Here is a 46721-nt window from a genome sequence, read left to right as displayed (position 1 = left end):
TAGAGCTACTGTCAATCCAATTCTACTCTGCTAAATCTCACCTTTTTCACGGTACATCTGCTACCCTACAAGAAAATGATTTGCTGTATTTACGGAGCAAAGAGAATAAATCGCTTATCGATAAAATAGGGCGGACTTGCTGGAGGAGAATGACTCGGGGTGTAGTGTTAAGGATGTCCGAGGGCTAAAAGACCATTGCGCATACAGTTCATCTAAGCAGAAATCGCTAAGATGAGCTAGCAAAATGACAACGGTTCTTTAGTTGGCATTTACCGATCCCACTACCACCCGAGGCATTCTCTGGAAGCAAGACCGGCCGGCTTTCTCATTCTTGGTAATAGCGAATATGGTCATTTACGGCAGTCAGACGAAAAGCGGTCGTATCGGTCGAGGCAGTTAAGTTTTCGTTGGTTAGAGGAGTTTGGAATACTTCTTCATAAGCTGCCACGGATAATGCCTGGCGATTTGCAAGCAGGGCGTTGTGGGCGTCAGTCAGCAGATGCTCTTGATATCCCGAGACTAGTCGTCCTGTGAAAAATTCAGCAACAGCGCCAGAACCATAGCTAAATAAGCCAAGTTGGTCCCCTGCTTTTAACGTTTGGCTATTTTCTAAGAGAGAAATCAAGCCAAGATACAAAGAACCAGTATAGAGGTTGCCCACGCGACGGCTGTAACGAATACTTTCTTCGTATTGAGCTAGGATGCGATTTTGTTCTGCTTCAGATTCCTGTGCCAAGCCTACCAGCAAGGCCTTTTTGCCCATTTTTGTATATGGAATATGGAAAGCGAGAGCGGCAAAATCAGCCAATGTTTTTTGATACCGTTGCTGGTATTCTTGCCAGACGGTTTCGAAAGCTTGGATATAGGTTTGATTTGAAAGCGGGCCGTTGACCACAGGATAAGGTTCCCCTGTTGGACGCCAAAAATCATAGATATCTTGGGTGTAGGGGACACTTTCATCAGAGAGGGCTAAAATCCGCGGTTGACTAGTTACTAACATAGCCACGGCGCCAGCACCTTGGGTCGGTTCTCCTCCTGAGTGTAAGCCGTATCGCGCAATGTCAGAGGCAATCACCAAGGCTTTCCGCTCGGGATGAGCCAAGACGTACTCTTTGGCAAACTGGAGGCCAGCTGTTGCGCTATAACAGGCTTCTTTTAATTCAATCCCTCGTGCGAAAGGTTGAATCCCTAACAGGCGATGCAAAACGACAGCGGCGGCTTTGGATTCATCGACACTGGATTCGGTTCCGAGGATGACTAAATCGATGGTTTGGCGATCCTCGTCAGTTAAGATTGGTTGGGCTGCATTGGCGGCTAAGGTGATGATATCTTGGGTGATTGGAGAGATGGCCATCTGATCTTGACCGATACCAATGGTGTATTTGGCTGGGTCCACGTTGCGCGCGTTGGCCAACTCTGTCATCTCTAAATAGTAAGGTGGTACAAAAAAATTGAGTTTATCAATCCCTGCAGTCATATAGGACCTCCTTGATAATGTGATGGGATGGTTTATGTAAAAAGCAGGCTCGGTTTATTCCTGAAAGGGCAATGATAACAGGAATAGGCTTATTTTTACAAGGAAAAAATTCCTTCTTAACGTTAGCATAAAAACAGCAAAAAGCGGTAGTAAAAATTGATTATTTAAAGTTTGTTAAAACTTTTTAATTGTCAGCGGGCACTGGAGAAGAGAGTATTTGTTTTTGCTCTTTAAAATGGTATATTGCAAGTTGGAGGTGGCAAATTTGAAAGAAGTTGTCATTATAGACGGACTACGTACCCCGATTGGAAAATTTCGTGGCGGTTTAAAAGATTTGACCGCAGTGGAATTGGGGACCCAGGTAACCCAAGCATTATTAAGAAAATATCCAAGCCTCAAAAAAGACCTTACTCAGGTCTATTTTGGCAATGTCTTGCAGGCGGGGAATGGCCAAAATCCGGCACGCCAAGTAGCTTTAGCCAGTGGCTTGGCCAACACGGTACCAGCGACCACCATCAATGAAGTGTGTGGTTCCGGTTTGAAAGCCGTCATGTTTGGTCGCCAAGCTATCTTATTAGACGAAGCCGAAGTAGTTTTAGTCGGTGGAATTGAAAGCATGACCAATGCGCCAAAACTCTTGCCTTACGATGCTGCTACAGGCGGGTATGGCGAACCGCTAGCCAGCATGATTATCGATGGCTTGACAGATGCTGACAGCGGGCAACACATGGGGTTAACAGCCGAAAAAGTTGCTGAAGAATTTCATGTAACCAGACAAGAACAAGATGCTTTTGCGGTAGCTTCCCAAAAAAAAGCTGCCGCTGCTCAAGCAACCGGGGCTTTTGCTTCAGAAATTATCCCAGTCCAACTTCCTGACGGGGTGATGACAGCCGATGAAGGGATTCGACCAGATTCCAGTGTTGAAAAACTCGCCACTTTAAAAACAGCCTTTAAAGCTGAGGGTACCGTGACTGCCGGCAATGCTTCCACCATTAATGATGGGGCTGCAGCGTTGTTATTGGCATCGAAAGACTATGCTGATCAGCACCAAATCCCTTATTTAGCAGTGATTCGTGAAACAGCTGAAGTCGGTATCGACCCAAGTATTATGGGGATTTCTCCGATTCAAGCGATTCAAAAATTACTAAAAAAAGCGAATCTAACAGTGGCGGATGTCGATCTTTTTGAAATCAACGAAGCCTTTGCGGCATCTTCTATCGTGGTAGAACGCGAACTCAAACTTCCATCAGAGAAAGTCAATATTTACGGTGGCGGGATTTCATTGGGGCATGCCATCGGTGCAACGGGTGCTCGGATTTTAACAAGTTTAAGCCACCAATTGCAAACCCATCAAAAACGTTATGGCGTCGCTTCTTTGTGTATCGGTGGCGGGTTAGGATTAGCCCTTTTGATTGAAGCCGTTCCCCCAAAAAAACCTGAGGAAACAGCAAAAAAAAAACGTCATCGGTTTTATGAGTTAACCACTGAAGAACGGTTAGAGCAACTTCTGCAAAACGAAGTCATCAATGAGGAAGTAAAAAATGAACTAGAAAAAACGGCTTTGGCCGAAGAGGTGGCTGACCATCTCATCGAAAACCGTATCAGTGAGGTGGAGATTCCGTTAGGGTTAGTCCCGCAATTGACCGTTAATGGCAAATCCTATGCTGTACCAGTGGCTACTGAGGAACCTTCCGTGATTGCCGCGATGAATTATGGGAGTAAGATGGCTGGTAATATCGCGGTGGAAATGCCTCAACGATTTGTTCGCGGGCAGATTGTCTTACAGCAAATCACTGATCAACAAGCGCTTATCAAAACCATTGAATCGTTGCGGGCGGCGTTGTTTGCCTGTGCCCGTGAGGCCTATCCATCGATTTATCAACGAGGAGGCGGTCTTCAAGAGATCCAACTTCGGGCAGTGGGATCAAGCTTTGTCTCTGTAGATTTTTTGGTGGATACAAAAGATGCGATGGGTGCGAATTTACTGAATACGATGTTGGAAGCTTGTGCTGATTATTTACGTCAAAAACTTCCCAATGAAGGGATTTTGATGAGTATTTTATCCAATCTCACCACAGAATCCTTAGTGACTGCCACTTGTTCAGTACCTATCACCCATCTAAATCGAGGGGGAAATGGGGCAGAGGTGGCTGCCAAAATCGCTGCTGCTTCTGATTTTGCACAGTTGGATCCTTATCGCGCAACCACTCATAATAAAGGAATCATGAATGGCGTAGATGGCATATTATTGGCAACGGGGAACGATACCCGAGCCCAAGCCGCAGCTTGTCATGCTTATGCGGCACACTCGGGACAATATCGAGGCTTAAGCCAATGGCAAGTTGTGGGGGATAATTTGGTGGGACAATTGACCTTGCCTTTAGCAGTTGCTACGGTAGGAGGAGGTACTCGGGTCTTGCCAAAAGCGCAGGCAGCTTTGCAAATCCTAAAGGTATCTTCTGCTACTGAACTAGCGCAAGTTATCGTAGCCGCCGGACTTGTACAAAATTTGGCGGCCTTGCGAGCGCTGGTTTCGGAAGGAATTCAACAAGGACACATGGGGTTACAAGTCCGCTCGTTGGCCATGGCAGTTGGAGCAGTAGGTGAAGAAGTTTCCCAACTGAGTCGTTTATTGAAAACGGCTCCTCAAAAAAATGAAGCTACAGCTAAAGCATTATTAGCTGAACTTCGTCAAAGAAAATAAGACTTTTCCCAATAAAACGAGCCCTTTCTAGCGTAGTGCTGGAAACGGGCTCGTTTTTAATAGATAATGAACATATAAAAAATTAAGCTCTAAAACGGCTGATGGTTCACGAAATAAGTGGCGTATTACGCCGTCATTGTGATATTACGAAAAATGTGGAATTTCGCTTCGTAGCCTATAAGAACTTGATGCTGATTAAGCCTAGTATGCAAAAAAGCGTATCTCCCAATGTTTATCAATGGCAGATACGCTTTTTTTACTGGTCTAAACAGCGATTTAGCGTTGTGTTAACGGTGTGTTGGCAAATGCTTCAATAACAGGAATCACTTCAGTTTTTAGTTTGTACTTACGATCCAAAGCTTTTTCGATGGTAAATTCGCCAACCTTTTGCGTTCCAATCGTTGCTAATAGGCGGTCTTCTTTAGCCGTTTTTTCTTTCACAAGGATTTGATCAGCAGCTGTGATTACAAAGAATTTAGGGAATTCTTCCATAGCCTTTGTGAAAGCAGCTGTCGTTAAGACTGCTGTTTTCTCAGTGGATTCAGCAGTCGCAGTTGTTTTGACTTCAGGTGCTTTTTCTTCAGCTGTTTCTTGGTTAGTAGTTGCGGGCTCATCAACAAGTGCTGCAGCTGCTTCTTGGGCTGGAGCTATTTCACTTGGAGCGGAAGCGGAGGCGATGGTGGCTTCCGTTGCAGGAACGTACCAGTAGCTGGCAATTTCGTGGGTTAAATTGGTAGTAAACTGTTCCAATACCGCTTTTTCTTGTTTTTGAACTCGTTTGATGATGCTGACAAAAGTCTCATCGATGGGAACGATCAAAGGTTTGGTTTCGGTCCCAGGTGTGTTGTTGACAACTAGCAATTGCTCATGGTTTTTGGGGTTCAAGCTAGCGGTGATATCCAAGTTGTACAGCTTAGTTGCAGTTTGTTCTAGATGACGAAATAATTTTTGACGAGTGTTGTCAAAAGAGGGGCGAAAAGCCTTCATCAACTTTTCTTTTTGTTTTTTCTTCATAATGAAACTCCTTTACATGATAGCGCTTTGCCACCAAAATAGGCTTGCAAGCGAATAAAATCCTCTCTGATTATAATGAATAAAACGATTTTTGAAAAGAGATATGTAAAAAAAGATGGCCTATCGGAAAGTTTTCTGTAAGACTAATGAGGGTTCACTAATTCTTTTCAAGCATTGAAATCCTAGTTCTCAACTTGACAAAAAATTTGTAAGTTAGTACTCAAAAACTGAACAGAGCGCCTCATAGAAATGAAAAGAAGCCATTCTTTCAAGGCTGATGCTTGAAAGGTAGGCTTCTTTTAGTACCAGGCATAGAGATATTTAGCTTTACGAACGAGCTCTCTTCGCCTTGCTTGTTAGATGTCTTTTGAAGGAGAAAACTGATTTTGTCTCGGAAGCGGCTAACGTGATGATGATCAGTCATCTGTGAGGGTTTCATAGCCTGGTATCAAAACAATTAGCGCTTCATCGGCATTTTTGGCAATCAAATAACCTTGCCAATGATCGAAATAAACCGTTTCTCCAAGAATTTCATGAAGTTTAGCCATCAATTGCTTCTGACTCCAATTGCGGGCCGGAAAATGTTGGACGAGCTCCGGGAAAATCAGAAACACAAAGGGCTGTTTAAATGTGTCGGTGACGGCTTTTGGTAGTTGATTTAAGTCTTCTTTGTTCATTGCTATTACCTAAAAGGTAGCTTGGTCAGGATCGCTGGTTTTTCCGACAACACCATCTAAGCTATCCAAAAGTGCCATATCAGCTGCTGATAATTCAAAGTCAAAGACCTGGATATTTTCTTCGATACGACTTGGTGTTACCGATTTTGGTAGCGGCAAGAAACCATGTTGTAAGGACCAACGCAAGGCGATTTGAGCAATCGTTTTGCCATGTTTATCTGCTAATTGCTTCATTTCTGGCACCTCAAAAATGCGTCCAGTGCCTAGGGGGCTATAAGCTTCTAACAAAATATTATGGTCCTTGCAATAGCTGACCACTGTTTCTTGTTTTTCGCCAGGAGCCAAGAAGATTTGGTTGACCATGGGCATAATTTTTGCTGTCTTTTTCAATTCTTCAAGATGGTGGGGACGGAAATTGGAAACGCCAATTGCTTTAATTTTGCCAGCTTCATAGAGCTCTTCCATCCCCCGCCAGGAATCGGCGTTGGCCTGCTGCCAATGATCTCGGAAAGCGATGGGATTTGGCCAGTGAATCAAGAAAAGGTCGACATAATCCAATTGCAATTTATCCAGAGATTCTTGGAAACTAGAGCGTGTCAGTTCGTAGCTGTGGTTAGAGTTGGTTAATTTCGTGGTAACAAAAATTTCTTCCCGGGGAAGCTGGCTTTCTTTGATGGCTTGCCCGACGCCTTGTTCGTTGTGGTAACCTTGGGCTGTGTCGATGTGACGATAGCCTGCTGCTAAAGCTGCTTTAACGGAAGCTACCGCAACATCGCCATCGGGAGTTTGCCACGTGCCAAAACCTATCTGGGGAATGGTGATGCCGTTAGCTAAGGTGTAAGTTGCTGTTTCTAGTGCCATTTTAGGGCCTCCTTAATCCTTTGGGTATTTTTGTGAACGCTTCACGAAAAGTTCTATTTAAGTGTAACTCATGGAGAATGAAAAATCATATGTTCCGCTTATCATTTTGGGGTGCTTCATAGGAAAAATCAATAGCAGACCTATTTTTACTTTTCAATAAGGCAGAAAAACTTGGCAGAAACGATTTTTTTTGTGTACACTGGATAGGCATAAAAAAATTTCCTGAAGAGGGATAAAGAAGGAACTGACCAATGGATATTTATTTAAAACATGCAATTTTACATTTGCTGGATCGGGAATCAGGAGCACCGGTCTTTTCTCAGCAACCCCTAGATTTGACGACAGAGTATATTCGTGAGTACCTGACTAAGAAGATTCAAAAGCTAGCAACGCCCCAAACCAAAACCGGTATTTTGGCTGAAGATGGGGCGTTTACCCAGCTAATCCAGCGCTTGCCCCAAGATTTTGTGACGGCATCGGCGGATTTGACGCAACGCTGGTATGAAAGCTATAACCAAAGTGAAGATGCACCGGGTTGTGATGTTTTTGTCGTTCTTTATGAATTAGATACGACGCCCTGTGTCGCTTTTTTGAAAGTGAATTATAACGAAGGCTACACTCATTTTGTCGATAGTGATGATGGTATTTTGAAAAACCAACTAATTATTAACCGCGCGATATTAGCCAATAAAACACAAAAAGCAGATGAAGGCTTTACTGTCGATTTAACCAATATGGCGTATGAGTTGGTGGAGAAAAAATATACTTTTTCTGGTGAGAAGCGTTTGTATTTTTCGACGGAAGTCATCGAAAGCGAGCCACAGCTTTCTCTGGAAGACAATGTGAAGGTCATCAAAAAAGTCGCCGAAAAAATCGGTAAAAAATTTGAAACGCCGAAACACGACTTGCTAGCTGATGTGAAAGAAGCCGTCTATGAGTCCATTGAAGAAACTGGGGAACTGGCGGTGGAAGAAGTGGCTGCTAAAGTTTTCAAAGACAACATCACTGCCAAAATGGCGTTTAAAGAAGAAGTAGCGGAAAAAGGTTTCGTGGATCGGGCACCACTGCTACGAGAAGTGAAAGAATTGACAGAGAAAAAATACGGTAAGCAAAAACTAAAACTTTCCAATGGGATTGAACTCATCGTACCCTTGGATGTTTATCGTGATCCCAATCTGATCGAGTTTGTCAATAATCCGGATGGGACGATTTCCGTCACCATCAAAAATGTGGAAGATGTCGTCAATCGCTTGTAGGAAATATGTTAAAACAAAAAAAGGTTTAGCCAGCGTGTTCCTTCGTCAAACACGTCGGCTGAACCTTTTTAAGTCTAATCATCGGTGGATTCACGAAATCTTTCAGTATTTCCTTATATCAATCATTCCAATTGATCTAGCGCTTTTTGTGGCACTTCTTCAACGGGGACTTCATCCCAACTGAGGACATTTTTTCGAGGATTGACTAAAAGTTTTAAGTAAGCTCCCTGTCGTAGTGGCTGGCTACGATATTCATTCAGCTCAATTGTAATTGCATCTCCTTGGTCATCATAAGCAGGTTGTTGATAGCGATAGTGGGTATCATCTCCAGTTCCGGATTTTTCTCCGGTGGTTGTGATGCGTGTATAAAACTCATTGCCACCATAAAAGTACTGGTAAGTATAGTAACTTCCAGCGCAAAAAACTGCTAGGACGATGAAGCCAATAAACCATTTTTTCAAAACGCCACCTCATTTATCTTGGTATTAAGTTCATTTGATCCACTCTGTGTTGATTATACCTTATCCAAGGGAAGAAAATGCCATAGAGGCCTCTCAAAATAGTCGGAAATCTAGTTTGCTGACACGAGGATCCTTATGCGAGACAAAATTTTTGACTTTGATCAAATTTGACCTATAATAAAGTCAGATTCGAAACTAACAAAAAGTAAGCGTTCGAGTGTAAATTTTTTACAAGGACTGGTGTCAGGTCTATAATTGAAACTGTTGAGAGCCAACTAACCTTGACCCTACAAGCTTTCAAGCACTGCCAATCACTTGTAAGCAGACATTATATTGGAGGGATCTATTATGGCAAAAGAACATTACGATAGAAGTAAACCACACGTAAATATCGGGACGATTGGTCACGTGGACCACGGGAAAACAACCTTGACCGCAGCGATTACTACGGTTTTGGCGAAAAAAGGTTTGGCCAATGCCCAAGATTATGCAGCCATTGATGCAGCACCAGAAGAACGGGAACGTGGGATTACGATCAATACGGCCCATGTTGAATACGAAACAGAAAAACGTCACTACGCTCATATCGATGCACCAGGGCACGCTGATTATGTGAAGAACATGATTACCGGGGCAGCCCAAATGGATGGTGCCATCCTAGTCGTTTCGGCAACGGATGGGCCAATGCCGCAAACTCGTGAACACATTTTGTTGGCTCGTCAAGTCGGGGTTAAAGATATTATCGTCTTCTTGAACAAAGTTGATCTGGTGGATGATGATGAACTTTTAGATTTAGTTGAAATGGAAGTTCGTGAATTGTTGAGTGAATATGGCTTTGCTGGTGACGATATTCCTGTCATCAAAGGTTCCGCTCTTAAAGCCCTTGAAGGGGATCCCGAACAAGAAAAAGTCATCATGGAATTGATGGACACTGTCGATGAATACATTCCAACACCAGTTCGTGATACGGATAAACCATTCTTGATGCCAGTGGAAGATGTTTTCACTATTACTGGTCGTGGGACCGTAGCTTCCGGGCGTATCGAACGGGGGATGGTGAAAGTCGGTGAAGAAGTCGAAATCGTCGGCATTAAACCTGAAACTCAAAAAGCAGTGGTTACCGGTTTGGAAATGTTCCGTAAAACTTTGGACTTTGGGGAAGCTGGCGATAACGTCGGTGTCTTGCTTCGTGGCGTTGGTCGTGAAGAAATCGAACGGGGCCAAGTTTTGGCAAAACCAGGTTCCATCACTCCTCACACCAAGTTTAAAGGGGAAGTGTACATTTTGACGAAAGAAGAAGGGGGTCGTCATACGCCATTCTTCAATAACTATCGTCCACAATTTTACTTCCACACGACAGACGTTACCGGTTCAATTACTTTACCTGAAGGCACTGAAATGGTAATGCCTGGAGACAATGTTACGATTGAAGTCGAATTGATTCATCCAATCGCCGTTGAACAAGGTACAACCTTCTCAATTCGTGAAGGTGGCCGAACAGTCGGTTCAGGGATGGTTACCGATATCGAAGCTTAACAAGTCTTTTAAAGACCGCAGTCTTTTATTGGATTGCGGCCTTTTTTCGTCGCGGCCCTAGATGGGTTTAAATGCTCAAAAGTCTATTTTAAGAAGACATTGTTAAGCATGTCGAAATCTGAAGGTTACGAAAAAAGTGACATGTCTTCGATCGCGATAGATTGGCTGGCGTGAGACCGGCAATTGCTTATAAAGATGTTAGGGCAGCGTATTTTTGTAGCCATGGGTGTCCCCATGAATAGTTCAACCTAGGATTGGATATCTTCCACAGTTAGATTATTGCCAGCAATCATTACCTTATGAAAAAGTAATTGGCGACAAAACCAGGGTGACGGGAGGATTTTCCCAAGAAGGTAAAAACAGTTTTTTGGCAGATTATGCTGGTAATGTGTAAAATGAAAGTGACGAAGCAAGAACAATATGAAAAGCAGGTGCAAATATGAAAACGATCATCGTTGGAGGGACGGCAGCTGGTACCAGTGCCGCAGTTAAAGTTCAAAAAATGGCCCAGGATCCAGAAGTCGTCATTTATGAAAAAGGCGACTTAGTCAGTTTTGGAGCTTGCGGCCTTCCTTATTATGTGGGGGATTATTTTGCTGATAAACATCAAATGATCGCTCGTTCCAAAGAAGCTTTTGAAAAGCAAGGCATTAAAGTGGCTTTACATCACGAGGTTTTGGCGGTAGATACAACTAAGAAAATCGTCACTGTCCGTGATTTAACGACACAAGTGGATTTTGTAGACCACTATGATCGCTTGATGGTAGCTACCGGTTCGACGGCGATCATGCCACCGGTACCAAGAACGGACTTTGCAAATTTGTATACCTTAAAAACGATGGCAGATGGCGTTCGGGTCAAAGAAGCCTTAGCTGATCCGACGATTGAGCATATCACGGTGGTAGGGGGCGGCTTTATCGGTGTCGAGTTCACGGAAGCCTTACTCCATCAAGGAAAAACGGTTCGCCTAATCCAATTGGATGATCGTTTGATGAAGGACTCTTTTGATTCAGAAGTAACCGAACTTTTGGAAGCAAAAATGGCCGAAGTAGGCGTCGAAGTCCATTTGAATGAAGCTGTCACTGAGTTTGTTGGTAACGAAAGAGTCGAAACGGTCGTCACAGATAAAGGGCGTTATGCCACGGATTTAGTATTGGTAGCCATCGGGGTGCGCCCTGCCAATCAGTTCTTGGGAGCTGAGTTTGATACCTTGAAAAACGGGGCTTTGATTGTCGATAACCAAGGGCGGACCAACGTCCCTGATGTGTGGGCTGCTGGGGACAATGCTACCGTGAAACATCTGGTTTCTGGTGTAGATAAATACTTGCCACTAGCAACTGGCGCCAACAAGTTAGGACGGGTAGCGGGGGAAAGTATTGCCGGTGGGACTACCACCTATCCTGGTACATTGGGAACTTCTGGCGTGAAGTTTACGACCTTGGAGTTGGCACGTACAGGTTTATCGGAAAAAGAAGCTCAATTGTTGGGTTTGGCTTATAAGACGATTGTGATCAATGACAAGAACCAAACGGATTACTACCCTGGGCAAAAAGATATTCGGGTAAAATTAATCTACGAAGCAGGGACACGACGGCTCTTAGGCGGCCAAACTGCTGGCGAGAATGGCGCAGCTTTGCGAATTGATGTACTGGCGGCTGCTATTGCAGGAAAACTCACCACTGAAGATTTAGGCTTGCTGGATTTGATGTACGCACCACCATTTGCCCGAACATGGGATGTCCTGAATATCGCGGGGAATGTGGCAAAATAAATATGTAAAAAGAGCGCTGGTATGAGTGAGACCAACGCTCTTTTCTAATAAATCAGGGAATTATACAAACTTAAGCATCAAAAAGCTAACATACCGAAAATTAGGAGGCAAATCTACTCTGATACTGATTTTTAGGAAAAGCTGAATTATAGTTTCGTAGTAATTAAGTTGACGGTTGCTAGACCGGCACATGCCAACTACAATCCAAGTAATTTGGCGGAAGTAATTTCACTCCTGTTTTGGATGGAAGGAGAAGGCCTGATAATATTTCAAGTTCCCAAAAAAAGTTCATGGACTAGAAATAAAAGCCGGGAATAACCTGCCATTTTGATGTTGCAAACAATGAATCGTTTTGTTGAGCTTACGAGAAATAAATGTAACTGTCATAGCAAAGCCAACACAGCTGTTTTGTTTAAGTTTCTAAAAAGAATTGCGAGGATTCTGGTCAAGAAATACTGAAAATAGTAGTATGAAAAAAGACCTTTTTATCGGTAAGGGCTAATTTATGGCAAGTCCTGTAGCTTGATAAATGATTCTGGTCAAAAAGTTTAGGAGGCTAAACGCTTGGTAAAACGAATTTTTAAGATCCTTCTGAAACTTGGGCTCTTAATCCTCATCGTTGGAGCTGTCTATTTGGGATTTCGTAATTACATGATTTTAAAAGATGTGCATCAATATGATGATGAGATTGCCACGGCAGCCAAAAAATATGATGTGGATGACCAGACGGATTTGATTTCAGCGATTATTTTTACGGAAACCAAGGGTCGTCACGAAGATTTGATGCAAAGTTCTGAAAGTCGCTATGGGGAAGCTGGGCAAATCAGCAGTGAAGCGGATTCTATCGATGCTGGGGTCGCTTTTTTAGCGGAAGCCTTGAAAGCTGCCGATGAAGCGGGGTGTGATGAATCAACCGCGATTCAAGCGTATAATTTTGGCCTTGACTATATTGACTATGTGGCAAAAAATGGCGGCAAAAACACCAAAAAAATTGCTGAGAGCTATTCACGAGATGTCTTATCGCCACAACTGGGCAATGATCAGCAATCGAAATATCGCTATTGGGGGTTGCATTCCTTGTTGTATAACGGAGGCTACCTTTATCATAACGGTGGTAACTTGTTTTATTCGGAAATCGTCCAATGGAATCAATGGAAAATTGAAATGACGAAATTTTTATTTTAAATTTGCCCTACAGACCAGGTGTGGTACACTGTAGCATATGCAATGAAATAGAGGTGGCTTGAGTTTAATGAAAAAGCAAATAGCAAACACAGAAAAACACCAGAGCAAAGACTGGCTTTTGCGTTTTGTCAAAGGGATGTTTATCGGTTCGGGATTTATTTTACCAGGGGTCAGTGGCGGGGCCTTGGCAGCAATTTTTGGGATTTATGAACGGATTATTACTTTTTTGGCTCATATTACCCGCAATTTTAAAGAAAATGTCCTTTTCTTTATCCCTGTCGGATTAGGGGGCGTCACGGGGGTTTTCCTTTTATCCTTTGTGGTGAGTTTCGCCTTAGGAACCTATGAAAATATCGTCTTGTGGTTTTTTGTCGGATGTATCTTGGGAACCATCCCTGCTCTCTGGAAAGAAGCAGGTAAGAAAGGACGGAGCAATCGTGATGTCCTGATTTTAGTGATCAGCTTTGTGGCAGGGCTACTGTTCTTGTGGAAAGGTTCAGCATTGTTTAGCCATGTGGATCAAAACTTCTTTACTTGGATTATTGCTGGGGCATTAATTGGGTTGGGGATGATTGTACCGGGTTTGAGCCCATCAAACTTCCTTGTTTATATGGGGATGTACAAAGCGATGTCTGATGGAATTAAAACGTTGAACTTCGGGATTATCATTCCCATCGGCATTGGCGGGATTGTCTGCGTCTTAGGCTTATCCAAAGTGATGGATTACATCTTTAGTAAAGCCTATCCGCAATTGTTCCATTTTATTATGGGGATTGTCTTTGCTTCCACCGTAATGATTGTACCGACTGATTACAGTGGCTTTACTGCTGGCAACTATGTAGCTTGCGTGGTGTTATGCCTCGCGGGGATTGCTTTAGGGGCTTGGATGAGTCGTTTGGAAGAAAAATACAAATAATCATTGGAACGTCTGCGAAGGATTTGTCATGATCGCCGACGTTCTCTTTTATTTTTGACATGAAAGAGCTTATGCAAAAGACTTGAAAATCAAATTTAATATGTTACAATAAATGATGTATAATTAGGTCTTTTTAACGGTCGCGCTGATGTCTATTGGTGCGATTTTTTACCGCGACGGACCGCTTATATTTGCAATAACAACGCATACCATAGACAGTTGTTGAACAGATTGTGAAGGGAGTGAGGCGTATGGCAAGGATTCCCCAGCAGTTGATTGATGAAATCCGGGAAAAAGCCAATATCGTTGATGTCGTGGGTCAATATGTTCAGCTGAAAAAAGCCGGTAAAAATTACTCAGGGCTCTGTCCGTTTCACAATGAAAAAACACCTTCATTTTCAGTAGCAGAAGATAAACAGTTCTATCATTGCTTTGGTTGTGGTCGAGGTGGCAATGTTTTTGGTTTTTTACAAGAAATCGAAGGCATCAGTTTTCCTGAAGCGGTGGCTAAGGTTGCCGATTTAGAAAATATCCCCTTGGCTCAAGAATATCGAGAAGCTTCAACTGAGGCTGTCGTCAATACCCAACAACGCCAACTCATCGCTTTACACGAAAAAGCACAAGAGGTTTATCACCATATGTTGGTGAATACGGCAGTGGGGGAGCAAGCATTGGCTTATCTTCATGAACGAGGGCTTAGTGACGAGTTGATTAGCGATTTTGGAATTGGTTTTGCCCCAAATCAGCGGCAGTTTTTGGAACAGGTTTTTCAGAATGAAGGCTTTGACCGGCAGTTGTATCCCGAGAGTGGCTTGTTTGTAGTCCGAGATGATGCCTCGGTTGCTGATCGGTTTTATCAACGGATCATGTTTCCCATACGCAATCCGCAAGGGAAGACGATTGGTTTTTCGGGTCGTTTTTTTGCAACTGCGGCTTTTCCTGGGGAGGATCAGCCAAAGTATCTAAACTCACCAGAGACAGAACTCTTTAACAAGCGGATGATTCTTTTCAACTTTGATAAAGCTCGCAATCCGATTCGCAAAGAAAATACCGTCTTTTTATTTGAAGGGTTTATGGATGTGATTGCGGCATGGCAAGCAGGTGTCAAAAATGGCATTGCCAGTATGGGAACTAGTCTGACTCAGCAACAGATTTCAGCAGTGGAACGTTTGGCAGATACGATGGTCATCTGCTACGATGGGGACAATGCAGGGATTGAGGCAACCCAACGAGCAATTGGTTTGGTGACGGAAAACAGTCCAATGAAAGTGGCGATTATTCGCATACCTGATGGCTTGGACCCTGATGAATACGTCCAAAAATTTGGTAGTGAGGCTTTTGCACAGTTGGCGCAACATGGCCGCGAAACGATTTTTAGTTTTCAGTTGGATTATTATCGGCGCAAGTTTAATCTTGCCAACGAAAATGATCAGTTGGCTTATGTGGAAACCGTTCTGAAGGAGTTGACCAAGGTTGATTCATTGATTCAACAAGATCATTATTTGACCCAATTGGCTAATGAGTTTCATCTCCAACGAGAAACGCTCCAACAACAGCTTCGAAGTTTGAAGCAAGCAGAAAAAACAACTCGTGTTGCTACCCGCCAGACGCCAACTACAGCTGATTACGCCTACGATGCCCCTCCACCAATGGAATTTGAGGGGGACAGTTACGCTGGGCTATCGCAACCCAATGCCCCACAAACCCCAAGGCGTCCTTTGACTCAAGGAGAGCGAGCAGAACAACAATTGCTCTTTCGGCTATTTGGAGAGCCACGCTTGCTGTATCGTTTGCAAGAAGCAGAGTTGGTTTTTTTACACGAAGATTATCAGGAGATTTACCGTTTATTTACTGAGTTTTATGAAAGTCGGGGAGCCTTTGAAGTCGCCGCCTTTCTCGATTTCCTGGAAGATCAGGAAATCAAAAATAAAGTCATCAATATTGCCACCTTGACGATGCCGGAAGAAAGTACGGAACAGGAAATTCGTGCCCTTCTGCGAGTACTCTACAAAACCAGATTAGCTGATGAAATCAATGAAAAAGTAATTCGGCAGCAAGAAGCTGGGCGAGTAGGTAACACGCAACGGGAACTCGAGTTGGCAGTTGAGATTATAAATTTAAGGAAACAATTGAAGCAAACCGACATTTTTTAAGGGGGGCCTTCTTACACTATGGCTAACGAAGCAAAACAAGACTACGATAAGGCAGTAGCTGCTTTTATCAAAGAAAACAAACCCAAAGGACAAGTGATTTACGACGAATTGTCCAATCAATTGGCCACACCTTATTCACTGGATGCAGATGGCATGGATAAGCTGATTCAAAAAGTAGAAGACGCTGGTATCAGTGTTGTAGATGAAAATGGCGAACCGTCCGTTCACAGTCTCAAAAAAGACGAAAAAAAAGCCGCTGAAGTCAAAAATGAAGATCTCTCCGCACCGACGGGAGTCAAAATCAATGACCCAGTTCGGATGTATTTGAAAGAAATCGGTCGCGTCCAATTGCTGACAGCAGAAGAAGAAGTCGCTTTGGCTTTGAAGATTGAAGAAGGCGATCAAGAAGCAAAACAACGATTAGCTGAAGCAAACTTGCGTCTGGTGGTTTCCATCGCTAAACGGTACGTTGGTCGTGGCATGCAATTCTTGGATTTGATTCAAGAAGGAAATATGGGTTTGATGAAAGCCGTGGAAAAATTTGACTACCGCAAAGGGTTTAAGTTTTCGACTTATGCAACTTGGTGGATTCGCCAAGCCATCACTCGGGCCATCGCTGACCAAGCTCGTACGATTCGGATTCCCGTGCATATGGTGGAAACCATCAACAAATTGATTCGGATCCAACGTCAATTGTTACAAGACTTAGGGCGGGAACCAACACCAGAAGAAATTGGTGCAGAAATGGATCTACCGACTGAAAAAGTTCGGGAAATCTTGAAAATCGCGCAAGAGCCTGTCTCATTGGAAACACCAATTGGGGAAGAAGACGATTCTCACTTAGGGGATTTCATTGAAGACCAAGAAGCTACTAGTCCTGCTGACCATGCGGCTTATGAATTGCTAAAAGAACAATTGGAAGACGTGTTAGACACCTTGACTGATCGGGAAGAAAATGTGCTACGCTTGCGTTTTGGTTTAGATGATGGGCGCACTCGCACCTTAGAAGAAGTCGGAAAAGTTTTCGGCGTGACTCGGGAACGGATTCGTCAGATTGAAGCCAAAGCTCTGCGGAAACTGCGTCACCCATCCCGTTCAAAACAGTTAAAAGATTTCTTAGAATAAACTTTTACAGATTACCGCCACTTTCTACGGAGAGTGGTGGTTTTTTCAATGTTTGACAAATAGCTGGGAAAATATTGCGGGATTTTTGCTACGCTGTGTTAATTTTAAAGAAATCGTAACCTTCCCAATATTGGCGTAGCTAGGATTATGTGATAGATTTACTGTTAGGCAATTGTAATCTTGCTTGGAAATTATGGAAAAGTAAGGAGCAAGTTATTTTGATCAATAAATGTCCACATTGCGGCTTTGAACCCTTGGACGGCAAATTGGTTTGTCCACGGTGCGGCCATGAAATACAAGAAAATATCGCACAAAAACTCCAAGATATTGGCGAAAAGAATCGCAAAACCAATGATTCAGTCGCTTGGTCGGATTTTGCAGACGTCTCTTTGGGTGCCTTGATGTCACAAATGACTCAAAGTGACGAGAAAAATGACGAAAAAGTACCGCCAAAAGAAACGAACACGGAAGAAACGAGCACAGAGGATGCGCCAACCACTAAAGAACAGGACCCACCAAAAACAGCAGTCGCTGCTGATGACGTCTTTGCTGAAAACCCAATTTTGGCCGCCTATATTCGCCAGCATCGGGAAGGGGATGTCGGTGATGGTCCGACTTTAGAGGAGCTAGTAGCAGCCAGTCAAGAAAATACCGCGGAGACCGTTGCAGATCCGACTGACTCAGCTGAAGCAAACCAAGAGCAAAAGTCGACTGCTGATACAGCAGTCGCTGATAATGACGAGTCCAGCGATGTTGAAAATGAAAGCGTTGAAGAGGTATCTGAAGAAGTTGTGACAGCTTTGGATGATGAAGATATCAATGAGCAAACCTCAGCAAAAGCAGAAAACGCCCTTGAGGAGAAGTTAACCTTGGAAGAAGCTGCCCCTGAATTGGCAGATGCGCCGTCTGAAGATACTAGTGAGGAGACCACAGAAGTAGATGGTGATTCCGCTGAAACGACTGCCATTGACCCGGCAGCTGCGTTAACTGGTGATGACGTAACGGAAGCGTCAGGTCTGGCACCTTCTGAAAAAGATTCTGCTCCAACAGAATTTCCCACTATAGTTCCTAATACGGTTGTTGACGAGTCGGATACTGGTGAAGAATTAGCTACCAATCGCGATCAACAGGAAATAGACAGTCAAGCACAGTTATCAGAAGAACAAGGTAGTGATAACCAACCACTTGACGAATTAGAACAAGCGCTTGATGAAGAAGACGTACCTACGACTGCAGAGATGGGTGAAGCTGAAATTGACGAATCAGATACGTTGGATGATCGAGATGTCTCTGAAGCAGCAATGACAGATGACCCTGAGAAGTTTTCTGATGGGAAACAAGAAGACTCCCTCGCTGCAACTGTGACGCCGGCGGCCGCGGTCTCTGGAATAACCGCTGCTGACGACGTTGCTACGTCAGTAGTGGACAATCTGAGTTTGGAAGCAGGAGCAGATCTGGATCCGTTACTAGATTCCACTGAGACGCTTGATTTGGCGACGGATTCAAATGGGGAAGAACCAGCAACTACACCACCGATTTCAGAGCCACAGGAATTGGGCGGTGAGGAATCTAGTTTGGATTTAGAAGGACAAAAAGGCCTAACTGAGGCTGAGCTGGATTCCCTGACAACCGACGAAAGCCAAACTGCCACTGACCTCACGCCAGCAGGCACAGAATCGCTTGATACTGATCCAGTTCCAGATCCTACATTAGCTGATCCAGTCCCCGAAGAATCCCATAATACGCAGGAATACGTCTTAGATCCGGTGACTTACGCTGATGAGACTGAGGAAATGGCTGCTGAACCATCAGTCGAAACGGATACTGCTGTGGAAGATGTAGCTAATCAGGATTCAAACGAACCACGAAAGCCACGTAAAAAATGGCCGATCTTCGTAGCTGCTGCGACGATTGCTTTGATTGGTGGAGGAGGCTATGCTGCTTATCACAATCAACAACAGGCTGCGCAGGCTAAGGTGGAAGCTGCACGGAAAGAAAAAGCTGAGAGCGACGCCATCAAACAATCCTTGGCAGCCTTGTATCAAGATGCTGACCAAGAATTTTTGAAAAAAGGCATTACTGCTGCTGATCTCAGTGCTGTGACCAATCAATTGGAACAGTTCAAAGGGGAAAAGAAAACTTTTGAAAAAGCTTTAACCACCCTCAATGACAAATTCCAATTGCAATCCGAAGTCAATGAGTTGTTTTCTGAGTCAGTGATTGATGGTGATCAACTCAAAGAAAATGTTGCTATTAAATCAGGACCAAAATTGGCGGTTACAGTACCAGAGGAAAAGACAGCTTTTAACCAATTGATGACAAAGGCTGTTGCCAACTACAACCAACAGTTCGAGGCCTTAGCGACTGCTAAAGACGCGGTTGCCCCATTATTAAAAGATGGGCAAGCCATCGCCAAACCTGCGGAAGCCGATTTCAAAGAAGCCCAAAAACTTGTGTCGGCTTTAGTTGATAGTGGGGACAAACAGGCACTTCTGACACAACTGGGTTTGGTCCAGAGGAAAATTGCTGAAAACCAAGCAGCTGCTAAAAAGGCGCAAGCCGAAGCTGCGGAGGCTACCAAAAAAGCTGCTGCTGAGAAAGCCGCTGCGGAGGCTGCAGCCAAAGCCGAAGCTGAAAAAGCAGCCAATGCTACTCAAGAAAATAACTCAGCTGAGGGTACCGATAATCAAGGAAGCTCATTGCCAGCAGATGCTTCGGCAAATATGCAACCCAACAGCGATAACCGGCCGATTTTAGATAGCGTGGCCGCGGATATTGCCGATAGTGAAAATCCAGCGTGGACCTGGGCACCTGGTGTAAAAGCCGATGTCTTAGCTACTTGTATTGAACGAGGGTATATCGTTGAAGGTGGCTACACTTTAGAACCCGTGCGTATCGAAAATGGGGAAGGCTACTACAATCTATATGCGACCAATAATCAAGCCTCACTAACTAAAGGAATGACTGATAACGATCTCCCACTCTACTTGGTGACAATTAATTGTAAAACGGGCTATTTTCGAGGAAACGGGAATGATCACACCGTCCGCTAAAAGCCAGAAATGATTTTTAGAAAAATTCTGAAAAATTCTTGTTCGCCCCTCTTTTTTTCGATATGATGTTTTCAATCGATAAAAAGGGGGGGCATTGTTTTGGAAATAGGAAATAGGCGTTACCAAACTTTTCGTGAAGGAATCCAAGCGTGTGTGCCCACAATGCTGGGGTATTTAGGGATTGGTTTTGCTGCTGGCGTAGTGGAAAAAGGGGTGGGGATGTCACTTCTGGAAATTTTACTGGTTTCAATGTTGGTTTATGCTGGTAGTGGGCAGTTTATTATTTGTGGTTTGCTTGCCATCGGTGCACCAACTTCCTCGATTATTTTTACGGTTTTCTTGGTAAACTTGCGCCATTTTTTGATGAGTTTATCGGTAACCCCTTATTTTCGTGGCAACTCGTTGCTGAGTAATATCGGTCTTGGTACGTTACTCACAGATGAATCTTATGGTGTTTTGACGACAGCGTTGCAAGAAGGGCGGACTGTCACTTCTGCTTGGACCCACGGCTTGAATGTCGCAGCTTATCTGACTTGGATTGTGGCGAATTTATTAGGGGGACTTTTAGGTCAGTTTATTCCTAACCCTGAAAGATTTGGCTTAGATTTTGCCTTGACGGCGATGTTTTTAGGGTTGTGGTTGTTTCAAGTTGAATTACCTCTTAAAAAACGCACCCGGCAAAGCCTGAAAGTCTTGGGAGCGGTGATTGTATCATTACTGGTTTTGATGCGCCTAGCGACGGGAGAGTTAGCCGTTATTGGCGCGACCTTGATCGGTTGTCTTGTGGGAACGCTAACCGCAGAAAAGGCGGTGACTGTATGACTTCCAGTAGTTTTCTTTTTTTAGTTATTGGCTGTGCCTTGGTAACGTGGCTGCCCCGAATTTTACCTTTTACAGTAGCTCATAAATTGGTTTTCCCGGAAAAAGTGAACGTATTTTTAAGTTATTTACCATTGTGTATTTTGACGGCGCTGTTGATCCAAAGTTTGCTGAATTTTCGGCAAGGACAGTGGCCCACCATCAAATTACCCGAATTAGTAGCATGTTTGCCTGCTTTAGTGGTAGGCTATTATACGAAAGACCTCATGAAAATCGTCATCGTAGGCATTATTGGAATTGCCTTGTTGCGATTCCTGCTGGGAGTCTTGTAATCAGACGGGGAGAATCCCCATGGAGGAACGACTATGAATGAATTATTAGCCAATGTATTTAGTGGGTTAATCACTGATGAAAATGATAGCCATTATTTCGTCCAAAAAAATGGCTTTACTTTTCGCTTAGCAAAAACTGAAGGGGAACATCAGCTAGGAGAGGCGGTCGAAGGTTTTGGTTATGTAAACCAAAAGCAGGAGTTAGCCTTCACCACGGTGATTCCCAAAAGCCGTATTGGTCACTATGCCTTTGCCGAGGTGAAAGAAACACGCCGGGATTTGGGGGCTTTTGTGGATATTGGTTTGCCTGACAAAGACATCGCTGTTTCGTTGGATGAACTGCCGACGATGCGGGAACTATGGCCTAAAAAAGGCGATCGATTGATGGTTTCATTACGAGTGGATCAAAAAGATCGCATCTGGGGAACGCTGGCAGATGAGAAAATTTTTCGTTCTCTCAGTCGTCATGGTGTTGACGAACAAAAAAATAAAGATATTACCGGGACGGTTTTCCGCTTGAAATTAGCTGGAACGTATCTGCTGACAGATGATTTTTACATTGCTTTTGTACATCCTTCTGAGCGATATATGGAGCCTCGTTTAGGAGAACAGGTGAAAGGCCGTGTGATCGGTATTCGACCAGATGGGGTATTAAATGCTTCCTTAAAACCTCGGGCCCATGAAGTAATCAATGACGATGCGGAAATGCTGCTTGTTTATCTGGAACGTTCCGCTGAGCATAAAATGCCCTATACGGATAAGTCAGATCCAGAAGCTATCAAAAAAATGTTTGGTATTAGTAAAGGTCAGTTCAAACGAGCTATCGGACATTTACTGAAAGAAAAACGCATCAAGCAAGAAGATGGCTATACTTATCTCATACCTAAATGAGAATGACTTGTCTTATTGACAAAAAGACTTTATAATAAGTTTAATCTAACAAGTATGATCGTTGTTCTTAATTGTATTTATTATAAAGTAGTCATGAGGAGAGCCAAAACATGAACGCAAATGGTACATTATTAAAAGTGAAGAAGCAGCTCCATGAAGCGGGGTTTAAATTGACTCCGCAACGAGAAGCCACTTTATTGGTTTTACTAGAAAATGAAAAGGACCATCTATCCGCCGAAGAAGTCTTCTTTTTTGTCAAACGGAAAAGTCCAGAAATCGGGTTGGCTACGGTTTACCGTACGTTGGAAATTTTGACGGACCTTCGTGTGGTGGACAAGGTGAGTTTTAATGACGGGGTTGCCCGTTATGACCTCCGCAAAGAAGGTGCCAAACATTTCCATCATCACCTGCTCTGCTTGGAATGTGGCAATATTGAGGAGATAGAGGATGATTTATTAGGTGAAGTCGAAGCGGTCGTAGAAAGTCGCTATCACTTTATCGTCAAAGATCATCGTCTGACCTTTCATGGTATTTGTAGCAATTGCCAGGCAAAGCACGAATAAGCAAGCAAAACCTACTTTAAAGTCAAATATTCTTGAAATCTTGGCAATATGTTGTCTAAAAAGGCGAACCATGTAATTTGGTTCGCCTTTTCAAATAGATTGGTGGGTCAAAGTTGGAGTATAAAATCGGGCTGTAAGTAAAGGTGGATCAGGTCATGTCCAATCGTTGCTTTAAGCATTCTTTAAGGTCAGCTTCACCACGACTTCGCAGCGAGCCGTTTGAGGAAACATATCTACGGATTGTAAATAGTGAACATCATAGACAGTAGCTAGTTCCACCAAATCCCGGGCCAGGGTGGAGACGTTGCAAGAGATGTAAACAAGTTTTTTTGCGGGATAGCGTTTAAGCGCTTGGCGAAGTTTGACATCTAGTCCTGTCCGTGGGGGATCGACTACGATGGCATCTGGTCGGAAACCTTCTTGAAGCCATTTTGGTAGTAATTCTTCGGCAGTGCCTACTTCATAGCGAGTATTGCTAAAACCCATTTGTGCGGCGTTATTTTTAGCATCAGTAATCGCCGCGGGGATGACGTCCATTCCCCGGACTTCTTTGGCTTTTTGGGCCATGCTTAAACCGATAGTCCCAACCCCACAATAGGCGTCAACTAAGGTTTCTTGGTCTTGCAAGTCCAAGGCTTTAGCTGCTTCACCGTATAAAACAGTCGTTTGGATAGGGTTTAATTGAAAGAAGGCCCGAGCAGATAAATCAAAGCGCAACTCTGCCAATTCTTCTGAAATCGCTTCTTTCCCCCAAAGCAAGTAGGTTTCTTCTCCCATTACCAAAGATGTTTTACGACTTTGAACGTTTTGCATGATTGAGACCACTTGTGGGAGCCGTTCAGTGATTTCACGAAGCAAGGTATTTTTTTGTGGAAGTTTATTGGTGACCGTGACGAAAACCACCTGAAGTTCACCTGTCGCGAGTCCGGAACGCACCACCAAGGTTTTCAAAATACCACTATTTTTCTTTTCGTTAAAAATCGGCAGTTGGTACTTGTTTAACAGACGCACTAACGTATTGATTGCTTCTTGAGTATCGGGAAGTTGGACAGGACAAGCGTCAATAGCTACTAAACGATGACTATCACCTTCATAAAGACCGGCGACGATTTTTTTGAGATGGTCATCATAACGTAGTTGAAATTGGGCTTTGTTACGGTAGTGCCAAGGATCTGTCATGCCAATTGTGGGCAGTAGTTGGTATTCTTGCCAGCCGGCGGGTTTGAATTTACTTAACGCCTGCCACAGGAGATCTTTTTTGAAAGTTAACTGCGCGGGATAAGCCAAATGCTGCAATTGGCAGCCACCACAGCGTTCGTAAAAGGGACAGGGTGGGGTGATGCGTTGAGGGCTGGCTTTTATCACTTGCTGGAGTTTAGCTTGAGCGTATTTGGCTTCAGTAGTTGTAATCGTTACTTGGACTTCTTCATTGGGTAAGGCACCAGGGATAAAAATAGCCAAACGACGGTAATAGGCAATTCCCTCGCCATTGATACCGAGGCGTTTGACTTTCAGTTTAAGCGTTTGTCCTGGTTTTACAATAGTTTGTGACATAGGTAGCCTCTTTTCTGAAAAGTAGCCGGAGTTTATCCCGGACTTTTGCGTTCTGCTTCCTAATTTTAACACATCTTTCCGGAGAAAATCGGTTTTTTGTGGTAAACTGGAATGTACGTTCCCCCTAATGAAACCACAGCGAAGAAGAGGAGAATGAGTGAAATGATTACAGTAAACGGAATTGCTAAAGCAAAAGGTGGCTTGTATCAGGTCAAATTTTCCAATCAGGAGAAGTTGGTGGTCTCAGAGGATCAGTTAGTCAGGCACCGCTTATTAAAGGGGATGACGCTTGAGGAAGATGAATTTGCCGAAATCAAAAAGAGTACCTGCTATGATTTGGGACTACAAGAGGCCTATCGTTATATTAGTTACCAGTTACGATCAGAAAAAGAAGTGGGGCAATTTTTAAAGGATAAAGAAATTCCTTATGAAGCTAGCCAAAAAATTATCAATCAATTAAAAGAACTCCATTTGGTGGATGATTTGGTCTTTGCAGAAAGCTACGTGCGCACTCAGATACGGCTTTCAGATAAAGGTCCGCGCAATCTCAAGCAACAACTGAATAAAAAAGGCATTGCCGAAGAAATAACTCTCACAGCCTTATCATTGTATCAAGACGAAGACCAAGGAGCGGTGGCTTTACGGACTGCTGAAAAGGCTCTACGGAAAATCCACGGGAAAAGTTTTAAAGAAACCCAGCAAAAAATTCGGCAAACGTTGATGCAAAAAGGCTTTGAACAAACCACTATCGATTGGGTGATGGGGGAGCTCTCTTTAGAGAAAGAAACCGCAGCAGAAACTGAGGCCCTGACTCGTGAAGGGGATAAAGTTTGGCGTCGTCACCAACGGAAACCGTTGCGGGAACGCAAACAAAAAGTCAAGCAAAGTCTCTATCAAAAGGGGTTTGATTTGGACGCAATTCAACAATATCTTGAAATAAAGGAAGTAGAAGATGAAGAATGAGCCATGGAATGAACTCTCACCGGTAGTTATCCAGCAGTTGCAAGAAGAATTCTTAGATTGGTACGACCGACACAAACGAAATTTACCGTGGCGTGTCAATACCGATCCTTATCGCGTATGGATTTCTGAAATTATGCTACAGCAGACGCGAGTAGATACGGTAATTGATTATTATTACCGCTTTATGACCCTTTTTCCAACAATCGTTGACTTGGCTACGGCGGAGGAAGCGGAATTGTTAAAGGTTTGGGAAGGTTTGGGCTATTATTCTCGAGCTCGTAATTTGCAAGCAGCGGCGCAACAGATTGTCACCGACTACGCTGGGAAAATGCCCGGGACGCCGGAAGCCATTGCTAGCTTAAAGGGGATCGGGCCCTACACCACAGGGGCGATTGCTAGTATTTCTTTTGGACTTCCTGAACCAGCCATCGATGGGAATGTCATGCGGGTAGTCAGCCGCTTGTTTGAAATCACTGATGATATCGCAAAAGCAAGTTCTCGAAAAGTCTTTGATGCAGCCATGCGCAAGATTATTTCTCATGATGCCCCAGGAGACTTCAATCAGGCGATGATGGATTTGGGTTCAAGTATCTGTACACCCAAAAATCCCCAATGTCCTAAATGTCCGTTAAAAAACTTTTGTCAGTCTTTTCAACAAGACCAAGTAGCCAACTATCCTGTAAAAACGAAAAAACAACCACCAAAACCCCTGTATTATCTCGCTATAGCTATTGAAAATGAAGAGCATGAGTTTTTATTGGTGCAACGACCGGCAACGGGATTGTTAGCGAAAATGTGGACTTTTCCTTTAATTGAAGTAACCCAAGAGGAATATCAGCACTATAAAAAAGCTTTTAAAAGTCTGCAAGCGACACGAGAAGAGCAGTTGGAGTTGCTGGTGGCTGAGGAGCCAGATAACTACGAGGGGTCACCAGTCGCAGCCTACTTACCCGACACCGTCGTTTGGCAAAAACGTCATTTAGGTGAAATTACCCACGTTTTTAGCCACTTGAAATGGCACGTTTTATTATTTTATGGACGAGCCAAAGATTGCGAACTTTCCCTTGTTTCTGAAGCAGACTGGGTGGCAGAAGCAGATTTCTCCCAGCGAGTTTTCCCGAAACCTCAACAAAAATTGGTGGCCCTTCTTGATAAAAATTTCGGAGCCAACAAAGATTCCTAGTCAATCCTAGCTTTTATTGATATAATATTTTCGATGCTGGGTTTATGACACACCACTCTAGATATTTTTTGCTGTTATTTCGCTAGATTTTCTTTGTTGCTACTTGTCGTCCAAAGCTCGAAAACTGAGATAATCTGACCAAATGCTAGCTAGGTATCTACTTTGGCAGTAGTCACAATCCTCAATTGATAAGCAATCATGCTTGCGAGGGAAGGGTAATTATGCGAATTCCGAAAGAAGGCGAGTTTGTAACGATTCAAAGTTACAAACACGATGGCAATTTGCATCGAACGTGGCGTGATACTATGGTATTGAAAACTAGTGAATACTCAATGATCGGCGTTAACGACCACACGTTGGTGACCGAGTCTGATGGCCGACGTTGGGTGACACGAGAACCAGCAATAGTCTATTTCCATAAAGAATGCTGGTTCAATGTGATAGCGATGATCAGAGAGAAAGGGGTTTCCTATTATTGCAATCTAGCCTCACCTTTTTTGTTAGATGAAGAAGCTTTGAAGTACATTGATTATGATTTGGATATCAAAGTTTTTCCAGATGGTGAGAAACGGTTGCTAGATGTGGATGAGTATGAATTGCATTCAAAAATCATGCATTATCCTAAAGACATCGACTTTATTTTGAAAGAAAATGTCAAGATTCTAGTGGATTGGATTAATAATGGTAAAGGACCGTTTTCTGAGGGCTATATCGATATCTGGTATGATCGCTACAAGCAATTGTCACAAAAATGAAGAGAAAAACCGTTGCACAAGGAATGCAGCGGTTTTTTTCCACCTTAAAGTAGGAGTGTACATAGATATTCAGATGAAACTTAAGGCGTTTTTAAGATAAATCAGGTAGAATTGATGATGATAAAGCAAAGGAATAGTGAGACGTATGAAAAATAAATGGTTATGGCTAGCCGCATTGGCAGCGCTGGCCACCGGTATCGTTGTCGCCGGGATGAAAATGCAAGATCAAGCACCAGAAGTCACCCCTGAGACTTCTACCACCAATAGTGACCTTCAGACAACCACCACTTCCGAGACAAAAGAACGAGGGGTTGCTGAAGAAAAAATGGTGGAAGTTTATGTCGATCCAGCCTTATATGATACGAGTAGTACGGAAGAAACGCCCTATGATTATGTTTCGGTTCGGGAAAAAGCGGATACTGAAAGTGAAGTCTTAACCAAACTTCATAGGGGGGAGTGGGCCACCTATTTAGGGACAGAAGGGGATTATGTCAAAGTACGGGCAGATTCTGGGAAGGAAGGGTATATCCCTAAAGCCAATACCAATGAAGTGCAGACAATTCAACGTTTGGAAAAAGCCACCGACGTCAGTCAATTGTCGGTCGTCTTAGATGCTGGTCACGGCGGGATCGATAGTGGCGCTGAGAGTTTGGATGGTAATGTCTACGAAAAAGATTTGACGCTAAATACCGTCAAAGTCGTTGGTAAGTTGCTTGAAGAAAATGGTGTGGCGGTCACTTATACAAGAACCGACGATACCTTGCTCTCTTTGGAAAACGTAAATAAGCTTTCGCTGAAGACAAATCCAGATATTTTTATCAGTATTCACTACGATAATTATGATTATCCCAATCAAGCCCATGGATTTACCACTTATTATTACTACCGGAATGGTCAAAAACTGGGAAATCTGGTATCACAACAGTTAGCAGCTAGTCTGCCTTTAACAAACAATGATGTACGTTTTGGCAATTACTATGTCATTCGTCAGACCTATATTCCTACCAGCTTGTTGTTAGAATTAGGCTATGTCAATAGTGACCATGATTTATCGGAAATTACCAAAGAGGATTATCCCGAGAAAGTTGCTCAGGGGCTTTTGAAGGCTTTGGAACAATATGTCGCAGAATAAAACAATCGTCAAAAGCAGCTGGGTCCGGCGCTGCTTTCGACGATTGTTTTTTAATAGACTAAGGTATAAGTTTTAATCGATATGAAATCTCATTTTACCAAGGTTTATAGAGAAGTTCATCTGATTTTTTCGATGACACAAGAATGGTGAAATTTGGCTCCGTAGAAATTGAAATAGCTGTAGCTGGACCGGGAAATGTCAAACGTAAACCGGATTTGTCCTTGCAAGTTCATCTAAGTAGAAATCGCTAAGATGAACTTGCAAAATACAACTGTTCTTTGGTTGGCATTTACCGGTCCGATTACCACCTGAGGGATTCTCCAGAAGCAAGGCTGCTCGGTTTTCTTACTTGCTAAAGCCTCTTTTTCATAGCAATATGTTGGATGCCAGCGTCGAGAAAGGTTTTGCCGTAGGGGAGATAGCCCGCTTTTTGATAAAAGGCTTCGGCGGTTAACTGCGCCCCTAGGAAAATTTCGGTAAAATGCTGTTCTTTGGCAAAGGTTTCTGCGGCTTGGATAACTTTTAGCCCCAGTCCTTTCCCCCGACTAGTTTTTACGACGGCCATACGTTGTAGTTTGATTTTGTGATCCGCTAAAGGCAGGAGGCGGGCGGTGGCCAAGGGTTGTCCGTCTTCATAGAGGACGAAGTGGATGGCGTAGGCTTCATCTTTGTCAATCTCGCGGTTTAACGGGACGCCTTGTTCTTGTACAAAAACTTGGTGACGAATCTTCACGGCGTCTAAGTAAATATCGCTCATGGTATCCTTCGTGTGAACTATAACCATTATGGAAATCACTCCTTATAAAATATAAATTTTCTTAAGAAATAAGTTAGCTAGCTGATTCTGACCGTTTATTATCGCAATGTTTTTTTCTGTCATAGCTTTTATTAGTAGGAAAGGCTTTTCTCTAGTATACCTTATGACCCTTGGATTGCGCTGTTTTTTTATTTGTCTTAGGGTTATTCTTTTTGGGCGATTTTTGGTATGATGGAGCCATGATAAAAGCTAAGTAGTAGGGCGTTCTCGACTTATGGCTGATTGTCGTCTAGATTGAGAGGAGTTGTGCCTTTGTTTGAGAAACTGAAAAATTCTAAGTTACTCTTTTGGTCGGTAGAGTTGTTGGTTGTAGCCACCTTGATTTTGGTTTCCACCAAGATTGGGTTTATCTTCCAACCAGTGGTGACCTTTTTTACCACGTTATTTGCACCAGTACTGATCGCAGGGTTCTTGTATTATTTACTGAATCCAGTGGTGAACCTATTGACAAAACTTACCAAAATGAAACGTATTTTAGCAATTGCCATTGTTTTGTTACTGCTATTAGGTATTATTATTTGGACGATTTTAGCAGTGATTCCAAGCTTGGTGAACCAGCTGACCTCTTTGGCAGAAAGTATGCCAAGCTTTGTTAAAGCGGTGAGAAATTGGGCACTCGATTTAGCTAAAAATCCAATCTTCAATGACGTGGACATTGAAAAGCAAATTGATAAGCTGAATATCTCCTATGGTGGTTTGATTCAACAATTTATCAATGGTTTATCCACCAGTTTAGGTTCGATTGTTGGTGGTATTGCTTCGACAGCGATGTTAGTGGTGACGGTTCCTTTTATCTTATTCTATATGCTAAAAGACGGTCATCGCCTAGTGCCAAATGTTCAACGCTTTTTCCCGGAGAATCGCCGAACGCAGATTGTAGAATTGCTAGCCGAAATGAACAAAACCTTATCCAACTATATCAGTGGACAGGCGATTGAGTGTATTTTCGTAGCCACTGGGACCTTCATTGGCTATCTGCTGATCGGTTTGGATTATGCTTTTCTTTTTGGAATGCTTGCTGGAGTGACCAACCTAATCCCTTATTTAGGACCTTATCTTGGTTTGCTACCTGCTGTGGCGGTATCAATTTTCCATTCACCTGTTCAAGCATTGTTGTGCTGTGTGGTGGTATTAGTAGTGCAACAGATTGATGGCAATATTATCTATCCAAATGTCATCGGGAAATCACTACAGATTCATCCTTTGACGATTATTTTGATTTTGTTGGTAGCCGGAAATATTGCTGGTCTGCTAGGAATCTTTTTAGGTGTTCCTTTTTATGCCATCTGCCGGACAATCGTGATTTTCTTGGCGCGTATAGTCAGAGATGACAAATCTAAGCAAAAGCAATCCTTGTTGACAGATAAAAATAGCTAGGTGTAGCAATTTATTTTTATTGCAAAGAAAAACGCTTTATGATACGCTTTTAACGTGGATTTATCCACGTTTTTTTCTACTTAAAACTAATTTTCAACATGAAAGAGAGAGAGTGCCATTATGAATGCTGACCCCGAGAGTCAGTCGCTTTTTGTACAGATACTGTTGTTGATCGTCTTGACTTTGATCAATGCCTTTCTGGCTGCATCCGAGATTGCTGTCGTCACCGTCAACAAAAATAGGATCGAACAAAAAGCAGAAGAAGGGGATACTAAATCCCAAAAATTATTAAAGATATTGCAAGAACCCACAAACTTTTTATCAACGATTCAAGTGGGGATTACTTTAGTCAATATCTTGTCAGGGGCTTCTTTAGCAGATACCCTGTCTAGTCGGCTAGCACCTGTATTTGGAAATTCCGCGGCTGCCAAAAGTATCGCAAGTATTGTCGTCTTGGCGATTTTGACCTATGTTTCGATTGTTTTTGGTGAGTTATATCCAAAACGAATCGCCATGAATAAATCCGAAGAAGTGGCTAAATTTAGCTCTGGAATCATTCGGGCTATCGGGATAATTGCGAAGCCTTTTGTTTGGTTACTTTCGGCTTCTACGAGTTTATTGGCGCGGATTACACCGATGGAATTTGACGATGAAGATACCAAGATGACCCGCGACGAGATGCGCTACATGTTGGAAACAGAAGGGGTCTTTGAAGAGGATGAACTGGAAATGCTTCAGGGAATCTTTGCCTTGGATACCAAAGTAGCCCGCGAAGTCATGGTTCCCCGCACAGATGCTTTCATGGTGGATATCAATGATCCAGTACACGAGATTCTCAGCGGGATTTTAGCTGAAAACTATTCACGAATTCCGGTGTACAACGATGATAAAGACAAAGTAGTAGGGGTTTTGCACACCAAAACACTTTTGAAAGCTTCTTTCAAAGATGGTTTTGACAATTTGCAGATCAAAGAATTGCTGCAAGAGCCGTTGTTTGTTCCAGAAACTGTTTTTATTGATGACCTACTGTACGAATTGAAGAAAACGCAAAACCAGATGGCTATCTTGTTAGATGAATATGGTGGCGTGGTTGGTTTGGTAACCTTAGAGGACTTGTTGGAAGAAATCGTTGGTGAAATCGATGATGAGTCTGACGAAGTCGAAACCCTCTATGAAAAAGTTGCCGACCACGAATATATTATTCAAGGGCGGATGTTGATCGACGAATTTAACGAAGCCTTTGGGACCAATCTGCACATGAGTGATGTGGATACGATGGCGGGGTATTTAATTACCGCGTTGGGGACTATCCCAGATGCTGATGAAGTGCTGTCTTTTGATGTCGACAACGTGACCTTGATTTCTGAGGAGTTGGAAGGTTCTCGGGTGTTGAAAATCCGGGTCGTCTTTCATGACCCAGAGGATATTGACGTCGAACCGGAAGAAGAACGGCGCCATTTCCGTAAAGATTTTGAAGAGGATGAACCTCGCAGATGAGCAGCTGGCGACCGGGATTTACGGCGCCGAAAACGATTGTTATCTGAAACGTAACTCGAAAGAATCCACCGATTGCTAGTCGGTGGGTTCTTTTTATCTGTGGTAATTGTGGAGAAAAATGAGGTTTCACCTAGCGATTTTGGACGTAGTGCTTTTGGTTTACGAATGATTGACCAAAAAATAAGGCCCGCCAGCTTACTTATACTACAAAACGAAATCAATGTTTTCACAATATCCAAAATCAGGTTTTACCTAAGAAAAACTTGAAAAATCCGGGGAAAGAAGATTTCTACTATCGTAATTCTTGGTTATTTGCTATGATAGTAAAGCGAAAGTTGAGGGATTGCTATGGAAGAGCAAATCGTGGATTACCTTCATTATTTACTAATTGAGCGGGGACTGTCGAAAAACACTCGCGAAAGTTACCGACGAGATTTGCATCAATATTTAGCTTATCTACAAAAAGAACAGGTCAACTCCTGGCAAGAGGTTGATCGTTTTATGATTCTAAGTTTTTTGCAGTCCTTACAAAAAGCGGGCAAGTCTTCAGCGACCCTGGCTCGGATGATTTCTAGTTTGCGTCGCTTTCATCAGTTTTTGCGACAAGAACGTTATACAGAGCATGATCCGATGCAACACATTGAAACACCGAAGAAGCAACAGCGGTTACCAGATACCTTGAGCTTGGCGGAAGTGGAACGCTTGATTGAAACACCGGATACCAAAGAACTCTTGGGTTTGCGGGATCGGGCGATTTTAGAAGTCATGTATGCCACTGGCTTGCGGGTGAGTGAGTTGATCGGTTTGAAACTCAAGGATCTCCATTTAAGTATTGGGTTATTGCAAACTCTAGGTAAGGGGGACAAAGAGCGCATCGTCCCTTTAGGAGATTATGCGATTAAGTGGGTGCAACGCTATCTGGAAGAAGCACGACCTCAGCTGACTGCCAAGCATCCTGAAGAGGAACATCTCTTTGTTAATCATCATGGCACCGGTTTGTCGCGACAAGGCATTTGGAAAAATTTGAAGCAAATCGTGCGCCAAGCGGGAATCCATAAAACAGTGACCCCCCATACGTTACGCCATAGTTTTGCGACCCATTTGTTGGAAAATGGGGCCGATTTGCGGACCGTTCAGGAGTTGTTGGGGCATGCTGATATTTCCACCACTCAGATCTATACCCATATCACCAAAAAACGGATGACGGATGTCTACAAAGAATACTTCCCTCGTGCGTAAAGACGGCGCTAGAAAGGAAACGGATCATGGAAGAGATCAAGATTAAATTGGATGTTTTTGAGGGTCCGTTAGACCTTTTGTTGCATCTGATTCAAAAACTGGAAATCGATATTTATGATATTCCGATTGCTGCAGTTACCGAGCAATACATGGGCTATATCCATGCCATGACTACGTTAGAATTAGAAGTCGCTGGGGAATACTTAGTGATGGCGGCTACTTTGATGGCAATCAAGTCACAAATGCTCTTACCGAAACAAGAGTTTGCCCCAGAGGCTGAGGAATATGAAGAAGATCCCCGTGATGCTCTGGTGACCCAACTGTTGGAATATCGTAAATTTAAATATGCGGCTGAATTGCTTTCGGAAAAAGAAGAGGAACGAAGTCAGTACTATACGAAAGAGCCGATGGATGTGGATGACTACAAGGAAGAAAATCCCCTGTTACCAGCTCATCAAATAACCACTATCGATTTATTTTTGGCCTTTCATCAAATGTTGGAAAAACGCAAAAAACGCCAAATAGTGGAAACGACGATTGCTTCTGATGAAAACACTATCGAAGAAAAGATGGCAGAAATTCAAGCATCACTGGGCCAGCTGACGTCGAAAACGGGTCGCAGTCTTAGTTCGTATTTTTTGACCTACTCCAGATCAGAAATCGTCACCACCTTTATGGCCTTGTTGGAATTGATGAAAAACCGCCAGTTACAGGTGGTCCAAACCGAAAATTATGGTGAAATTATGCTTTACCCTATAGAAAAGGAAAATCAAAATGAACAAAAAGAGTGAACTAGAAGCGCTACTGTTTGTGGTAGGCGATGAAGGCATTGGCTTGGAAGAGCTGAGTTTTTTGTTGAATACTAAAACGGCTGGTGTTTATGATTTAATTCAAGAACTACAAAAGGATTATCAGGAAAGCCCGACTTCAGCTTTGAATATTTTAGAGGTGGGGAACCATTTTGTATTGACGACAAAGCGGGAATTTGCTCCGTTACTAAAAAAATACGCCCAATCCCCGTTAGCCAATCGTCTGTCACAAGCGGCATTAGAAACTTTATCGATTATTGCTTACAAACAACCAATTACTCGCATTGAGGTGGATGAAATCCGTGGGGTCCAATCTTCTGGTTCGGTGCAAAAATTGGTAGCTCGTCAATTGATAGAAGAAAAAGGGCGGGTAGATGGGCCTGGTCGGGCGATTTTGTATGGGACGACGCCCTACTTTATGGATTATTTCGGATTAAAGGATTTGCAGGAGTTACCAGATATTCAAGCGATGGAATCAGAACTGGATGAAGAAATGCCCTTGGATCTTTTCTTCGACCGTTATCAAGAGGAATTGGCTGAAGCTGATGCTGCCTCTGAGCTTTACCAAGATCAAAAGCGCCAAGCCGATGAGTCAGAAACTTCAGAAGATGAAGTCGCATCTAGTGCATCACCAACTTTTTCGGATATACAACCAAAAGAAACCGATGATGAAGAAGATCACGAGTTGATGGGTTTTAACCTCCCATCAGGAAATGAGGAAAACTAATGGAAAGATTGCAAAAAGTAATCGCCCATGCCGGGATTGCCTCCCGTCGGAAAGCAGAAGAATTGATTTTAGCTGGACGTGTCAAGGTCAATGGTGTCACCGTGAAAGAACTTGGTGCCAAAGCCGGTCCTAAAGATCGCGTCGAAGTGGACGATGTGCCGATTTATCAAGAAGAGCCGGTTTATTTTGTCTTGTATAAACCTCGTGGGGTCATCTCGGCAGTGACTGATGACAAAGGTCGCAAAACCGTAGTGGATTATTTCACTGATGTACCTGAACGGATTTATCCTGTTGGTCGTTTGGATTACGATACTTCGGGCTTATTGTTATTAACCAATGATGGTGCCTTTGCCCAACGCTTGACGCACCCTAAGCACGAGGTGGATAAAGTCTATGTGGCTAAAGTCAAAGGCATTGCCGATCAAAAAAACCTCTATCCATTAACAAAAGGCATGCGGATTGAAGGCCATCGTTTGGCGCCGGCTCGCTATGAGATTCTTTCGACTGATAAAGTAGCTCAAACAAGTATTGTCTCGTTGACGATTCATGAAGGGCGTAATCATCAAGTGAAAAATATGTTTCAAGCAATCGGCTTACCGGTTCAAAAATTGAAACGGGAAAAATATGGGGAGTTGACTTTAGCTGGCTTGCGGCCTGGCGAATTCCGTCAATTAAGTCGCAAAGAAATCACTTCTCTGTTACAACAGTCGAAGTAAGTAAAACAAAGACCTTGCATTAGTGGAAGGATTCGGTATAATAAGCTTGTACAACTTAATAAAGGTTCGTCTTCAGGGGCAGGGTGAAATTCCCGACCGGTGGTATAGTCCACGACCCGTCGTACTACGGCGGTTGAATCGGTGCAATTCCGATACCGACAGTAAAGTCTGGATAAAGAAGATAGAGCTTATTTGCGCGCACGATTGCCAGATGACTCTAACTCTGTTTTCCCCTGGAAAGCAGAGTTTTTTGTGTCTTTTTTAACAAGAAGGTTTCGGAATATCTCTTTTAAAAGACAGGAGTCCCGCGGGATTTGGCAAACGGCAGCAAAGAGGTTCGTTTGAAGATGGATCCTTTACCACTAACGAGGAAGCCTAACTGGTTTCCCGACACAAGAGGAGAGGATTTCTAGATGAAGAACACCAAAGTTCAAAAAATGATTGTCATTGCGATGTTCGCAGCAATCGGAGTTGTTTTACAGTTTTTAGCATTTCCACTATTTCCAGCTTTCAGTTTTTTAAAAATCGATTTTAGTGATACACCGGTCTTGATGAGTATGTTTATCTTTGGACCAGGCGCCGGGGTGATTACCGCCTTGATTCGATCCAGTCTACATTTGTTACTAAGTGGCTTAGAACCCACCAATATTGTCGGGGATGTAGCCAGTTTCTTAGCAACCACCATCTTCACTTTGCCGATGTATTATTTCTTCAATCGCGGGGCCAGTAAAATGAAAAATAAAGCCCTTGGTTTAGTCACTGGGATTGGTGCCATGACGATTTTCATGAGTGTTGCCAATTACTTTGTGATTACTCCGTTGTATTTGCAATTTTACGGAGTGACGGCAGATCAAATGCTGGGTGTTACCATGGCAAAATATATTGCTGTCGGTATCGTACCCTTTAACTTGATCAAAGGTGCCATCGTTAGTGCGGTCTTTATGGCCTTGTACATGAAACTCTTGCCTTGGCTTTCCAAAAAGCAACGGGAACGCCGTCGCCATATTGCTTAATTTAAACCAGATTAGCTCCTACTGTAACGCTACAGTAGGGGCCTTTTTATTGTAGTAAAGGATGAAAATAACTCTAAAGTCTCAGTGGAAACACCAGTGAGGCCAAAGCAGGCTCATCGATTGCGGGCAATGTTTTTTCGAATAGTGAAAGCTATGATAGTTCTAGACAAAGTGGCGAATGTCGGCTACGATAAATGAAGCAATCAGTTATTGGTCATAAAGAGCGGGAACGTATTTTATGACATTTTTACTGAAAAAATTCGTTATCAAGGAGCAAGATCATGACATTTATTAAAGAAGAACATCGACAACAAGCAGTCGCAGCTTTGTCTCATATTGTAGCAATTCCCTCAGTGCTGGATGAAACAGATAGTCACCCAGGCCAACCCTTTGGCGCTGGGTGTTTAAAAGCTTTAGAAGAAACTTTGGCAATCTGTCAAAAACTAGGGTTTCGGACATTTCAAGATCCAGAGGGGTATTATGGCTATGCCGAAGTTGGTGCTGGGACAGAGTTGTTTGGCATTTTATGTCACTTGGATGTGGTGCCAGCAGAAGGACAAGAAGGCTGGTTGACAAATCCATTTGAGCCGGTGATTCAAGATGGTAAGATTATTGCGCGGGGAGTCCAAGACGACAAAGGACCAACGATGGCAGCTTTGTTTGGGGTAAAAGCCTTGATGGATGCCGGTGTTGAGTTTAATCAACGAGTAAGGTTTATTTTTGGGACGGATGAGGAAAATCTTTGGCGTTGTATTAATCGTTACAACGAAAAAGAAGAAATGATCACCGCCGGCTTTGCGCCAGACTCGAAATTCCCCCTGACCTTTGCAGAAAAAGGGTTATTGCAAGTCTATTTGACGGGAGCTGGTAGTAACGAGCTCACATTGGTTTGTGGTGGCGCGCTAAATGTGGTGCCTGATCATGCTGAGTATCGAGGGGCTTCACGGGACTTGCTAGCTACCGCTTTGGATGAATCAGGCTATGCTTATGAGGAACATGGGACGGGACTTTCTGTTTTGGGCAAAAGTGTCCATTCTAAATTGGCTCCAAAAGGCCAAAATGCGGTAACCCGCTTGGCGCAAGGCTTAGTGAAAGCGGGGTTGTTCACTGAACTCAGTGGTGTAACCTTACTAGGTGCAGTTATTGGTGAGGATGCTACCGGTGCAAGTTTTGTCGGAGAGTTTAGTGATGAAGTCTCAGGACCGATGACCATGAATGTAGCCAGTCTGTCAATCACGCCTGAAGAGACACGAATTGGCTTAGACTTCCGCTATCCCGTTACGTTGGAAAAAGAAACACTGGTGAAAGCTCTGACTGAAAAAGCAGCGACTTATGGCTTAACCTACCACGAACATGATTATTTGGCACCCCTGTATGTGCCTGTGGATAGTCCTCTGATTACCACCTTATTAGCAACATATCGGGAGTTAACTGGCGATCAGACGGAACCTTTCGTCAATGGCGGGGCGACTTTTGCGCGAGCAATGACTAATTGTGTGGCCTTTGGGGCGATGTTTGCCGATACGCCGGACTACGTTCATCAAGCAAATGAGCAGTGGTCTTTAGCAAGTTTCTACCAAGTGATGGAAATCTATGCAGAAACCATTTACCGCATGTGTGGCAAAAAATAAATATACATTTTTGAATAATTGAAAAAAACCAAGATAACAGCCATGAAAATAGCTATTATCTTGGTTTTACTTGAGAAATCACTTTTCAGTTTTACGAACAAAACGTGCTGCTAAGGACGATGAGACTGGCTACAAGCTGAGAAAACCGGCGAAAATAGGGCTGTTGGTTTTCAAAATAATATGCCTGTTGGTATTTCAGCAGAAAAGGCGTATTTTTTATTAGAGGAGTCCGGCGTCTTTCGTGGTTTTTGCCGCGGGTAATTGCTCTAGCAAAATCGCTCGGACGGGACATTTACCAGCGGCTTTGCGAAGCGCAGCTTGCTGTTCGGGGCGAATGAATTGTTGGCGGGCTACTGGTTCTTCTTTGAATAAAAGAATCCCATTTTCATCGTAATCAAAAATCGTCGGGGCATAGATGGCACATAGCCCGCAAGCGATACAGAGTTCTGGTTTGATTTTGCAGAGTAGTTCCATTTTTTCACATACTTTCGGAGGTTTTTTGCAGATGGATACCTTTATTTTATCCTTCTTTCAGCAAGGTGACAAGTTGAAGGCTAGTACGGTTTATCAGATTTTGATTGGAAAACGTAGTAGTTCGACGTTGCTTTACGGCTATCTTTGGGACTTGTTACCTTACTGGAGTGTTTTTCCAAAAATGAAAAAAGCAACTTTTTTTCAGCTGCTCCAGGAAATGGTGGCCAAAGGTTGGTTGACAGAAGTGGCACCGGATTATTTTGTGAAAACCAAGATGGCACCACACTTAACTGAGGCCCAGGTTGAAGTTGTGGCGGGCCTCCAAAATTTTAAGTTTAATAAAAGTGCGCCGGTGGCTTGGCGGTTGTTGCGATTATTGGTGCAGACAGCTTCGGAATATCAGCGAAGCACAAGTTTTGTTCCCTTGGAAACAGGACCGCAATATACGGAACCTGTGCGACAATTGGTGAGAAGTAACGGCACGAAATTGCGGCCAATGCTTTATCAAGAGCTGGAACAAATTTTTAGCCAACTACCAGAAACCGCGGCGAATGGGCTAGCTCTAAGCTTTTCTGGCTATCAGGTGCAGGGCCTGGCGAATTATCAGACGGTGGCGGAGGAACTGGCAGATCACCCGTGGTCACCCTTAGCTCTGCGCAGTCGCCAGCACCGTTTCTTTACACTGGCGTTGCAGCAACCAAGCTTTCTTACTTATCAGATCATCCAGCCTTTTATCCAGCTGGATCAAAATCACAGTGCGATGGTAACGAAAGATTATTTTACAGTTGGATTTACTTTTCAAGAAGTGGCAGCGGTGCGTAAGCTGCGGCCAGGCACCATCAATGATCACTTGATTGAATGGGCCATTAGCGATGCTTCCTTTGACTATCATCGTTTTCTTCAACCTGAAACGCTAGCCCTTTTGCAGCAACTGCCAGATGATCCCCGTCACTGGCGCTATGGCAGTCTTCCTCAGAAAGAGGCGATCGATTTTTTGAGTTTTGCTCTTTATCAGATTCAGCGTAAGCAGGTGATGGCATGTTATTAAAATTAGCTTTGAAAAGTTATTTTGACTATGATGAGTTTCGCCCAGGACAGCGGGAGATTATCGAATCCTTGCTTTCTGGTCATGATACTTTAGGAATCTTACCCACTGGGACCGGAAAAAGCTTGTGTTATCAGCTGGCGGGCTATCTGACTTCAGGACTGGTGGTTGTGGTATCACCGTTGATTGCTTTGATGGAAGATCAAGTAGCCGCCTTGCAAGCAAGAGGAGAAAAACGGGCAATTGCCTTGACTTCCCAACTGACTTGGGAGGAAAAGAGCTATCTGTTGCAACGACTCCACCAGTATAAATTTTTATTTGTCAGTCCCGAAATGCTACAAAATCCACCAGTTTTAGCTGCGTTGCAAAAACAAGAGCTTGCTTTCATGGTTGTGGATGAAGCCCACTGCTTGTCACAATGGGGCATTGATTTTCGACCAGAATATCGCTTGCTTCCGGAATGCAAAAAAGCGCTAGGCAATTTACCAGTTTTGGCTCTGACTGCCACGGCGACAGCACCGGTAGCCAAAGATATCGCGACGCAGTTATTGGACGCAGATGGGGTGATTCACCAGTTTTCAGCTGATCGTCCCAATATCGCCTATTTTGTCTACCAACCGGCAGACAAGCGGGCGTGGTTGTTGGAATTTCTGCGACAGACGGAGGCTTGTGGCTTGATTTACTGTGTGACTCGCAGTCAAGTGGAAGCTTTGTATGAGTGTTTACGAGGCGAATTTTCAGTCGGTTATTACCATGGTGGTCTGGAAAGTGACCAACGAAAGCTATTGCAACAGCAGTTTAGCACTGGTAAATTACAGCTGATGATTGCCACCAATGCTTTTGGTATGGGGATCAATAAAGGCGATTTGCGTTTTGTGATTCATTATGAGTTGCCTGATAGCCCTGAAAATTACTTACAGGAAAGTGGCCGCGCTGGCCGTGACGGGGAAGCAGCCCAAGCGATTTTACTTTACCAATCGGGGGATGAACAAATCCATCGCTATTTTCACCAAAAGTTACTAGAAGAACGTCAGGGACTGGAACGTTTATTGACGAGTCCCTCTAAGCAATCCTCAGCTGCCACCCCTTTGCAAGAAAAATGGTTGCATCTGATCAAAGGGGAGTCAGGATCGCAACTTCCCCAAGCCTTAGCGAATAATGAAGCAAACAAGGAAGCCCGTTTGCAAGCGATGCTAGGGTATATTCACGAACCTAATTGTCGGCGGCAGTATCTTTTGCGCTATTTTGATGAAGAGCCACCAGCTGCCCAAGAACCTTGTTGTGATCTCCATGGGGCCACATTGGTTTATCCAAAAGGGGAGCAAAGGGTAGCTACTTTGGAGGAAAAGGGAAACTGGCGGGATATTTTGCTAAAATTATTTAAAGATGACGCTGGCTTATGATTTTACAGGACAGGGTCTGATATCCTGTGGTATAATAGCGAACGAATGATTGCAGGAGGACAGACTATTGAGTAAAAAAGATGATTTTCAGAACAATGAAACACAAGAACCGTGGGAACAGCCCATCTATGACACAGAAGGGGATGGCTTAGGGTCGCGCTCCCAACAACGACGCAGTAAAAATGGCAACAAAGTATTCCTCATCTCCTTAGTGGTGATGTTAGCAGTCTGTATTTTGATGCTCTCGATTTTTTACGCGTTACTCTCTCATGACGACAAACGGGCGGCGGTACCGGAAAGTACGACAACAGAGACCACCGCAATTACGAGTACGACCGAATCGAGTAGCAGTGAATCTTCATCAACAGCTGAAAGTTCCAGCACCGAAACATCTAGCACTTCTGAAAGCTCTGAAGCCGAAGCAGCAGATAACGGTGACGCTGACACGACCGACAATCAAGCTGGAGCAGATCAAGGGGATTCAAACCAAGACAATAATGAGACTGCTAATGGCGATGGGACAACCACGAATGCTGATGGCAGCACCACGAATGCCGACGGTTCTGTCACCAATGCAGATGGCACTACGACGAATGCCGATGGTTCAGTTACGAACGCTGATGGCTCGACCACCAATGCCGACGGGACCACGACGAATGCTGATGGAACAACCACCAATGCCGATGGGACTACGACGAATGCAGACGGCACTACAACGAATGCCGATGGGAGTACCACTAACGCTAACGGCACTGACCAAGGGCAAACAAGTGGCGATACGACGACAGTGCTTGCTGGCGAAGGGCCAAACCAAGTTGCCGCTCGTGTAGGAATTTCAGTTGAGACTTTGTACCAGCTAAATGGCATTGATCCAAATAACTTTTTGCTGGTTCCCGGTCAAGAACTACGGATTCGTTAACAAATTAGGTTCATCGTGAAAAACGGTGAGCCTTTTCATTTGGAGACTTGGGAATCTAAATGCTGAGACTGACCGAAAAAAGGATAGAAATAATCTGGTAACTTTTATCATAGTCTTTGTGGAAGCTACCAAATGATGATTGAGGAGTAAAACTAGTGGAAAAATTCAACATTGCCATCGACGGACCGGCTTCATCTGGGAAAAGTACCGTCGCCAAAATTTTAGCCAAAGATTATGGATTTATTTATACCGATACGGGAGCGATGTATCGTAGCGTGACTTATTTAGCCATCAAACATCAGGTAGCTTTTGCTGACGAAATGGGGTTGGTTAATTTGATTGCTAAATATCCTATTACTTTTAGCCAAAGCCCTGCTGGCCAATTGGTTTTTTGTGATGGGGAGGATGTGACCCAAGCGGTTCGCTCTCCAGAAGTGACCAACAATGTTTCTGAAGTGTCAGCCCACGCCAAAGTCCGGGAAGAGTTGGTGCGGCAACAGCAAAAAATCGCCAAAGATGGTGGTGTAGTCATGGATGGCCGGGATATCGGTACCCAAGTCTTGCCAGATGCCCGGGTCAAAATTTTCTTAGTGGCTAGTGTTGATGAACGAGCCCAACGACGCTACAGCGAAAACTTGGAAAAAGGGATTCCCACTGACTTGGAAACCTTGAAAAAAGAAATCCAGCAGCGAGATTATTTGGACTCCCATCGCGAAGTATCGCCTTTGAAACAAGCGAAAGATGCTGTTTTGATTGATACTACTGGCATGGAGATCGATGATGTCGTAGCAGCCATCAAAAAAGTTGTAGCGGATCAAGTGGATTCTGCGTTGGCTTGAGCTAGTTTTTTGGATTGATCAAGAAGCCCATCGAAATTTTCGTGAAAAAACCGTTGAAAACAAGAATATTAGCAAGAAATAAGAGAAATCGCTTTATTTTTCTGAAAGTTTATTTTAAACTTAAGAGTGAAGTTTGTATAAAAGATTATTTATTATTGTGTTGGTTAGGAGGACATGAGTCATGACAGAAATGAACAATCAAGTAGAAGGCACTGAATCAATGGCAGACGCTCTGGAAAGCTTCGGGGAAGTCAAAATTGGCGACGTAGTTAAAGGAGAGGTCTTAGCTATTGAAGACAGACAAGCCGTCGTAGGTATCGAAGGCGCGGGTGTCGAAGGGGTAGTCCCTGCGAAAGAACTTTCTACTTTGCCGGTTGAAGACATCAACGAAATTATCAAAGTAGGGGATGTTTTGGACCTAGTCGTCATCTCATCCATCGGAAAAGACAAAGAAAACGGTAGCTACTTACTTTCAAAACGTCGTCTAGACGCTAAAAAAGTATGGGCAGATATCGAAAAAGAATTCCAAGATGGCAAAGTGATTGAAGCCCCAGTAACCGATGTTGTTAAAGGCGGTTTAGTGGTGGATGTTGGTGTCCGTGGTTTCGTTCCGGCTTCGATGGTGGAAGATCACTTTGTAGCGGACTTTTCTGCTTACAAAGGCCAAACCTTGGCATTTAAGATTGTTGAAATTGAACCCTCAGAAAATCGCTTGATCCTTTCCCACAAAGCTGTGGTGGAAGCTGAAAAAGCAGGTAAAAAACAAGAATTGTTGGCTTCTATTAAAGAAGGCGACGTGGTTGAAGGAACCGTGGCTCGTTTGACTGACTTTGGTGCTTTCGTAGACCTTGGTGGAATCGACGGCTTGGTCCATGTTTCCGAAATCAGCCACAGCCACATCGCTAAACCTAGTGATGCTTTGAAAGTTGGCGATAAAGTTCAAGTGGCGGTATTGAGTGTTGACCCAGATCGGGAACGTATTTCCTTGTCTATCAAAGACACCTTGCCTGGACCATGGGATAATATCGAAGAACAAGCTGCAGTGGGGACTGTCTTAGACGGAACTGTTAAACGCTTGACTAGCTTTGGTGCGTTTGTCGAAGTTTTCCCTGGGGTTGAAGGCTTAGTGCATATCTCCCAAATCTCTCACAAACATATTGCTACCCCTCATGAAGTATTGTCTGAAGGGGATGCTGTGAAAGTGAAAGTCTTGGAAGTGAACCCTCAAGAACATCGGATTGCTTTGAGCATCAAAGCCCTGGAAGAAAAACCAGCAGATGCCAAAGAAGCTCCTGTTGAAGAAGTGGACGACTATGTGATGCCGGAAGAATCGACTGGTTTCACTATGGGAGACATTTTAGGGGCTGCGTTGAAGAGCGATTCTGAAACAGCAGATGATGATCAACCTGAAGCATAAATCTTAACTAGATACTCAACCGAGGCGATCAAGCGCCTCGGTTTTTTTAAGTCTTTTGAAACAAATGCGGTTTAGCTTGCAACTTGCGGGTAGATTGGGTAAACTAACGTAGGTTGGCAAGTAAGACGTAGCCGAAAAGAGACGCAGGGTCTCTTATTTTTATTTACTTTAAGAAAGAAGGTGGGATCTCTATGGCAAATCCAACAATTGCAATCGTAGGACGCCCAAACGTGGGTAAATCCACAATCTTTAATCGTATTGCGGGAGAGCGCATCTCCATCGTTGAAGACACACCAGGAGTGACTCGTGATCGGATCTATGCCACTGGTGAATGGCTAGGCAGAGAGTTTTCTATAATTGATACTGGGGGAATTGACCTCGGGGACGAACCTTTCATGGATCAAATCAAACATCAAGCAGAGATTGCCATTGATGAAGCCAATGTCATCATCTTGGTAGTGAGTGGTCGTGAAGGCGTAACCGATGCTGACGAAATGGTGGCACGGATTCTTTATCGTAGCAATAAACCAGTGATATTAGCTGTTAATAAAGTCGATAACCCGGAAATGCGGGCAGACGTTTATGAGTTTTATTCCCTCGGTTTAGGGGATCCATTTCCGGTATCAGGAAGTCATGGCTTAGGAATCGGGGATATTCTAGACGAAGCTGTGAAGCATTTTACCACTGAAGTTGAAGAAGAAGACGACAGTGTCATCAAATTCAGTTTGATCGGCCGGCCAAATGTCGGCAAATCCTCTTTGATCAATGCTATCCTCGGTGAAGACCGGGTGATCGTTTCAGCTATCGAAGGAACGACTAGGGATGCCATTGATACTCATTTTGTTTCAGAATCTGGCCAAGAATTTACCATGATTGATACCGCTGGAATGCGCAAACGTGGGAAGGTTTATGAGTCAACAGAAAAATACAGTGTGATGCGAGCCATGCGAGCCATCGAACGTTCCGATGTGGTGTTAATGGTCCTAAACGGCGAGGAAGGCATCCGCGAACAGGATAAACGAGTGGCGGGTTACGCGCATGAAGCCGGCAAAGGGATCATTATTGTGGTTAATAAATGGGATTTGGTAACCAAAGAAACCAATACGCTGCGGGACTTTGAGCAAGAAATTCGCGATGAATTTCAATACTTGGACTATGCCCCAATCATTTTTGTTTCCGCTAAGACGAAACAACGGTTAAATAAATTGCCGGAAATGATTGAAGAAGTCAGCATGAATCAAAATCTGCGGGTACCATCGGCCTTACTTAACGATGTAATTATGGATGCCGTAGCGATTAATCCCACGCCGACAGACAAGGGCAAACGTTTGAAAATCTTCTATGCGACACAAGTGGCTGTTAAACCACCGACTTTTGTCATCTTTGTCAATGAAGAAGAACTGATGCATTTCTCTTATGCGCGTTTTTTGGAAAATCAAATCCGGAAAGCCTTCACCTTTGAAGGAACGCCGATTCGGATTATTGCTAGACGGCGAAAATAAGCAACAGCTAACAGTAAAAATATTCCTTTTAAGGGAGTTTTTGCTGTTTTTTTTTAGCGACTAAGGTAGGATGAAATTTCCACAAGAGAAAATGCCATCCTACCAATTCTAACCATCTTTAGCTTCAGCAAGGTAAATGACAACTGCACTTTGGTTTGGCCTTTACCGGTTCCACTACCACCTGAGGGATTCTCCGGAAGCAAGACCAGCCGGCTTTCTCATTTCCGCGATAAAAATTCATGGATGGTTAATGTGTTTGGTAGTAATGGTGTTCTTTCGAGAGAGTGGTTGCTTAAAGGTGGCAGAAACAGCTTGACAATCGCTTTTAGTGGTGGATTGGATAATTACTTTTAACTTTTTTTCCCGAAGCAATAGGATAACAGTACAATTTGAATAAAAACCAAAAAAAGTGATTTTTCTCCCCCTAAAAGTGGTGTTATCCTTGATATTATGCGGTTCTTATGATAACGTATTAACAGAATATTGATGGGAATCAATATTTATCGCGAAAATTTGGACCACTCAAATTTTCGCATTGATGGTCAAACATCAAAACCCGTTTTGAGGAGGTGAATCATCCATGGCAAACAAAGCAGAATTGATCGAACAAGTTGCAAAAGCGACTGACTTGACTAAGAAAGACGCGACAGCAGCTGTTGAAGCTGTTTTTTCAACAATCCAAGACGCTTTAGCTAAAGGTGAAAAAGTTCAATTGATCGGTTTCGGTAACTTCGAAGTACGCTCTCGTGCAGAACGTAAAGGACGTAACCCACAAACTGGTGAAGAAATCCAAATCCCTGCAAGCAAAATTCCTGCGTTTAAACCAGGCAAAGCGCTTAAGGACGCAGTCAAATAAGACTGTGAAAGGAAGCCTATAACAACGGGCTTCCTTCTTTTTTTATTTTATTTTTATTG

The 46721-nt window shown here is 43.5% G+C and carries 39 protein-coding genes, 1 pseudogene and 1 riboswitch; of the genes and pseudogenes, 32 read left to right on the top strand and 8 right to left on the bottom strand.

Annotation, left to right across the window (positions count from 1 at the left end):
• Positions 1–325: 325 nt before the first annotated feature.
• Complete coding sequence (locus ACO03U_RS11335; RefSeq protein WP_204687162.1) at positions 326–1477, bottom strand: hydroxymethylglutaryl-CoA synthase; 1152 nt, start codon at positions 1475–1477, stop codon at positions 326–328.
• A 265-nt stretch (positions 1478–1742) separates the two neighbouring features.
• Between ACO03U_RS11335 and ACO03U_RS11330 the strand changes: the two genes are divergently transcribed.
• The gene (locus ACO03U_RS11330) at positions 1743–4181 is read left to right on the top strand and encodes a hydroxymethylglutaryl-CoA reductase, degradative (protein ID WP_204687163.1); all 2439 of its coding nucleotides are present in this window, start codon (positions 1743–1745) and stop codon (positions 4179–4181) included.
• 276 nt (positions 4182–4457) lie between these two features.
• On the opposite strand, the gene ACO03U_RS11325 is transcribed toward ACO03U_RS11330, so the two are convergent.
• The 3 genes from ACO03U_RS11325 to ACO03U_RS11315 all read right to left on the bottom strand — a co-directional run bounded on the left by ACO03U_RS11325 (position 4458) and on the right by ACO03U_RS11315 (position 6733).
• Positions 4458–5195 carry a hypothetical protein gene (locus tag ACO03U_RS11325; RefSeq protein ID WP_204687164.1) on the bottom strand — a complete coding sequence of 246 codons (738 nt, stop codon included), beginning with the start codon at positions 5193–5195 and terminating at the stop codon, positions 4458–4460.
• Between the two features lie 416 nt (positions 5196–5611).
• Complete coding sequence (locus tag ACO03U_RS11320) at positions 5612–5872, bottom strand: hypothetical protein (RefSeq protein ID WP_204687165.1); 261 nt, start codon at positions 5870–5872, stop codon at positions 5612–5614.
• Between the two features lie 9 nt (positions 5873–5881).
• Positions 5882–6733, bottom strand: coding sequence for an aldo/keto reductase (locus ACO03U_RS11315; RefSeq protein ID WP_204687166.1), 852 nt, complete (start codon positions 6731–6733; stop codon positions 5882–5884).
• Between the two features lie 251 nt (positions 6734–6984).
• On the opposite strand from ACO03U_RS11315, the gene ACO03U_RS11310 reads away from it, so the two are divergent.
• Positions 6985–7989 (top strand): nucleoid-associated protein, encoded by a 1005-nt coding sequence (locus ACO03U_RS11310; RefSeq protein ID WP_204687167.1) that lies wholly within the window; start codon positions 6985–6987, stop codon positions 7987–7989.
• A 122-nt stretch (positions 7990–8111) separates the two neighbouring features.
• Here ACO03U_RS11310 and ACO03U_RS11305 read toward each other — a convergent pair whose 3' ends face one another.
• A complete protein-coding gene (locus ACO03U_RS11305) occupies positions 8112–8450 on the bottom strand; it encodes a YxeA family protein (RefSeq protein WP_204687168.1) in 339 nt (112 codons plus the stop codon).
• A gap of 348 nt (positions 8451–8798) precedes the next feature.
• On the opposite strand from ACO03U_RS11305, the gene tuf reads away from it, so the two are divergent.
• The 11 genes from tuf (at position 8799) to fur (ending at position 22794) form a co-directional block, all read left to right on the top strand.
• Entirely contained in the window at positions 8799–9986 is a 1188-nt protein-coding gene (tuf, locus tag ACO03U_RS11300; protein WP_204687169.1) for an elongation factor Tu, read from the top strand.
• 439 nt (positions 9987–10425) lie between these two features.
• Positions 10426–11757 (top strand): CoA-disulfide reductase, encoded by a 1332-nt coding sequence (locus ACO03U_RS11295; protein ID WP_161869145.1) that lies wholly within the window; start codon positions 10426–10428, stop codon positions 11755–11757.
• 564 nt (positions 11758–12321) lie between these two features.
• On the top strand, positions 12322–12942 hold the full coding sequence (locus tag ACO03U_RS11290) for a lysozyme family protein (protein ID WP_204687170.1): 621 nt from the start codon (positions 12322–12324) through the stop codon (positions 12940–12942).
• A 67-nt stretch (positions 12943–13009) separates the two neighbouring features.
• Positions 13010–13858 (top strand): DUF368 domain-containing protein, encoded by an 849-nt coding sequence (locus tag ACO03U_RS11285; RefSeq protein ID WP_161869143.1) that lies wholly within the window; start codon positions 13010–13012, stop codon positions 13856–13858.
• 251 nt (positions 13859–14109) lie between these two features.
• A complete protein-coding gene (gene dnaG / locus ACO03U_RS11280) occupies positions 14110–16011 on the top strand; it encodes a DNA primase (RefSeq protein WP_204687171.1) in 1902 nt (633 codons plus the stop codon).
• 18 nt (positions 16012–16029) lie between these two features.
• The gene (rpoD, locus tag ACO03U_RS11275; protein ID WP_161869141.1) at positions 16030–17136 is read left to right on the top strand and encodes an RNA polymerase sigma factor RpoD; all 1107 of its coding nucleotides are present in this window, start codon (positions 16030–16032) and stop codon (positions 17134–17136) included.
• Between the two features lie 218 nt (positions 17137–17354).
• Positions 17355–20189: a cell division site-positioning protein MapZ family protein gene (locus tag ACO03U_RS11270; protein ID WP_204687172.1), complete on the top strand. Its 2835-nt coding sequence runs from the start codon at positions 17355–17357 to the stop codon at positions 20187–20189.
• A gap of 162 nt (positions 20190–20351) precedes the next feature.
• The gene (locus ACO03U_RS11265) at positions 20352–21011 is read left to right on the top strand and encodes an AzlC family ABC transporter permease (protein WP_204687234.1); all 660 of its coding nucleotides are present in this window, start codon (positions 20352–20354) and stop codon (positions 21009–21011) included.
• Entirely contained in the window at positions 21008–21340 is a 333-nt protein-coding gene (locus ACO03U_RS11260; RefSeq protein WP_204687173.1) for an AzlD domain-containing protein, read from the top strand. The genes ACO03U_RS11265 and ACO03U_RS11260 overlap by 4 nt, the downstream gene beginning before the upstream one ends.
• Positions 21341–21373: 33 nt before the next feature.
• A complete protein-coding gene (locus ACO03U_RS11255; RefSeq protein ID WP_204687174.1) occupies positions 21374–22231 on the top strand; it encodes a CvfB family protein in 858 nt (285 codons plus the stop codon).
• Positions 22232–22341: 110 nt separating this feature from the next.
• Entirely contained in the window at positions 22342–22794 is a 453-nt protein-coding gene (gene fur, locus ACO03U_RS11250; RefSeq protein WP_161869136.1) for a ferric iron uptake transcriptional regulator, read from the top strand.
• Positions 22795–22965: 171 nt separating this feature from the next.
• Here the strand turns inward: fur and rlmD are convergent, their stop codons facing one another.
• Positions 22966–24348, bottom strand: a complete 1383-nt coding sequence (gene rlmD / locus ACO03U_RS11245) for a 23S rRNA (uracil(1939)-C(5))-methyltransferase RlmD (RefSeq protein ID WP_204687175.1) — start codon at positions 24346–24348, stop codon at positions 22966–22968.
• A gap of 162 nt (positions 24349–24510) precedes the next feature.
• On the opposite strand from rlmD, the gene recX reads away from it, so the two are divergent.
• The 4 genes from recX (at position 24511) to ACO03U_RS11225 (ending at position 28381) form a co-directional block, all read left to right on the top strand.
• Positions 24511–25311 (top strand): recombination regulator RecX, encoded by an 801-nt coding sequence (gene recX, locus ACO03U_RS11240; protein ID WP_204687176.1) that lies wholly within the window; start codon positions 24511–24513, stop codon positions 25309–25311.
• Complete coding sequence (gene mutY, locus ACO03U_RS11235; protein WP_204687177.1) at positions 25301–26494, top strand: A/G-specific adenine glycosylase; 1194 nt, start codon at positions 25301–25303, stop codon at positions 26492–26494. The genes recX and mutY overlap by 11 nt, the downstream gene beginning before the upstream one ends.
• A gap of 221 nt (positions 26495–26715) precedes the next feature.
• Positions 26716–27249, top strand: coding sequence for a nucleoside tri-diphosphate phosphatase (gene ntdP / locus ACO03U_RS11230; protein WP_161869132.1), 534 nt, complete (start codon positions 26716–26718; stop codon positions 27247–27249).
• Between the two features lie 145 nt (positions 27250–27394).
• A complete protein-coding gene (locus tag ACO03U_RS11225) occupies positions 27395–28381 on the top strand; it encodes an N-acetylmuramoyl-L-alanine amidase family protein (RefSeq protein WP_204687178.1) in 987 nt (328 codons plus the stop codon).
• A gap of 352 nt (positions 28382–28733) precedes the next feature.
• Here ACO03U_RS11225 and ACO03U_RS11220 read toward each other — a convergent pair whose 3' ends face one another.
• Positions 28734–29165 (bottom strand): GNAT family N-acetyltransferase, encoded by a 432-nt coding sequence (locus tag ACO03U_RS11220; RefSeq protein WP_204687179.1) that lies wholly within the window; start codon positions 29163–29165, stop codon positions 28734–28736.
• A 285-nt stretch (positions 29166–29450) separates the two neighbouring features.
• On the opposite strand from ACO03U_RS11220, the gene ACO03U_RS11215 reads away from it, so the two are divergent.
• The 8 genes and pseudogenes from ACO03U_RS11215 (at position 29451) to ACO03U_RS11180 (ending at position 38207) form a co-directional block, all read left to right on the top strand.
• Entirely contained in the window at positions 29451–30575 is a 1125-nt protein-coding gene (locus ACO03U_RS11215) for an AI-2E family transporter (protein WP_161869129.1), read from the top strand.
• 120 nt (positions 30576–30695) lie between these two features.
• The gene (locus ACO03U_RS11210; RefSeq protein ID WP_204687180.1) at positions 30696–32072 is read left to right on the top strand and encodes a hemolysin family protein; all 1377 of its coding nucleotides are present in this window, start codon (positions 30696–30698) and stop codon (positions 32070–32072) included.
• A gap of 348 nt (positions 32073–32420) precedes the next feature.
• Positions 32421–33311, top strand: coding sequence for a site-specific tyrosine recombinase XerD (xerD, locus tag ACO03U_RS11205; RefSeq protein ID WP_204687181.1), 891 nt, complete (start codon positions 32421–32423; stop codon positions 33309–33311).
• A gap of 26 nt (positions 33312–33337) precedes the next feature.
• Positions 33338–34102, top strand: a complete 765-nt coding sequence (locus tag ACO03U_RS11200; protein WP_161869126.1) for a segregation/condensation protein A — start codon at positions 33338–33340, stop codon at positions 34100–34102.
• Positions 34086–34649: pseudogene (gene scpB, locus ACO03U_RS11195) on the top strand (SMC-Scp complex subunit ScpB); the annotation flags it as partial. The gene ACO03U_RS11200 and the pseudogene scpB, both read left to right, overlap by 17 nt.
• A 197-nt stretch (positions 34650–34846) precedes the next feature.
• Positions 34847–35563, top strand: a complete 717-nt coding sequence (locus ACO03U_RS11190) for a pseudouridine synthase (RefSeq protein WP_204687183.1) — start codon at positions 34847–34849, stop codon at positions 35561–35563.
• Positions 35564–35627: 64 nt separating this feature from the next.
• Positions 35628–35750: riboswitch (FMN riboswitch) on the top strand.
• A gap of 226 nt (positions 35751–35976) precedes the next feature.
• Positions 35977–36576, top strand: a complete 600-nt coding sequence (locus tag ACO03U_RS11185) for an ECF transporter S component (protein ID WP_161869123.1) — start codon at positions 35977–35979, stop codon at positions 36574–36576.
• A 278-nt stretch (positions 36577–36854) separates the two neighbouring features.
• Positions 36855–38207 (top strand): M20 family metallopeptidase, encoded by a 1353-nt coding sequence (locus ACO03U_RS11180; RefSeq protein ID WP_204687235.1) that lies wholly within the window; start codon positions 36855–36857, stop codon positions 38205–38207.
• Between the two features lie 219 nt (positions 38208–38426).
• Here ACO03U_RS11180 and ACO03U_RS11175 read toward each other — a convergent pair whose 3' ends face one another.
• Complete coding sequence (locus tag ACO03U_RS11175; protein WP_204687184.1) at positions 38427–38681, bottom strand: ferredoxin; 255 nt, start codon at positions 38679–38681, stop codon at positions 38427–38429.
• A 31-nt stretch (positions 38682–38712) separates the two neighbouring features.
• Between ACO03U_RS11175 and ACO03U_RS11170 the strand changes: the two genes are divergently transcribed.
• The 7 genes from ACO03U_RS11170 (at position 38713) to ACO03U_RS11140 (ending at position 46662) form a co-directional block, all read left to right on the top strand.
• Positions 38713–39729 carry a helix-turn-helix domain-containing protein gene (locus ACO03U_RS11170; protein WP_204687185.1) on the top strand — a complete coding sequence of 339 codons (1017 nt, stop codon included), beginning with the start codon at positions 38713–38715 and terminating at the stop codon, positions 39727–39729.
• A complete protein-coding gene (locus ACO03U_RS11165) occupies positions 39720–41129 on the top strand; it encodes a RecQ family ATP-dependent DNA helicase (protein ID WP_204687186.1) in 1410 nt (469 codons plus the stop codon). The genes ACO03U_RS11170 and ACO03U_RS11165 overlap by 10 nt, the downstream gene beginning before the upstream one ends.
• Positions 41130–41196: 67 nt before the next feature.
• Complete coding sequence (locus ACO03U_RS11160) at positions 41197–42048, top strand: SAG1386/EF1546 family surface-associated protein (protein ID WP_204687187.1); 852 nt, start codon at positions 41197–41199, stop codon at positions 42046–42048.
• 155 nt (positions 42049–42203) lie between these two features.
• On the top strand, positions 42204–42887 hold the full coding sequence (gene cmk, locus ACO03U_RS11155; RefSeq protein WP_204687188.1) for a (d)CMP kinase: 684 nt from the start codon (positions 42204–42206) through the stop codon (positions 42885–42887).
• A gap of 181 nt (positions 42888–43068) precedes the next feature.
• Positions 43069–44304: a 30S ribosomal protein S1 gene (rpsA, locus tag ACO03U_RS11150; protein WP_204687189.1), complete on the top strand. Its 1236-nt coding sequence runs from the start codon at positions 43069–43071 to the stop codon at positions 44302–44304.
• Between the two features lie 191 nt (positions 44305–44495).
• Positions 44496–45806: a ribosome biogenesis GTPase Der gene (gene der / locus ACO03U_RS11145; RefSeq protein ID WP_204687190.1), complete on the top strand. Its 1311-nt coding sequence runs from the start codon at positions 44496–44498 to the stop codon at positions 45804–45806.
• Positions 45807–46386: 580 nt separating this feature from the next.
• On the top strand, positions 46387–46662 hold the full coding sequence (locus ACO03U_RS11140; protein ID WP_161869116.1) for an HU family DNA-binding protein: 276 nt from the start codon (positions 46387–46389) through the stop codon (positions 46660–46662).
• Positions 46663–46721 lie beyond the last annotated feature (59 nt).

The organism is Enterococcus diestrammenae (assembly GCF_049384045.1).
Lineage (GTDB): Bacteria > Bacillota > Bacilli > Lactobacillales > Enterococcaceae > Enterococcus_C > Enterococcus_C diestrammenae.
This window is presented reverse-complemented; position numbering and strand designations above follow the sequence as displayed.

Excerpts from the sequence above, each read along its gene's own strand:
- ACO03U_RS11335 (WP_204687162.1), bottom strand. The coding sequence starts at position 1,477 with ATGACTGCAGGGATTGATAAACTCAATTTTTTTGTACCACCTTACTAT.
- ACO03U_RS11325 (WP_204687164.1), bottom strand. The coding sequence starts at position 5,195 with ATGAAGAAAAAACAAAAAGAAAAGTTGATGAAGGCTTTTCGCCCCTCT.
- ACO03U_RS11320 (WP_204687165.1), bottom strand. The coding sequence starts at position 5,872 with ATGAACAAAGAAGACTTAAATCAACTACCAAAAGCCGTCACCGACACA.
- ACO03U_RS11315 (WP_204687166.1), bottom strand. The coding sequence starts at position 6,733 with ATGGCACTAGAAACAGCAACTTACACCTTAGCTAACGGCATCACCATT.
- ACO03U_RS11310 (WP_204687167.1), top strand. The coding sequence starts at position 6,985 with ATGGATATTTATTTAAAACATGCAATTTTACATTTGCTGGATCGGGAA.
- tuf (WP_204687169.1), top strand. The coding sequence starts at position 8,799 with ATGGCAAAAGAACATTACGATAGAAGTAAACCACACGTAAATATCGGG.
- ACO03U_RS11295 (WP_161869145.1), top strand. The coding sequence starts at position 10,426 with ATGAAAACGATCATCGTTGGAGGGACGGCAGCTGGTACCAGTGCCGCA.
- ACO03U_RS11285 (WP_161869143.1), top strand. The coding sequence starts at position 13,010 with ATGAAAAAGCAAATAGCAAACACAGAAAAACACCAGAGCAAAGACTGG.
- dnaG (WP_204687171.1), top strand. The coding sequence starts at position 14,110 with ATGGCAAGGATTCCCCAGCAGTTGATTGATGAAATCCGGGAAAAAGCC.
- rpoD (WP_161869141.1), top strand. The coding sequence starts at position 16,030 with ATGGCTAACGAAGCAAAACAAGACTACGATAAGGCAGTAGCTGCTTTT.
- ACO03U_RS11265 (WP_204687234.1), top strand. The coding sequence starts at position 20,352 with ATGCTGGGGTATTTAGGGATTGGTTTTGCTGCTGGCGTAGTGGAAAAA.
- ACO03U_RS11260 (WP_204687173.1), top strand. The coding sequence starts at position 21,008 with ATGACTTCCAGTAGTTTTCTTTTTTTAGTTATTGGCTGTGCCTTGGTA.
- ACO03U_RS11255 (WP_204687174.1), top strand. The coding sequence starts at position 21,374 with ATGAATGAATTATTAGCCAATGTATTTAGTGGGTTAATCACTGATGAA.
- fur (WP_161869136.1), top strand. The coding sequence starts at position 22,342 with ATGAACGCAAATGGTACATTATTAAAAGTGAAGAAGCAGCTCCATGAA.
- rlmD (WP_204687175.1), bottom strand. The coding sequence starts at position 24,348 with ATGTCACAAACTATTGTAAAACCAGGACAAACGCTTAAACTGAAAGTC.
- recX (WP_204687176.1), top strand. The coding sequence starts at position 24,511 with ATGATTACAGTAAACGGAATTGCTAAAGCAAAAGGTGGCTTGTATCAG.
- mutY (WP_204687177.1), top strand. The coding sequence starts at position 25,301 with ATGAAGAATGAGCCATGGAATGAACTCTCACCGGTAGTTATCCAGCAG.
- ntdP (WP_161869132.1), top strand. The coding sequence starts at position 26,716 with ATGCGAATTCCGAAAGAAGGCGAGTTTGTAACGATTCAAAGTTACAAA.
- ACO03U_RS11225 (WP_204687178.1), top strand. The coding sequence starts at position 27,395 with ATGAAAAATAAATGGTTATGGCTAGCCGCATTGGCAGCGCTGGCCACC.
- ACO03U_RS11220 (WP_204687179.1), bottom strand. The coding sequence starts at position 29,165 with ATGGTTATAGTTCACACGAAGGATACCATGAGCGATATTTACTTAGAC.
- ACO03U_RS11210 (WP_204687180.1), top strand. The coding sequence starts at position 30,696 with ATGAATGCTGACCCCGAGAGTCAGTCGCTTTTTGTACAGATACTGTTG.
- xerD (WP_204687181.1), top strand. The coding sequence starts at position 32,421 with ATGGAAGAGCAAATCGTGGATTACCTTCATTATTTACTAATTGAGCGG.
- ACO03U_RS11200 (WP_161869126.1), top strand. The coding sequence starts at position 33,338 with ATGGAAGAGATCAAGATTAAATTGGATGTTTTTGAGGGTCCGTTAGAC.
- ACO03U_RS11190 (WP_204687183.1), top strand. The coding sequence starts at position 34,847 with ATGGAAAGATTGCAAAAAGTAATCGCCCATGCCGGGATTGCCTCCCGT.
- ACO03U_RS11185 (WP_161869123.1), top strand. The coding sequence starts at position 35,977 with ATGAAGAACACCAAAGTTCAAAAAATGATTGTCATTGCGATGTTCGCA.
- ACO03U_RS11175 (WP_204687184.1), bottom strand. The coding sequence starts at position 38,681 with ATGGAACTACTCTGCAAAATCAAACCAGAACTCTGTATCGCTTGCGGG.
- ACO03U_RS11170 (WP_204687185.1), top strand. The coding sequence starts at position 38,713 with ATGGATACCTTTATTTTATCCTTCTTTCAGCAAGGTGACAAGTTGAAG.
- ACO03U_RS11165 (WP_204687186.1), top strand. The coding sequence starts at position 39,720 with ATGTTATTAAAATTAGCTTTGAAAAGTTATTTTGACTATGATGAGTTT.
- rpsA (WP_204687189.1), top strand. The coding sequence starts at position 43,069 with ATGACAGAAATGAACAATCAAGTAGAAGGCACTGAATCAATGGCAGAC.
- der (WP_204687190.1), top strand. The coding sequence starts at position 44,496 with ATGGCAAATCCAACAATTGCAATCGTAGGACGCCCAAACGTGGGTAAA.
- ACO03U_RS11140 (WP_161869116.1), top strand. The coding sequence starts at position 46,387 with ATGGCAAACAAAGCAGAATTGATCGAACAAGTTGCAAAAGCGACTGAC.